The organism is Paenibacillus xylanivorans (assembly GCF_001280595.1).
GTDB classification, from domain to species: Bacteria; Bacillota; Bacilli; order Paenibacillales; family Paenibacillaceae; genus Paenibacillus; species Paenibacillus xylanivorans.
The window spans coordinates 1-57,671 of the sequence record NZ_LITU01000050.1 but is presented as its reverse complement, the minus strand read 5'-3'; the positions used below and the strand labels follow the sequence as shown (position 1 = coordinate 57,671).

Below are 57,671 nucleotides of genomic sequence, written 5' to 3'. Positions count from 1 at the left end.
CGAATGCCGGACCGAGGACGAATGTCCGATGCGTGAATACTATGTTATCCGATGCTAATTTTTATTTTTCATTTAGAACATTTTTTCACTCTTAAACGTTTTGAATGTGAATAATTGAGATTGTTCTATTCTATAAGTTGAATATATTATATTAAAAGGATCTTTTTTGTGATAATAGTTGAGTCCACCAATTAAAACACCTTCGCCATAAATTGAATTAATCAATATGTATATTCCACTTATAGCCAACAAAGCGTTCTGTAGTGTAGCATACTTAATCCCTTCCTGCTCATGTTTGATTTTATTGTATGCTTTCCACCATTCTGGTATGAATTCACTTGTAATTTCAGATTCTCTATCCCATTTCAATAAGTTTTCAAAAGGAAAAATGTCTAAAGTCTTTTCATTATCAGTTACCATAATGTATGGAGAAGATAATTTTTCTCCTCGAAAATCCAAGTGTATATCTAGCATTAAGAAATTTTTTGTATTTAATTTTTTTATATCTCCATGAAGTAACTTACTACATAATTCTCTAGATACTAATTCAAACAAATTGCATGATTCTCTTATAATAGAAGCAAATCTTACAGAATTAGTTTTATAATTATCTACGTTAGGTTCGACATATTCGAATGTCTTAATCAATTCCCGTTCAATTAATAAATACTGGCTTCTAATTCGCTTTATATAGTTAGAGGTCTTGATCTCGAAAATTTCCTTTTCCTTTTCAATATCATTCAGTGTAAAATTTCCAATATATTTAGCAGGTATAAGTTTATCAATGTCTATGTCTTCTTTAATCCTTGGCAATTGAAAATTAGAATTCATATTACTTCTCACCTTTTCTTAGATTTATTAGTTTCGGATAACGTTCATGTATTCATGACGTCCGACGTAGTCGGATGTGTCTGCTGAATCTACTTCCTTGGAATCCATCCGGCAGACCAAACCTCCGTGAGGAGCCGCAGCTTAATATTATGTTAGGTGAAGTACTATGCTTTCTAGACATTCTAGAAGGAGTTTTTCTGCGCCCATTTCTCTATAACTTGCTCTAATAGATCTCTTTGAGTTAGACATCTTGATTTATAATAGGGATTTCGTTCATCCTTTGGTAGGCAACTTATTGCTACTAGAAAAGCTCTCCTGACCCAAGGATCAGAAATAATACTAAATTTGTTTTCTCTAAAATATCTATGATTTTTTGATCTTCCTAAATCCAGGATCAGCTCTCTCACTGTGAAGTTATCATGATATTTCTTTATTAATTCTGAGAAAAAATGTTTATTGTTCCATTCATCATTATTAGAAAATAGATGCAATAACCAAGATCTATTGAATTCTAACTCACTCATAAAGCTACTTTGAAGTAGGCTTAACACTTTGTTTCCTATTTCATGCTTTTGTTCTTCACTAAAAGATCTGACGAGTTCAAGATGATTAATAATAGTTTTAATAATAGGAAACAACTTTCTCATATTTTCTTCTGTCAATATCAATTCTGCTACTTCAGTATTATCAAAACGCGCTAAATTTCCGATTAGAAATTTAGCAAAGCCTATATCAAAGTCATCTTTATCAAGTTCTTCTTCTAGTAATTCAAATATGTTTAACTCATGGAGTTTTTTTATTTCTTCTTCTCCCAATAAGGAAAGATCAATTTCCCCATAGAAATCTCTACTAAACCCCAGTTTATCTAATAACTCATAGAACTCTTCAATTACTCTATCTTTTTCTCTATCCTTATATAAATAAAGATGCTTAGAAATAAAGCTTTCAGTAGTCAAAATTTTAGTTTTTTGTTCATTTAATTTTAAATTTAAAATATCATATAACTTTTGTGCTAAGAATGCTAAAGATTTATAGGCATCATTTTCAGATTTACAAAAAAGCCGATAATCATCGACATATCTAATAAACATAATATCATTTTCAATAAGTATCATATCGATCTCATTTAGTATAAGCTCCGCTATTGGGCGACTAAACTGAGGACCAATTGGAAGTCCTTTATGAGTCTGACTGATGTGCATAGCTTTAATTATATTAATCAAAGTCTCAGCATGAGCATTCTTTCCACTTAACCTTACACATTCGCGCAGATGGGTCTCAATATTATGTAAATATATACTCGGGTAAAAGTCCGTAATGTCTGTCATCACAACATACGAATACTCTTCAGATTCTAACAAATCTCTTGTTTTATCTTCGTATTCCTTCCAATTGTATTTAGGATCAAACAGGGTACCATCACTTTCAGGATTTAGCCTGAATGAATACACAACATCATGTACAGCTGGTATTCTTTTGTTTTCTATTTCTTCATATATTTCATAAATCAATGCGTTATATACTATTGAATCTAAGGGATCTAATTGAGTACATATTCTAAACCCGACATTGCTCTTTGGCGTAATAGTAGTTCTATATGGTCTAACTCCATTAGAGTATACATCAGTTGTTAATAGATGATTTTTTACATCATCCCAATTCTCATTAATTGCTTCAAATTCAAAAAGCTTTGGAAAAACATAAGAATCCCCGTATTTATTAATATGCTTCAAGGACCAATTGAGAGATTCTTCTTTTAGTTTCAGCATTTTAAATTTTGACCTCCAAATTATTATAGTATTTCACCTAACGTTGCTGTATTCACGACTCAACGCATGCTGGGTGTCCGGCGAATGCCGGACCGAGGAAGAATGTCCGATGCGTGAATATATTGATAGCCGTTGTTAGTTTGTCTTTCGATTATAAGCCTAATCTAAAATCTTCAATTTTCTGTTTAATAACCTCTTCTGGATTATTTCCATTCTTTTTTAACATTAGCATTTGTTCAAAATCTGTATCATTTATAAAAATAATCAGTTTATTGTGTGCCATCCAAATCTCTCTTTGGGTATGAATTGCAGATTCTTTTGGCTCTGTCCTTAAAGCTATAATTCCAAACATTCCAGGGCCATAATCTTTTAAATAATTTGCCATCTGTAATACACAACTTTTGTCTACCTTGGACGAATAATTCTTTGAGTCAACAATGATATAATCAGCTCTATATCTACCTCTCAAATATTTCCAATATCCTTCATCACAATAGTTAGCCATAATAATGTCTCTTCTATTGGCCCTTACGTGATCCGAAAGCTCAATAATCGGTTTACCTAGATTAGGGCAAAAAAGGTGTTCAAGTATATTGGCACAGATTTTTTGATAGGCCATCCAGTGCCTAGTCCCCTTGGAACATTTGTTCAATTGTGTTAATAGTTCATCTTCTTCTGTAGTGCTGAATAACTCATTTTTTTCGAATAGCCTTTTTAATTCTTCTGATTGTGACCTTCTTATCTGCGAATAAAATATCTTTGAAAGCTTATCAATGTCCCATATTGTCAACCAATCATGTTTTCTTAATTCGCTTTTTTGCTTTGATGATAGTTCTCCCGGGAATGCTAAAACTACTTTGTCTTTAGAGGACTTATATACAGATAACTGTTTTAAGACTTGTTCTAATCTACTCATTGAGAAAATAGGACTTACTTTACACTGGATCAAAACGGTTTCTCCTCGATAATCTGCAATAATATCAATTCCAGAATCGCCATGTACTTGACTTTCCATTACGACGTTACTAAAGTCTTGATGTTGTTTCATCATATTTGCCAATTCATATTCAAATATGTATCCAGTTAAAGCGCTTGTAGCATTATACATTTGTTTTGATTGCATCATTAATTGTCTCCTATACTTTTATACTTCAAACTAATTTCGGCTAACGTTCCTGTACTTATGAACCCCAAAGGGGTTGTCTGCTGAAATGCCTCTTTGAAATCCATCCCGCAGACCAAGGCTCCGTAAGGAGCCGCAGCTTGAATATTATGTTATATGTTGCTCCCGTCTTTTGCAAATCACTAGTAGTTCACTCTGATGATAAGTAAAAGTGATAGATTAGAATTACGTTGTGAGACTAAGACAGGTATGCCTTAAATAACGCATAATTGTCTTTAACAATAAATGTATACTCCACATCTGGTTTTGTTTTAGTTCTTATCAATGTTTCATCAATACACTGGTTTAATAACACCAATTTGGAATACCTTTCATTAAATAGCATCGACATATTTATTTTTAGATCACTAATATATGAACGTATATGGTTTTCAAATTCAGTTTCTTTGAATATAACATCTTTTACATTGTCATCTGTTATAAGTTGAGCCAAATCACTAACACCTTTTATTTTCTCACCGTTTAGATCTAATAATTTCGAGTAGATGAACTTTATAAATATCATATCTTGTTCTATAGAAAATAATAATTTTTCTGCCTCGATTTTTTTAGAAATATTTTTTATCGCTATTGGAAATACAATTCCTAAAATAGATAAAATAAAAATAGGCAAAAATAAAAATAGACTATTAGACTGATCAACACTTAAACCCCGGTTTTTCAAATATAAGTATATGTTACTTTCTACACCTGCACTACACCATGCAAAAAAACCTCCCACAACAAAGGTGAGTATAACAACACTGATAACATTTTTATGAAAGTTAACTTTAAAATCCTTTTGAAAGATTTCTTGATTTAATAATAATTCTTTGGTTTGTCTTTCATCCCTCATAACTTGCATCTCATTCACTTTATATTCCTTCTTTCATATGATACATAAATTTATAAATTGAATTAAATCCCACTAACATAACTTCACCTTTATTTTTTGTTCTCAATGCTAAGATTAGATTAGTTTTTTAGGGAGTTACATATAACGTCTGTGTATTCACGAACCCTGATCCCACTTACTCGAAATCCTTCGGGCGGACTGATACGTTAATGCGTTGTTATAAGATGTTTTTGCCTTCTTCGAGATACTTACAAGTCTAGTAGCAATCTATCAGTTTACATCACCTATATACGTTTCAAATGATCTTTCAATATCTAACTTTTTTAGGTGTGTTATGAGTTCCTTGGGGTAGAAGTTGTAATTGGGTTGTTCTCCGATCTTAATCCACTCAACCCCAACTTGGTCATGGTCCAGTTCTAATTGATACTTATTCTCTTCTTCGATTTCGCACGAAAACATATGACTAACTATATGTAATCCTTCATCCCGTTCAGAGTGCTCATGATTCTTACCAATATACTCTCTCACAAATAATAATCTCGTGTTTTTAATTCCCGCGCCGACTTCTTCTCGAACTTCACGATGAAGAGCATCTAATAGTGTTTCACCAAATTCTTGCCCGCCACCAGGCAAAATGTATTCAAATTTATCTTTATCTTGTTTCTTAATTGTAAGTATCTGATCATCTTTGATAATTAAAGCACATACCGAACTTCGAATCTTCATCCATATACCTCCAAATTTACTTTTCTTTCGACTTTTAAACTGCTGTGGAAGTCCCGAGCGGTTTTATATATAGGTTTGCAGCAATTTCTCATAACGTTCTTGTATCTACGCCCCCTCACTGCCTTAAGGGAGCGATAGCGACCGGCCGCAACGCGGTTAGGCAGTGCAGGGTTGTCTGCCTGATCCACTTCTTCGAAAATCCTCAGGCAGACCAAAGAGCGTTAGCGAAGAAGCGTAGATACGGTGTTAGGCGATGTATACACTTCTTACGAAATACCTTCAAAATCACTTAATTCTTTATATAAATTCTTTAGTTTAGACTCCTTGTTTGCAATAAATTCTGAAAGCTTGTCAGACCTTATTACATGTATATGATAATTTTGTCTCTCGTAGTTTGGAGATAAATATTTAAATGCAATTTGAACATAATCGGTCTCATTTACCTCTATGCCTGTTTCTGAAAAACTGGCCGTGAATATAGAACCCTTCACGACTATTGTAGGTTCATAAATATACAAGAATCTATTTGAAAAATCGTTATCACCTTCGTATTCCTTATACGGATACGTCTCAACTAAATGCTCTAAAGTTTTGACAGTTCCAGTTAATGCTTTGTATATGTCGTCTCTTGACCCGTTTCCAGAAAACGCCTCATAAAATGATCTTCCAATACTTTCTTTTAGTTTAGTACTATATTTCTTTATGATTGGATAATATTCGTAATGCTTGTTTTTAAAACCTGTTGTATTTTTTATAATCGTGTAACCCATTGATCTTTCGTGATTAGTTACATTTGTAGTAAAAAACACCCATGGTTTTTTATTCGCTAATTTTATTTCTATCGGCATAATATAGTGTAGTTCGAAGTATTTATTACCCATTACTTCTGTCCGGTTATTCAAAAAATAACTGGCTATTAGATCAATTTCCCTTCCTTTTAGTTCATCTTTGTCAATATAATAGCTATTGTGATCGACAGACCAACGATCTCTGGAAAATTCATTTGCAACTTCCATTTCAAGTGGAAATCCTGTTGTCAATATATCTTTTAAAATTTTCTCTTCAATTTTTTCTGACATGTTTGTTCCTCCAAATATTTGTCATTGTCGATTTCGCCTAACGTTTGCGCATTCCTGACGTTCAAGCGGCTTAAGTGACCAAAGGGAACGGGTCGTTAGACTTAGCCGGTTGAATGTGTCGCCTGAATTAACTTCTCTGAAAATCCTCCCGGCGACCAAGGAGCGTCAGCGACGACGTAGGAATGTTTTGTTATACGCAGTACCCTCTTCGTCGATTACGCAACTTAGAAGAATGTGCACCAAAATACTTTGTCTGCAATTTTCTCGAAATTAGATACTAAAGTAAGAATAATCTTAATATCAATATCTGTTCTACCAATAAATCTGTTCTCATCCACATTAAAGTACTGGTAAAAGGATACTTTGTAAGTCCCATTATTTAGATTGATTTGGTTGTTCTCACAGTTTTCATCAGGGACTTTATTATCTTCAAATTGTGCGGACATAGTTAAACAATCATAGTCCACTATGTATAGTTTGTTGTTCGTAACCTTTATATAACCTTCAGCCTTTCTAAAACATTCTTCATCAGTGCTTTCTGAACCAATTTCTACATCAATATTCCAAGAATGTTCAATTCCCTCATTTGTCATTTGGTATACCAATATGTTTCCGTTTAACATCCCAATTGAAAAATGATTTAATAATTCAACTAATTCCCAGTCTTCATTTACGAAAGACTTATATTCCTGAGCATTAACTAATCCAATAAAGTTTGTATCACCGAACTTCAAACAAATATTCATTACAACATTCCTCTCTTCGTATAATGACTTTATAAAAATATTTCAGGGTATTGCGTATAACCGTTTGGCATTCCTGACGTTCAAGCAGCTTAAGTGACCAAAGGGAACGCGTCGTCAGACTTAGCTGGTTGAATGTATCGCCTGATTAACTTCTCTGAAATCCCCCTTGGCGATCAAGGGCGAATGCCCGCAGTAGGAATGCTGTGTTATCAGATGTACCCGCCTTCGAAGCGTTACCTATGTAAGTGGGTTCTCTCCAAATTTTCCCCACAATAATGGATATCTTTCCTCTAGGTCTTCTTCTTCCCAATCAAATTCGATTTCTATTGGTTCAAATTTATATCCTCTGACTTCTAATTCATCAAGAAACTCTATATTAATTTCGTCATCATACTCAAATTCACCGGTTTTTTGATATGTGTATGCATCTGATGCCACTGATAAGATCTCTTCCAATTGAGGTGCAAATACATCTTCTTGTAAATTATCTTCTATCAAATATTCAGCCAAATATTCAGGATTCTTTAATGCCTTATTATATAGTTCTTCTCCTCTAGAAATTAACCAACCTCTGAAGTAGTCAAATCCATCATCGGAACATCCCCCCATTATTACGAAAGCTGCTCCCCATAATGAAGGTGTATAAGACTGATCCATCTTGTTCTTAAACTCATTTTCAAAATTAAAAATCTCATCAGTTTTTTGTTTAACTAATTCATTGGTTAACCATTCTACTTGTCCTTCACCATGTTCTTTGGAACGATTTATCAATTCCCAAAAGTTATTATTCATTTGAATTAACCACCTTTTATAATATTTTCTCTTTGCGGGGATTTCTTATAACGTTTTTGTATCTGCGAACCCGAGAGGCTTAAGGCGCAAAGCGCCGGGTCCGACGGACTTAGCCTCGCAGGGTTGTGAGTTGAATCCACTTCTCTGCTTTCCTCTTCTTGCGAACCAAGGGCGTAGCCCGCAGTGTAGATATGGTGTTATGTGATGTAGCATGCCTTCTTTGAATTACCTACAAAGCACTTAATCTTATTAGAAATTCAATTCACAATCATGATTCTCCCACACATCAAACAAATTTCCATCAAGATCCTCAAGAGTGAAGAACTTTCCATATTGTCCTTCATCAAATAATTCCCCTACGCGAACATCCTCTTGTACCAGATATGTATGCAAACTAATGATATCATCTGTATAAAAAGTCGTTACCCAACGCTTCTTGCCATTAACTTCAAAAACTGCTCTTGATTCGCTGGCTGATTTAACTAAAACTAATATTGGTCTATTATCTTTGAACAATCCTAAATTATCAGTCCTCTTATTTCTGATGTTAAACCCAAAATGTCTAACATACCATTCAGATGCCTTCTCCAAATCACTTACAGGTATTATGTTATAAGCTATTCCTAAAATTCTTCCTTTACTCATTATAAATTCCTCCAATTTGGTTTTGGTTTATATATTATGTTTTATTCTTAAATACAGATTTTCATAGTTTTGCATGCTATTTCGCATAACATCTAATCTATGTACTTCGTAAATACCACACATCCTACCTGATATCTGAACTACGTATATGATAACCTATACGGTGATATTTGCGAAGAAAAATTTGGTGAAAAAGGGAGATATATCAGGATACTCAATCTCCCATATCCTTACGATCCAGTGGGCTTTTGAATACGCTGAATATTTTTCTTACTAATATGCGTATATCGCTGAGTTTTTCGTGCACTCGTATGACCGAGTAGCTCCTGAATGTATCGTAGATCTGTCCCGTTTTCCAGCAAATGAGTGGCGAAGGAGTGTCTCAGAGCGTGAATACTTACCTTTTTCACAATTCCTGCACGTCTTCTTGCTTCTTCAAACAACTTCTTCACGCTCCGCTCAGTAAAATGTCGATCAGAAGATTGCCCCGGAAACAGCCAACGATTAGGTCTATATTCAGTTATGTATTTCTGCATGATATCCCAGGCGAGATTTGAAAGAAGCGTCCTCCGATCCTTTTGCCCCTTCCCCTGTCTCACGAGGAGTGTTTTCCTTTCAATATCCAGATCACTGCAACGCAGACGCACAACTTCACTTACACGAAGCCCGGAAGAATAGGTCAGAAACAATATGGCCTTATGTTTAGGGTTGGTTACGGATTTGAGTAATTGAGCAACTTCCTTTTCGGACAACACTTGTGGAAGCTTGGTCTGCTTCTTGGGACGAATATACTGGATATCCGTAGGGTGAAGGAGCACATGTTTGCAATAAAAGCGGAGCGCGCTAATCGTCTGATTCATGCTCGAATGGGAGATCCCTCGCTCAAGCAAACCTAAACAATACGTCTGAACATTGGATGTAGTCACATCGTACTTTTAAGTGGAATACTGCTCAGAAAACGTTCGACCTGATTACAATACATTTTGCGACTGTATCCTCGTTACTTTAGCGCCTTCTGCAACGGTTCTTTACTCCGGGGTAATCTGAACATCATTTGGATCGAACTGATTGATGAACTCCTGAACAGCAGCGATGGTGTAGGGGATGATCCATACTTTCTCTCACTGTCTGCCCGTAATCTGGCGAATACACTGAATATATGCTGGGTTGTATGGGATTCGAATGTGAAGTGAATCAGTGTAACCTTTCATTATAGTAATATCCTCTTCATATTTAGCATGTTCATTCATCAGAAACTCTCCCTTATTTGAATAGTTATGTTTACTCCGAAATTCTGAAAAACAAAAAAGGAAGGGCATTCTTCATCCCATAGGGAATCAGACGACCTTCCGATGCTTTCGGAATCATATAGGATGTTTAAAAGTAGAGATACGCAAAGCAAGTTTAATAGCAAACCGCCACTTCATAGCATCTTTACCCAAGCCTGCACTACTGATCATTTTGTATGGTTAAACTAGCTGGGGAATTTGAAATATAAAAGAAGAAGGTGAAATCATGTTTTATCCTAAAAGAAATGTATATTACTCTCAATATTATTATTAATAGCTATCTACCTTGGTACAATCGCGTATGAAATTGATCAATCGAAACCGGACGAGACCTTAATAAAGCGGTCGATCTTTCAGCCAATTCCTTGACGTTTCATGAAATTGATAAGCTGGATGCGTTTGCTGAACTGAGAAGATATTGAAAAAGCTGGCTGGATCTCTCTTCAGATCAAAAACGAATTAACGATCATTAAACCGCCAGCCTTGAAGTTCAAGTCAAATATATAGTTGACGACTATATAGAACTACAGAAGTGATAAAAGTGTACTTTTCTTGAAATAAACCAATTAAATGACATAGACTAATGAGAAGTTGAATATCGCTTCATTTCTTAAAATAGCGAACGTAGAGGTGAATCAGAAACTGATTCAATCAAGAAAAATGAAATGCAGGCACATTTTTTTTAGAGGCGTATTGGGGAATTAAGAATCGTGGAGATAGAGCAGTACGAACAACGCTCGCCTTTAAGCACATTGCTGATTCAATTGGCGAAACGAGCGTACTACTCAACGATTGATAAAACTCAACGGTCTCATCTCCTCTTTCCAATCTATCTATTGCACTTCTTTATCAAGGCTCACGTTAAATGATGCTGTTATAGGTTTTTGTCTAAAATCATTTGGTATCACTGCAATCTCCACAGTTAGATTTACAGATTCAGGCAGATTAATCTGATTTATATTCTCATCACCAATCAAGTAATAATGCTTTTCGTCTAGTTCTATCAAACCTCCACCTGTTGAGCCAGAAGTTGAAATTAAATTCCCGCCATTATAAAGCTTACAAGAAATATTATACTCTTTCAAACTGAATCCTTTCACTTCATATCCGACCTTTATTTGTCCTTCCGTGTAATCAACATTTCGTAAATTAATAGTACCCCCATCAACCATTTGGGTTTGAATTTCAATATTTGCTTCGGGCATCTCTGGTTTTCTTAATAAATAACCCACTTTAAAATACCAAATAGCACCCAATACAACCACAACAAGTATAATAATGGAAATAATAGATTTATTTTCTTTTTTATCCACAATTCTTACTCCTTACATCTTCTATAATAAAGATGAGACCATAAAATAATTCATGGCCTCATAATAACATATTAAAGATTGAATGAGAAATACGGTGTTGGGCTTTCCGTTTCATAAGTACTTTCAGAAGATATCGTTAACGAAGGACCACCTGGAATTGTTACTGTAGGAGCTACATTAAGTGAACGCACTTTATGTTTATAATATCCATGAATCCCAACTGTTACATCACTAGTGTTCCCTTTTTGCCCTCCATAACTCATGTAGCCTCTAATATTATTTACTTGATAATTAAGAGATGTAGTTGGGAGTTTGAATGTAATTGCTGTCCCACCCGGATTTACAACTACTGAGTCACTAGCAATTGGGTATTCAGGATATGATTTTCCGTTTATTATTGCATCATGCTTTGCAGTGAAAGTAACATCACTCTGCGTCCCAGACTGAACTAGTTGTGGACCATGAGCAAGTGCCATGATATCAATACCTCTTTGAGAAGGATTCTTTACCCATTCAAATCTTAAATTTAACTGATATTTATTTGTACCTAATTTATAAGTCTCCATAGTATATTTCATGTATCCATCACTTGTTGTATAGGATACATTTTTAGAGGTTGCTTGTGGGTTAATTAAATTTGCTGAATTCTCCTCAGCCTCGTTGGATTCTGCAATCTCTCTGTAAAAATCTTCTTTGCTCATAGAGACAAGTTTTTCAGTTCCTGCAATTGGAGTAGGCAGAGTTGTAGAGTCTGTAATCGACGATGAGTAATTATTTTCAGTGTTAGTTGATACAATTTGCTTTACATAATGAGTTGTCGCATCAACTAATGTACCATTTGCATATTTTGCTACTTCTTCTGGTGTTAAAAGATCATCAATTTCGCTTTGTGTCCACCCAGATTGAAGAAGAACAGAATTACCATCATTAACTGAAGCATTAATGTCTGACGCTGAAACAACACTGCTAGCTGAAAATAGTAGTAAACTACTTAAAGATAATGCCAACAATTTACTGAATTTTTTTTTCATGGAATAACCTCCGTATAATGTATAATATTTTCATGACATTTCCAATATATTATAATATAGGGAAGTATGCAAAGTTAATAATACCACCTAATTCTTTCTTGTATATTCAAATAAACGGAAAATATTAGTTAATACTATTTATTTCTCAAGAATACTACCATTTCATACCACACCTGTTGATTGACCAAAATAAGGTGATTAAAATTTATAAAAGGTGATCTCTTTCGTCGGTGCCTCAGTCGGCTTTTCGCCGATTGGGCCATCATAGATCGTTCGATTGTTTCAATGACGTGAATCGTTTGCTCTTTCTGTTTTTCCATCACATTTTCTTCTTTCAGAAGCAATTAAACAAGGTCTGTAAACATGGTAGACAAGGCTTTTGCATATATGGACATTAATATATAAAAAAAACCTAAGAGGAATGCTCTTCCTAAGGTCCGATACTTGGGTGAAAAATACTCTCTATTAGCGAATTTCACACTCACTAAACCAATTATTTTTATGTTTAGAGTGTTGTAGATATGTCCTCAGCCTAAACCATAGATATGTTGTTATTTAGATGGAAGTTGCCTTCCACATACTACTTATAGATTGTATTTCATTTTAATTCTTTCATATAACTTAAAATCCGAATTTCTATTTACAATCTCTCCAATTAACGCTTTCCATTTATTTTCAATCCACTTAGGACTCTGTTCTTTCAGAATATCCTCGTTAAATTGACTATCAATATACTCCAAATCTTGCTTAAGCACTCCTATATCCTTAATAAGTTGATTTCTCGACTCTTTTTCTAGCGATATCTTATTCGATAAAATTTCACCTATGATTTCTACTCTTATATACGTATACATATCTCTAAACACATTATAGATTAAATTGGTTGATGATAATTGATCTTCCCTAAAGTCGGAATTCAGAAAGACGAATGATTCTTCACCCACTTTCAAAGATACTGCCAGATTTCCTAATGTGTATATGACTGTTTCCTTCGAAGAATTGTCCTCTAAGCCTTTTATCACATAATCTAAATTCTGAATTGATTCTTTTATACCAATTTGAGTTCCATGATTTAGTTTAACCGTGTAATCAACTTTTTGATTGTCTTTGTACGCTTTGAATTGATAGTTGAAGTACATGCTTATTATCAATCCAACCATCAGTATGATTATTGCTATATTTTTTCTCATTGAATCACCTCGTAATCATGTAATTGAATTCATATAATATCTGATTTTTGTATTTCACAAATACAACATCTCCCATCTACTAGTCCTGAACTACGTATATAATAACCCATATTGTTACATTTAAGAAGGTAAATTGGCAATAAGGGATATTTATTAGTTTTCTCAAACCCTTATCCATACGGATCCAATAGGCTTTGAATACACTGAATATATGCAGGGTTTTATGGGATTCATCTTTACCTAAGCCTGCACTACTGATCAATTTGTCCTGATGAATAACAGTAGACGATTGAACCAGCAGATATTACGTCTGGGGATATCTCTTTCCCCAAACATATACCGATATTCTTTTTGCCGGCTATAGAATGATTAATTTGAGTAGAAACAACTCCAAACACTTGCTCTTCCCCGTCCGTTTTTTTTATGATAATCTGGTCACCGATCATCTCTTTGATTATTGAAGGAAGGAGTTCATCCAACTCTTCGTTAGCCCCCATAACGATAGTCCCAAATTCAGGTGTATCAAAGACTAAACCTAATATTTAACTTGGACGCGTACAAAAAAAAGCAGCCCTAATTGGGTTGCTTTTTAAACTAAAATGCAACATTTCTGGTTATCATTACGTTGATTTAGGTAACAAGTACCAAGGAGAGGATTGTCATAAAAGTAAAGACATTGTATTTCATTCTCAGTGTTGTAGCGTTATTTTTACTATCAGCTTGCGCAGATGGTGTTACTGGCTCTAGTCAGCAGAATGAACTAGGTGAACCTTATCGTGTGGCGTTGGAGGAATTAATTTCAACAGATACGGCTCTTAATGAAAACATGGAGTATATCTCATTGGATTTCGATAAAGGACTTCCATTAAAGGATTCTGATAAGAAAAGCATTGAGGATTACCTTCACAGCAAATATAACGTAAAAATTTATAACCTAACCTATGAAGAATTGATTGAAGAAGGACTATCTGAACAGTCTGAAAGCACGCTTAAAGGGATTTTACTGAAAATTGAAAAGCAGGAGAAGCAATCAGATAATAACATTGCCATAGAGGTCAGTAAGTATCGTGCCAATGAGGGGGCGCTCTCTGCAAAAATAACATTAACCTATGAGGAAGGTAAATGGAAAGTTGCTACTCATACTCCTACAAGGGAAAGTTAAAGGAAATAATTTCTTTTACCAGTGAGAGTCCTAGGAAAAGTTTATTACGACAATTATGGAAGTAGCCCTTTAGGGCTTTTTTTGTCCGTATTTTCTGGAGTATATACCATCCCTAAAGGAATACAAAAAAGGATCGTTAACATTTCTGCAACGATCCCTATTGTCATCCGTTAGTTGTAAACCGCAGTTGATCACGTTGATTCTTTGAGCATTAAGCTAACGTTTCCCGTTAGCGTAATGTTCTGTACTTCTACCTATGATACGGATCACCGTAATGAATCAAAACATAAAGTATCTTTTGATCACAAGATATACATATCAATATAAACAAAATCCCACTCCATGGCCGAGTGGGATTTTGAATAGAACTTTTCTTTTGTGGAACTATCGTTCCGCTAAATCAAGGGAGAGTAGTATTTCTAACATACTTCATTCCAACTCTAAAATTGATTCGCCACTAATTATCGTACCATTATTCTTACCCTCACAGATTTCTTTCATCGAACCTGGTTTATCGAAGTTAAACACATGCATTGGCAAATTGTAGTCTCTTGCCAAAATGAAAGCTGATTGGTCCATTACCTTTAAGTTGTGTTCTAAAACGTCGTTGTAATGAAGCGAACGAAATTTCTTTGCATTTTTATCAAATTTAGGGTCTGCATTAAGAACACCATCAACACCTTGCTTTGCAACTAATAAAGCGTCACAATTAACCTCGATGGCTCTTTGTACTGAAGGATAGTCTGTTGTAACGTAAGGTTGACCGTTCCCCCCTGCAAAAATTACAATATAGCCTTTTTCTAGATGGTGGATTGCTCTTAGACGGATGTATGGTTCTGCAACTGAAGTAATAGGTATTGCCGTCATTACTCGTACTTCCTTTTTGGTCTTGGCTTTAAGAACTCCACGAAGCATTAAACTATTTACTACAGTCGCAAGCGTCCCAATGTTATCAGCTTCTGCCCTTTCTATCCCCCAGCTTTCCGCCATATTACCTCTGAAAATGTTACCCCCACCTATAACTAACGATACTTCAACGCCTAAATTTATTTTGACATAATTTCATCCGCAATATGGTCTAACCTTTCTGGCTCAAAACCAAATTCAGAGTTTCCTGCTACTGCTCCACCACTTAGCTTAACGAGAACCCTTTTGTACCTTGACAATTATTACACCCCCATAAAATAAAAACACTAAAGCAATAAATGCTTTAGTGTCCTAATGGAATGGAAATATGAAATTACGCAAGTCGACTGAATGTAAGTCTTCCGTTTCCACCTCATACCCCCACCCCTTCCATGTTTTTCCGTTAAGTAATTTTACATTACGTGAGGCTAAATTGCAATTACCGTCAATATTAAATCTGCAAGCAATTTCAATAAGTTATAGAATGATTTACGATGAGCCGTATCAAAGAGCTACCTTGCCGCTATACTGCCCTTTAGCTTAATGAGGAACTCATCATCCTAATATAATTTTCCTGTTCTCTACTTTCTGTAAAGGTATACCTTTACAAACAACAAAAAAATCATAACCCCTCAAGCCAACAACGCCTGTTCAATCTGATCCACAATGCCATTAATGCCTGTCGGTCCATAACAGCCGATCCATGTTGCGGCATCAACCGAGTGTATGTGCTGGCGCTTACTCGCATCGAGCATCCCCCAGACACGCTGCTCTGTTGCGGATATTTCCTCCTGCATCATTTCATTGCTAAGCAAAAAATAGTGGCTGGCATGTACAGCCGGTAGTCTGTCAACGGAAATATGATAGGCTGTGTCGGAGGTATCTGCGACAAATAAAGGAACAGGCAGACCCAGATCACGGTACAACACAGCACCTGTACGATGCACGGCAGAATGTACACGAACGAGAGAATCCAGTGGACGGATCAGTGCCACACTCTTGCCTGCCAGTACGGGAGCAAGTTCTTCGGACAGTAATGCGGTTCGTCGGTGATAATCCGCGATAATCTGCTTGGCCTCTGCTCGCTTGCCTGTCAATTCACCGAACACGCTCAGAATGGTCTGCCAGCTCTCATTACGCTTAAACATGAGCACTGGAGCGACCCGGCTTAGCCGTTCAACGTGCTGATCATGCACCTCGGTGCAAATAATCAGATCCGGAGATAGTCGCTCCACCGCAAGCAGATCAGGGTATTCATACGTGCCCAGCAATTCGGTATGCTGAAGTCCTGCCCGGAGCGATTGAGGGAACGTTAACACTGCACTTCCCACTCCTACACTTCCTGTTGGAGGCAACCCAAGCGCAAGCAGGTGATCGGCATATTGTACATCGAGTACAGCGATACGCTGTGGTAATTCGGTGACAAGATATTCCCCTCGCATATGGCATATCACAGGCCCTTGGGCCGACTCATACGAAGAAGATGTACGATTCCGCAGCAAGGAATGAGCATAGTCTGTATCCGTTCTCGAAGCGGCCGCAAGCCGGTAATGCAGCGGTGGGACCCCATAATATTTCTTAAACGCCCTGCTGAAATAATACATGTCGCGATAGCCCATTTTATCAGCAATTTCGCCGATAGAAACATCCGTATGACGCAGCATTCGCGAGGCACTCTCCATGCGCAGATGAATGACGTATTCCATTGGTCCGAGCTCTTTCTCCTGTTTGAATCGTCGCTGCAGCTGTCTTACACTGCAACCGGCAAGGGCTGCCAGCTCTTTAAGCTCCAGATTCTGACGATAATGCGATGATATATATGACACGACAACATCCACCATGTCGGATTCTGCTCCGCCTTGACCACATTCAAACTCCATGATCAGTTCGTAGATCATCACCTGGAGCAACGCATTGGCGTGAAAACGTTCCAGCCCTTCGCCACGACGCCATTTGGCAACGATTTTTTCCGCATTCTCGATCCATTCCGCTTGGGTCAACGGATTCTGAACAAACGTAGTTTGCAGCGGGTGTTTACGATACGAAGGCACAACAAGAGAGGCTCCCTCCATGGAAGAAGCTTTGTACATGATCACCATATAATGAATGTCCTCTGATCTGGCCGTCAGCGTGAAGGTTGTGCCCTTAACCACATGACCAGCAAAAGAAGCTCCAATGTGGCATAGCTCACCATTCATTGCAAGCTCCCCTTCCCCTCCGCATGCCAGCAGCAACACATTTGAATCTAATTCTGTTTCGCTAAGAACACTGCCTGTCTGCAAAGTACCGCTATACCCGTCAAGCATCTTGATCGTCGTATCACTCCATAGACTTGTCTGTTCTTGCAGCAGCATTTCTCTCATCTCCTGACAATAGCATCCTTTACTATATTGAATCACCTGATTAGGCTTAAATCATAAATATACAAACAGGCCCATAGCAAAGGTAAAATTGTTGCTGCTGTCATTTTAATTGAGATTTATTCTCATTGTCAATTTTCGGACATTTTCTGCAATATTCCCCTGACATCTGATAGTAAAAACAACAGGTGATCCGCTCGCTTTTCGCAACGGGAACATTGTCCTTACAATCGGTGAAACGGGTCAACGGATTCTTTCTCACACCGAATACTTGCCCGGACGCCACTTGTGTCAGATATGAAAAGTCTGCCTGGATGTGCTCACTTTCCCACTCTGCCTCTTCAGCTTCAAGCTTATACAGTGGCCCAATGCGTACCATGATATTCTCCCAGAGGATACTCATTGAAAGTGGAGCAATGGCAGCAAGCATCTTTAACAGCGGTGTAAGCTGTACCGCAAACATCTCCTCGACCACCTTTTCCCGCCACGCTGCCCTGTCTCCCATTAGTCCTTCTGCCTGAAGCCCGTTCACCGATAGAAAAGGAAATCGCGTCCTCCCTTCATGATCTGAGAGCGTCGGATGATAGAGAAAGCTGTTCTCCAACTGAAAGGTAACATGCTGATGATGAAAAGTCATCGCGGTCACCAGCGGAGCCGTCCACAGATAACCAAGTCGCTTGGCTAACATCGAAGCGGCAACCTTCATGTCAGGGGCATCGATGTACTCCTGAAACCAGCTGATATACTCTCGGCATGCCGCTTCGTCATGCAGTTCACTTAGAGCAATGGTACGGACACTATGTTCAGGCGGCTCACCAAGCAAAATCGAATGATCCTCCGCGGTCTCTTTCCATAAGTCTGTCGAGAGATAATGGGTCATATTAATTCGATCCGAGCAGAGCTTCCGATGCCTGATCTACAATAAGATTAATCGCAAGAGGTCCGTAATAAGCGATCCATAGTGTCGAATTCACATCATATGCACGGTTATCTTTCACTGCGTCAAGGGATTTCCATACTTGATTGCTCGCCATAGCCTCTGCCTCTGCGGCAAACAGCTCATCCGACAGTACAAAATAACGATCTGCCCCAATCTCAGGAACCTTCTCCATCGAGATTTCAACGGAGGTATCATCTTTGATCTCCTGAACGAGCGCAGGCATGTTCAAGCCCAAATCCTGATACAGAATGCCGCCTGTGCGGTGCTCGATGCCATGGACACGGATACCTTCTTTACGCGGACGAATCAGAGCGACTGTCTCATCCCCCATTTTCTCTGTCAGCTGTGCCTTCAGTCCAGCGACTTTCTCCTCATAAGCCTGACGCACCGTCTCTGCCTCGTCCTGCTTGTCTGTAATCTTAGCGACTGTGGCTAACGTATCACGCCAATCTTCGTAGAAGTCGAGTACAAGGGTAGGTGCAATTTTGCTTACACTCTCATACTGTTTCTCCTGGAAATCTGTCATGATGATCAGATCCGGGTCCAACGCTACAATCGCTTCCAGATTGGGCTCGTCCCGTGTACCCAGAACTTGTACGTCACTCGGCTGGTCGCCTAAGTATTCTGGAAAATTCGTATTGCCTCCAGCGATAACACTGCCAGCCGGCTTCTCGCCAACAGCTAACATTTGATCCAGAAATTTGACATCAAGCACCGCAACTTTATTTGGTTTTTCGTTTAGCGTCAGCTCACCCTTCATGTGTTTAATCGTTACAGGGAAAGCTCCGGCAGTCTGAGATTCTGCATTCGAGGGTGTCTCCGTTGGCGTTGCCGCAGGTTCCTTGCCGCTATCTGTACCTGCTCCGGCACCGCAAGCCGTCAGTACAAGAATAAGGGCCAGCATCCAGCCCACTAATAGTCGTGATTTGTGGGCAGCATATGCCTTGCTTCCGGCTGCTTGCCTCTCTGTTCCTTGATTCATGATGAATCCCCCTTATGTATAATACTGATAATGATTTTCATTATCGAAACATAAAGAGAGTATAAACGATCTCCGCATCGCGTTACCATGTACTTTTGCGACATTTGAGCCGGACTAATGCGACATCACCAGCCGCTTATCCGCCCTTTAATTTCTCAGCGATATACGCTTGCAGTCGGTAAATGTCTGAAAGAAGCTCTTCTTCCTCCGGCGTATTTCCATACTCCCCTAGCCAGCGCGGTGTGCGGATATGCCATTCGTTAGACAGGTATTGCTGTTTATCTCGGTACTCTATAATATGCTCTAAGAAATACTTCAACGAGCCGAAGGATTGCTTATGACTATCGTTGATGATGGATTGTGTTTTCTCGATGATTGCCTGTAACATGTGTTGGATATGATCTTCTGGACTCATAGAGTTCTCCCCCTTTCAATTGTGCAAAAAAAGAAAGGCCCTCCTTCTTCCCATGGGGAATCAGACAACCTTCCAATGCTTTTGGATTTTTCCAATGATAATCTTTAATCGTTTAATTTACTAATCTCCTTCAGTCTCTTCTACTTAATTTCTTAAATGCCGAGTATTTCTGCTCGGAATTCATATAACTTAATATCTTTTCCGCACATTCAGCTGAGCTAAGCTCTTCCGTATTAACTTCAAGATCATATTCATCATAGACATAGACGCTGTCGAACTGGGAATGGGCGAGTCCAATCGCACGATCTCCTCTGCTCTGCTCTCTTCTGGTGAGTTCTTCTTTCGAGCAGTGTACACCTACAAACAATATCGGATAATCCGAAAGCAGATCATAAAAACCGTTAAACCACTTGTCATTGCTGATGACCGTATCCACGATGACATTCAAACCCATTTCCGAAAACAGTTTGATGGTTGCATAGTACAACGAGATGATGGGGTCGAACAGGATATCTGTCATCACATGGGGTTCCACTTCTCTTGTTGGTTTCATATCTGGGTATGTATTGTCGATAAACTGATCATAATTTTGGGCAAATTGATCTACAGACAGATGATGAAACGGAACCTCTCCCTGATTTTTCAATTCCATCGCGATGCTCGTCTTCCCCGAACTTGACGTTCCGTTCAAAAATATAATGAGTCCTTGCTCCACATTAATCACCCTTATCTATAAAATTGGCAGTACCTTTCAGATCACGTTGTTGTTTTACTGAGTCCGAGCTGGCCTGTAAGTCACTTAATTGTGCTCATACCATGGTGTTCTAACTGACAACGAACATCCTCCCTATTACTTCGTATCCTTTTAAGAAGTTCGGTCAAAACAATCGTAGCGGTTATTAACGTCTGCCAATGAATAGCTTATTTTGAGTCCAATGAAGATTATAGCCATAACGGTATAGTTCAAAGTAAGGATACAGGCAGTCTTCCGCCTCCTGTAAATCTTGATAGCGGGGCCATTGTAAATAATAGGCTACCCAATAATCGCAAGCTATGGAATAGAATGCTTCGTTCAATAGCTCGATATTTTCGCTGTAATCGCTACGTGAACGGATGAGCTCTCCGAGCGCTTCGTAAACGACCTCGCTATCTTCTTCATCCGTTCCTTGAATCAGTCTTTGCTCTAACTTGCCAATTTCACCCGGCGGCAATACGACGACCTCCTTTACACATGCCAAAGCCCGGATTGCTTCCTTCGCTGAGTCCGCCTCTTCATCTTTCTCGGGCACCATGGAGAACAGGCTCTTCAATCTTTTAATTAGCTCCTCCCCCAGACCACGCAACGTTCCTTCGGAAGCATCCTCATTTCCACCGTTGAAATAACCTGGCACATATTCGCCGGCGAAGTCCTCAGGATTCAACATCTCATAGATCGGACGTATTCTATCCAAAAAACGTTGGCCGTCCGGAATCGGCTCAAACACACGTTCCACACCTGTTCCAGATGGCATGAACCCTTGAAAAAAACCGTAGAGATGATCTGCTTCGACCTCCATATCATCATCTGGTTCTATTTCTTCTCCGCTCAATGCTAACAAATAGCGCCCATACTCCTGTTGATCCATTTGTACCATTCCCTCTCTCTGTTCAACCAAGTTACCACTCTCTCCATTCTTCCGTAATCTTGATCCTTATCTGCTCTAACCCCAATGGTTCCTCTCTGAACTTAGTTTTATTGTTTGTATGTTTAATAGTCTTGTACAATTAATTTACAATTATCTTCAGATATATGTATAGTCGAAATAAAGTAAAATTCTAAAATGAAAACAGCCGGGCCGAGGGGCGAATACCCTGAAGCATGAATATATTGTTATGAGATGTCATCGACTCCATGGAAATACAATCAATTTTTTAATTAGTTTTAGTTAACCTTGCTAATACTCCGTCAATGTTATCCCATTCATAAATTAATTCATTAAGGACTTTTCCTCCAATTTTTATTTGAACTGATTTACACAAGTGAGCACCATAATACTCATAAAAATAGCGAGCCTTGTTATCCTCTAGAACATTAACAAATATCTTCTGATAACCCAATGAACTGAATCGAAAAAACATACTTTTAAGTAATTCCTTCCCTAATCCTATCCCTTGATATTCCTTAAGTATGTAAATCGAAGTCAAATCACCTGAGTCGGGTACCGTATTTGTCTCTCTCTCTTCCAACAATCTGCAAATCCCATGATTTCCCCTTTTGTGTTCTCTGCTAATATCACAAAATTGTCTATTTTCCCGATATTTTCAATCCATAATTCAGTTCTTTGTTTATATGATAGATTGGTTAAGAATTCCTCTGGAATAATACCCTTGTATGTAGTTCTCCAACTATCCACATGAACTTTTGCAATTCCTTCAGCGTCATTAATCGTAGCTTCTCTGATCTGCAACATAATCATCCCCTAATTTTTTTTAGTTGAACTAATTTGTTATAAAAGTATAGAAACAAATTGCAACATACAATTACTGATTTATATTATTTAGAGTGATTCCTTATAACGTTCTTGTATTCATGGCATCCGACAAAGTCAGATGTGTCCGGCAGATTCTGCTTAACTGAATTACCTCTGGCCGGTACCAAGGGCGTCAGCCCGCAGCATGAATCCTCTGTTATCACAAGTTGTTGTTTTCTTCGGATTGCTTAATAGCAGGTTGTAAATATATCATGATTTCTTCTGCATTTATAATTACTTGATTTCCTACCGAGGCTACTCCTCTTCCCACTACAAATCCACGCTTGTTTTTAATGATCTCATAGTATAAATCTATCCGATCTCCCGAAAATGCTTGACCAATCACTTCAATCCCTTTAAGTGAAGAAAGAAATCCTACACCATTCTCTTCTGAAATGACTGCAAAAGCACCTAACTGAGCCAAAGCCTCTATTATCAATGTACTAGGAATAACAGCATTCCGTTCATTCATATACCACTCATTATTTGAAACATTTTTATATCCCTTAGCCCATTTGTTTTTTTCGACTTCCAGTACTTTATCAATTAACAAAAATGGATACCTATGAGGCAGAATATCTTGAATATTAATCATTTAAGAGACTCCTTTTTTATAAATTGCAATAATTTCAGATAACGTCTTTTCTACGAATTCGCTTAATGTTCCCATATATATTATTAGACGAAGAGAGGGCTAATCCTCCATCTCCTACAGGTTGCTTCTTATGAGTCGGTCCAGAGGCTATAAACTAACGTTCCATCTGCCCGCGAGCCTCATTATTATGCAGAATGCATTGGTACGCAAAAAGGCAGCTTCTGCTTTACACAGCGCTGCCTATTTGCTTATTAACTTTTTTCCAACGGACTTATCAATCATTACCTACATAAAAATCCCCTTACGTTTAATCAAATCCAGCATCCCATCTCTGCCTTGGTCCGTCCTAACATTGGGGTTCCGCATCGCTGGAGCTTAATTCATACAAATGATGTTCAACCTTTTATACCGCTAAATGTAATGCCGCTAATAAACGTCTTTTGAAGAAAAAAGAACAAAACAATAATAGGTAATGTCATCAAGGTGGATACGGCCATTAATAGACCCCATTCGGATCCCTTTTGGCTCTGAAATTGCTGCAATCCGAGCGAAACCGTGTAAGATGGTTCATTGGTTAAATAGAGCAAGGGGCCCATGAAATCAGTCCAGCTCCCCATAAATTGAAACAATGCCACGGCTAAAACGGCGGATTTGGCTAGTGGAAACATGATCTGTAAATATATGCGGAACTCACTAGCGCCGTCTAAGCGGGCCGCTTCGCGCAGGGCATCAGGCAGTCCCATGAAAAACTGCCGCAACAGAAAAATGTAAATTGGCACTCCAAAAAATTGGGGTACAATCAGGGGAAGAGATGTTCCTACCCAACCTAATTTAGTAAACAACAGGAATAGAGGAATCATCGTCACCTGTCCGGGAATCATCATAACAGCGAGGGTAACAAAGAAAAGTATACCTCTCCCACGGTACTCTAACTTGGCAAAACTATATGCAACCAAGGGACAGGATATGATCACACCAAGCGTACTAACGATGGTTATAATCGCCGTGTTTTTCAGATATGTCCAGAAAGGGATATACTCAACGGCACGGGAATAATTACTCCACAAAAATGGATGCGGAATCCACTCTGGTGGGAATGTAAAGATTTGTGTGAGTGGTTTAAGAGAAGTCGAAAGCAGCCAAATGAACGGGATCATGAAAAATGCAGAAGCAACAATTAGACATAAATAGGCTAACGCACGATTGATTCTTTTGATAGCGATAGGATTCATCCCTTACTTCCTCCTCCTTATTTCCCTTGATAATGAACCCAGCGTTTAGACGTAATAAAAATAATTCCGGTTAATGCCATTACTATAATAAATAAGATCCAGGCCATTGCGGAGGCATAACCCATTTTGAAATACCTGAATCCGTTCTCATATAAGTACATGACGTAAAAAGTCATGGAATTTGCAGGAGTTCCTTGCCCTTTGGTCAACGTATAGGGAAGAGTAAACTGTTGGAATGCACCGATCATTCCCATGACAAGGTTATAGAAAATAACGGGAGTGAGCAAAGGCAGGGTTACCCTTCTCGTTTTCTGAAACCAGTTAGCTCCATCGATTTGTGCTGCTTCATAGTACTCATCAGGGATGTCTCCTAATCCAGCAAGGTAGATGACGACGGCTTGCCCAATACCCCAAAGCGACATCAAGATGAGCGAAGGCTTGGACCACGACTCACCACCAAGCCAAGAAGGCCCATCGATACCGATATTCGCTAACATCCCGTTCACCAATCCGAAGTTTGGATGTAACAACCACATCCACAGAACAGCCAAAGCCACTTGTGGAACAAGTGTAGGCAAGAAAAAGATCGTTCTGAATATAGCCATCCCCTTGACCTTCATATTCAACATCATAGCGAGTGCCACACCGAAAAATATACTTAATGGAACAAAAAATACGGTGAAATAGATCGTGTTGTATATGGATTTCCAAAACAAAGGATCATGAAATAGATCTATATAATTACTCATTCCGACAAATTCACCAGGCTGCAGAATACTGTAAGTAGTGAAGCTGAAGTAGATGGACATTAGCATCGGAATTGCATAAAAGCATAGCAGCCCTATAGCCCAAGGTGAAGCAAACAACCACCCAATTACGTTAGTTCTGCGGAGTGCTCGTTTCCTTGCCGATGGAATTGCGTTTACTTGAACTGAATCGGCTAGTTTCGCCATGTGCATTCTCCTTCCAATTGTCATTCATTAATAGGCAAGGAGAGAGTTCGCTCCCTGCCTACCGAGCACCCTATTTGTCGTATTTTTCTAAAGCCTTATTAACAGTCTCTGTTACTCTATCCAGGTTCTCTTTCGGAGTACCGTTACCGCGGGTAGCCTTTTCCGTAGCGGAAGCTAACTCATTCCACAACAGCTGTCCTTCAGGAATAACAGGGCGGTTGTGTGAATTGGGCAAAATATTAATAAATTCCTTCATAATCGGATCGTCCTTGTAACCGTATTTGTCGTTAACCGAATCGATAACGGAAATTTGAGAGTCAGCGTTTAATAACGTTTGCCCCTCTTCTTTCCCTAAGAATTCGAGGAATTTCCAAGCAGCAGCGACGTTCTTGGCGCCTTTAGGGATAATAGCGGACCCGCCTCCCGACCATGTCGTAAAATTAGTACCTGTTGGGGTCGGTATTGGTGCAACACCGTAATTTAAATCCGGCTTAAATTTTTCGATACCCTTCACCGTAAAGTTTCCAGTTATCTTCATGCTGATTTGACCGGAAATGAACGGATCCATTTCCTCCGTGCCAGCTGCGCTTGTGAATCCGGCAATATCCTCGACATTGTATTTTTTGCCGAAGTCGGTCATCCATTGTAGCGCTTCAACGACTTTAGGATCATTTGCGGTAATTTTGCCGGTGGCAGCGTCCTTGAATTCTCCTCCAAATGCCCATCCCCAAGTATACAGCCAGCCTTGCGAATACCATGGGATGAACCCGATCCGTTTGAAACGTTTACCTTCCTTGATGGTTAACTTTTCGGCGGCCGCTTCAAGCTCGGCGATCGTTTGTGGTGGTTTGTTGGGATCCAGCCCTACTTCTTTGAAATGATCCTTATTGTAAAATAGCAGGCGAGAGTCCGTATCCATCGGCATTGCATAAAGCTTTCCTTGATAACTGGACTCCTCCCAAGCAAATGGATAATACATTTCCTTACGAATTCCGGATTCTGCTGCCATCGAGGATAAGTCAGTCAGAGAACCTTGCGCAGCCCAAGTACCGACCTTAAACCGGTCGAAAAGTGCAACGTCAGGAGGATTGCCGCCTGCGACTGCAGTCAGCAGCTTCTGATCGGATCCCTCGCTGGATTCTGTATAAACTAATTTCATTTTGATGGTAGGGTTTTTCTCCTCAAATGCCTTCACGACTTTATTCATATTATCTAAATCAATTGAGGTAAGACCATGCCACATCGTAACCGTTGTTTTCCCCTCTCCGGCCTGATCGCCTGAGCCTTCCTTCGTTGAGCAAGCGGTTAGAAGAAGTAACATAGCCAGAAAGTAAGCAAGAATTGGAAACGCGAATTTTTTGGATCTCCTCATTCAAAGTCCCCCTTAAGTTAAATGAATTAGCTTAACTTGAATTCCTATAGAATCCACTTCATTTTCTGATAAATTCATAATTTATGTAAGCGCTAACAATATTGATGATATGAATCATTAAAAACAGAAAATGATGAACGAAGTGAATTGGTTATAGAAACCCACTAGTTATACTAAGTATATTAATATGACATTACGAAGCATGTCAATTGCAATATTACGACATAAATGTTCATGCCTGTATGGCTATAATTAGATATAAATAGACGCTTCGAGGTTCGTTAATCTCCGGTCTCCAAACCAATTCTCTGATGTGAAACAAGCTTTACCATAAGAAAAATGTCTAGCGACATACTTCACAGAAGACAGCCTCGTCTAGAAGAAGTTTTTCTTGCGATATCAGGAAGGTCCTTTGCTTCGAAGTTTATATTTCTGATATCAAAAAAAAGTGCCGATAAGCCCCTGGGGGCTTCTCGACACTTTGAACAATATCCTTGCTTTTGTTGAGCTGCGCTTGTATTAACCCTACCTGTTATTTTTCACGACCATACGATGTTCAATAATGTTCAGCTCGGGAACTGCTGTTCCATGCAACTGAGAGATTAGCATATCCACTGCCAATTCACCCATCTGCTTCTCATCCTGCTTAATATGAGTGAAGATGGGCTGACCCAGGTGATCGTTCAGGGAGTCGAAACAAACAATCTCGAATTCCTCCAGAGATTTCCCCATCGAGTTGATGACCTGAGCCAGCATGGTAGCTATTAGAAATTCCGACGCGACAAACGCCTTTACATCAGGGTGTTGTTTCAAAAAATGCTTTACTGTTTCTTTATCACTTTCAATCGCTGTTCCGTTTATGTTCATGGGAAGGGTGCCCTTCAAGTTCGTCAATACATAATCTTTGTTCAAGTTCATTCCTTCTTGGGTGAAGGCCAACGTATATCCGAGCAGCCTTTCCTCCAATGTTGAAGTGTTCTCTTCCGGCGGAGATAAAAAGGCAATTTTTTTATGACCTTTGCTAATTAGATGACGCGTAAGATCCATGGCTGCTTTCTTATTGTCTGTGTATACCGAACAAACCGGAATTCCTTTTAGATATCTATCGACCAAAACAATTGGAAACCGATCTAATACAAGTCGAAGCAGCTCCGAATTATAGTGTTGACCATGAATGGGGGTCACGATTAATCCTTTGATGCCCAAACCAATAAATAAGTCGATCGCGCGTTTTTCCTCATCCCGATCCCCGCAAGTTCGCTTGATAATGAGTTGATAATTATGCTCAGCACTCCGCTTTTCCATCGATCTAAGAAGTTGTAGGCCAAATTCGTCAGAGAAATTGGGTATAATAAACCCGATTAACCGCTTGTCATCCTCAGGAACCAAGGTCGTTCTTACCTCTGAATATTGCTTCGGTTCTTGTCCTCCAATTATACCATCGGCCACAAATGAACCTTTTCCTTGCATTCGTTTGATAACCCCAGAATCCGCCAATTTCTCCAGAGCCTTTTTAGATGTAATACGACTGACGCCAAATTTTTCAGCCAACTCTTTTTCAGAAGAGACTCGGTCTCCTTCTTTTAATCGACCTTCTTTAATCTCTTGTACAATATAGATATATATCTGCTCGTATAAATGCAATTCCACAAAACCACCCTGACATCATAATATTAGTATACTAAGTATATTACACAAGAAGTAATTCGCAAAGTTACTCAGATTACCGACGAACTTCTGTGGCATGGAGTTTTCCAAGTCTACTATGTCAGCGGAATGGATCTCATTACTTGTGTTACCTGAAGGAACAAACACGCAATCTCAATATTCTCCATCATCACTAATATCTCCAAATAAAATTCTATGTATTTGGTCTTTTGATAAAATACCCACTTCTAATTCAGAAAGATACATTTTAGAATCCCCTTTCAGAATTATGTGGAACATCTAGCAACAGGACGTTGCGGTTGAATCACTTACAAGTCTTTGGAGCCGATCTGTCGTATAACGTTCTTGTATTCACGACGTCGATCCCCCTTAGATAGCTCTTATCTTAGGGGGATCGATGTGTCTGCCTGTTTAATTCTCTTTGAAAATGCTTCTGACTGACCCAGGGCCGAATGGCCCTAAGCATGAATATGGTCTTATGTGATGCTTCGGACTTCATTGAATAACTCTCGAAATCTTCCTATATCTGTACAGTCATTACCAATCTTCAAGTTCTGAAAGTAATACACCTTTTTTGGTAAGTTTAAGACTATTATTGCTTGTAAAACCTTCAATACTCTGAATCTGCTTATTGATAAATGAGAATTCAAAGATCTTTGTAAAATCTCCATTCAGAGTAAAATGAACTTTACTTTCTTCTGGAACAAATATAAGTGAAAATTGGGTTGGATAATCCCCACTTTGCTGAGCAGTATCCTTAAGCAAGTTAACGCCTGTTGCGATATTAAATGTTTCTTTGTTATTTGTAATGACTTCGTAGGCCTTTATATATCTATCATTTCCTGGACCTTTAACATTCTTATATTCATTATCGGAATTATCCGATACAGGAAAATTAGTTAGTACCATGAAGTCACTATCGGAAGAGTTAATATCAATGTTCTTTCTTCCAGGCTCAACAATAAATGTCTTCCTATTTCTCCCGGCTATCAAACTGTGGACACTATGACTCGGGACATTAACAATTACGTTATTGGTTAAATATTCACTTAATTGAGATAACTCAATCCGCCCTGAAAGAATTTCATCAAACAATTTCATAATATGTACGCAATTCTTTCCACGTCTATATTTGCCTTCTTCAATTGGATCGACCATTAATAAGTTCATGAATGTACCACTACTATTCAAACCGAATGCTGGATAAAATTGTCCATCATCATTCTGAAGAACTAATAGTTGATCTTCACCAATCAAAACAATTTTGATTGGTCTTCGAGAAATGTCGAAGTTCATACCAATAAATGTCTTGTCTAAATGAACAGCGAAACTAGTACACATTTAGGTAATCTCCTTTATTAATTTTTTTTTCGTCTTTCCAAAGTTTCACATAACGTCTTTGTATTCACGATGGGAGCCGGCCTTAGATAGCTCCTATCTCAGGTCGGCTCGTGTGTCGTCCGATTATCTACCACAATTATACATCGGACGACTAAGGGGCGTAAGCCCCGCAGCATGGATATAATGTTATCTGAAGGATCGGCCTTTATCGAATTCTAGTACCAGTGATTGCTATTATTTGTTGAATAATTCCCGCTGTATTATTGGGGTCCTTAATGATAATCTCCAATACTTCCAAAAAGCTTGATGCACTTCTAAATATAGCTTTGCTTCTTTGGGTGCGTATAACACGATCTTTCAGTAAATCATTGGGTAAATCAAAATAAACAATAATACTTTTAAATCCTTTATTATGAAAATATCGGAGAACTTTTGCTCTTCCTGAGTTATTCAAATTAGAGTTACTTAAGATAATGTGGCAATTGCTTTGCTCCGTAGCATAGTTAACAATTGCGTCAGTTACAGAGAATTTTAAAGTGTTCGGACCTTCTATAGGACGAAGTTTCTTGTAATGCTCATTAATAAATTCAGCATGATTATCTTGAATTCTCTCCTATTTCTATTATGGTTTTTGCCGATCTTTCAGATAACGTTCTCGTATTCGCGACGTCCATTTCCCTTAGATAGTTCCTATCTTAGGGGAACGGATGTATCTGCCTGACTCCTCTTCTTCGAAAAAACTGCTGGCAGATCAAGAGCCAACGGCCACAACGCGAATATCGTCCCCTTACAATTATGCACCATCACCTGTAATTTGCTCTTTACCATTGTTCATAATATATTTGATTCAAATCAAAATATCTTACATAATTGTCCAATCATTCTCTTTGTGTCCAACATATCTTGGAGATATCAAACAAGAGGAGTTGATATTTTGGTACGTATTCTCGATAAAGCTGCCGTACAGCCGCGCCGTAGATTCAACTTAGCAAACTCATTTATTATCCGACGTTCACCAGCAAGATCTCGCCTTGCAACAATCACTTTACGGATTCCAGTCAATTCTCAACCTAATCGGGTAGATTTAGTAGCAACTGTGGGTGTTCGAGGTGTCACTGGCATTGCGCAAATACTCTTTAGAATCTTCCGCGATGGAAGAGAGATTTTCAACACCCAACAAGGTATCGAATCTGCTGGTTCTGAACAAAATTATGCAGTTACGTTCCAGGCGGAAGATAGAAATGTAATAGCAGGTGCCCATGTTTACACAGTCACAGCAGAAAACCTTACTGCAAATACAAGAGCCGATGTTGTTGGGCCTATATCGTTTAGTGGGTTAGCCGTTAAAACAAGAACCTAATACCATATTTACAATTCTCAGAACTTGAATGATATAGCTATAAAAAATTCAATTTAGAGGGAATAGTTACTCTAAGATGGAAAAAGACAGAAAAGTAATAAGCAGTTCGTTCCTTGTCAAAGGATGGGCTGCTTTTGCTCATTTCCACTAAGCATAACTGCCCGTTAGTTTAATTCATCAATTAATTTCTTGCGCTGATTTCGTATAACGTTTGGCATTCCTGACGAAACGACCCAGCCTTAGATAGCTCTTATCTTAGGCTGGGTCGTTTGTTGACTGAGCTTCTTCCATCCATGATTATACATCTGGCAACCTAGGGGCGGTAGCCCCGATGCGTGAATAAGGTTTTATAGGATGACGCCGCTTCCTCGAGTTACTCTCACATCATCTTTATTATAAATCCTATCTTCTCTCCTTTCTTAAATCCGCAGCTCTCATAAAAACTATGAGTTCCTTCCATTCTAGAACTTGTCATTAACATGACTTTATAACAATCATTCTCCCTAGCGAATTCGACAGCTTTCTGAAGTACTAATCGCCCGTAACCGTTTTTTCTATGGAATTATTTGTGGACGCGTGTGCCGTCCGTGATCAGATCGTTGCTGTCCACGATCACCTCTTGCTCTTCGAAAATCCCCCCGCTTACGGCTGTTGTACTGTCGTTCTCATCCGTAATCTGCACATCCGTGCGAACAGCATAATATGCGTTACCGAGCGGGCCTTGCGTTTCCCTCAGAGCGAATACGTAAGTGCCTCCCTGATCCTTGTGGATGGCTTGATTTGGAACCAGGATCGCGTCGCTGCTCTTTGACTGCGTTATTTTGACATCCACCTGTTCCCCACCTTGAAGGACCGGGTCTTTCAACTCGATCTCCACTTGATCCATTAAACTGGGCATCTTCTCATCCGAAGTGCTTAAAGGGTTGTCCGAAGAACCGGATGACGCATCAATCTTGCTGATCGTGCCGGACAGGGGGATTGGATCCCCTTCCTTAGCAAGAAGAGATACATCCTTCAACGTTTCCCCTACGATCAGCATCGAAGCGATAGGCGTCGGGATCGACAGCGTAAACTTATATCCCTTGGCGGTATTTGAAATCGTGATATCCGGTTTGCCGGTCGAGCTATAACCTTCGATCGCGCCGACTTCCGTAACGATGCCCCGAAACGGCGCTTTGAGCTGTCGGTTGGCTGTTAGATTACCATTCAGATTCTGAATATGCTGCTGCTGGATAGATACGTCCACTTTTGCCGATTCCAGCGCCGCGACAGCAATGATTTTTGCAGCCTCGTCTTCTCCCTGCATCGCTTGGATCACATTGTATTTCAGCTGCTCCATCGACAATTGGAGCTTCTTCAATGCGGACTGTTCGTCAGCAAGCTGCTGTTTGATATCCTTGCCGTCATATTCGATCAGCACTTGATCTTGTTGAACGACATCACCTTTTTTAACTCGCACTTTTGCGACTTTCCATCCGGCCGGATTGGTCAATTCACTCACCTCGCTTGGGGTGACGACCGCACGGCTCTCGTAAGTATGAACTAGCGAACCCTTGCTGGTCGTCGCCGTCATCACCTTGGGTAATGTGAGGGTCTGAAGGGTATTACCCGCAAACGTGAACAGGAGAAGAAGACCTATGAACAGGCCTGCAATCAGCCGGACTTTGCGTTTTCTTGATTGGGAAATCTCAACATCCAATGCCATTCACTCCTAAACTAGCCTTTAATGCCCGATAATTGTATTCCTTCGATAAAGTAGGACTCCGCATACAGGAATAATAAAACCATGGGAGCCATGTACAGGGCCGAAGCGGCAAATCCGATGCCCCTTGCTTCTTTGTTAATCTGGGCAAGGTATAAGGATAGCGGCTGTTTATAGGAATCCTGCAAAAAAATGAGCGGCTGCTCGATCATATTCCAGTAATCGACGAATAACAGAACGATCAGCGCGGCCAGACCCGGTTTTACCAGCGGCAGAATGATCCGCCAGAAGATTACCCATTGTCCCCCACCGTCCATCTTCGCGGCTTCGGAATACGCACCGGGAATATGGGCCATAAATTGCCGCATCATAAAGACGCCAAATGCTCCAAAGATGCCCGGCAGAATGATCGCTGACGCATGATTCATCAGCCCAAGTTTGTCTATGACCATATAGTTCGGAACCAGCGTGACTTGGAACGGCATGAGCATCGTCATCAAATAAACCATGAAAAGCTGATTTCTTCCCGGAAATCTGAGCTTGGCGAAGGCATAAGCCGCTAAAGAAGCGACGACGGCCTGTCCGGCCACGATCGGAATGACCATCATTGCTGAGTTCCAGAACATGCGGAGGAATTCGGTGGACAAAACCATCACCTCGGCATACTGCCCAAATGATATCCAATCCGGGATTAACTTCAGATTGACGAACGAATCTTTGCCGCCTTTCGTAACATCAATCATCTGTCCGAGCAAGTCGTAGTTCCGCCCGATTTCCTGCTCGGTCATGACCGAGTTGCTTATCGTCAGAAAGATTGGTGTAATCATCACAATGGCTGTGATGCCAAGCAGCAGCGTCAGCGCTAGCTTGGTAAAAGGTATCTTGCTCATGTAGTTCATGTTGTTCCTCCCTCCCTGGCTACTCCAAATGCTCTCGGAATCTTCGCTCGATGCTAAGCAGCCCGGTGACCAGAATGACAATGCATCCAACCATCAGCGTGGCGGCAGTCGTCAGCTTCTGAATATCCAGGGAGAAGAACATGTTGTTCATATAATGCTGCATCATGTAGATGCGGTCATATGGATATTCGCCTGCCAGCAGATAAGTCTCCCGAAATACCTTGAAAGAATTAATGATCGAAATGAGGATCACAAAGAACATAGTCGGCGTCAAATAGATCAACGTTATGTGAAATAACTGACGCATTCTTCCCGCCCCCTCGATCTGTGCCGTTTCATAGTAATCTTTCGGAATGGACTGAAGTCCGGCTAAAAATAAAATGATGTTGTAGCCGAGATTTTTCCAGATGTACATGATAACCATGATGCCCATGGACCAATCCGACTGCATCCAGTCGATCCGCTCCTTGTGAAAATAATGTAGCCACGCATTGAGCGTCCCGTTCCAGTCAAAGAGAATTTGCCAGAACATAACGATGGACGCTACCGGCACGACGAGCGGCAGGACGAACGACGTTCTAAGCCAATTTCGCAAATATAGGGATCGATTCAGCAGCATCGCCAGGAGCAGTGACAGCATGATAAGCAGCGGAACGCTTATACCGGTAAACAACAGCGTATTGGCAGATGCTTTATGGAAGGAGCCGCTACTTAGCACTTCCTTGTAGTTATCGAAGCCAACAAACTTTCCGCCAAGCGAGCTATCCGTGAACGATTCATAAATACCCATGATGAACGGGATGATATAAAATATCGCAAAGCCGATCAAGCTCGGAGCCAGGAACCATAGAGCTTTTATCCCGTCCTTGCGTAACCATCCCCTTATTCGTCTTCTATTGTTCATCTAGATACGTCGTTACTTTATTTTGGATGAGCTTTGCGACGTCATCTGCGGATTTCTGTCCGGCAAAGAAAGCCTTGGACTCTTTAACGATCATCTCGTGCACCTTGGCGGACTTGTACTCGACTTGATGATTGGCCCCACCCACTAAGCTCTCGAGCTGATCCAGCTTGGCCTGATCGACTTTGATCTCCATTCCGTGCAACGGCCCTTCCTCATAGGCTTTTACCGTACCTTCATCCTTCAATTGCTGAATATTCTTGGCGAATGCCTTTTTATTGATTGGAAATCCGGCCTTGGTGGAAGACGACTCTATTTCCTCGGACATCAAGAATTTTATGAAATCCCACGCTTCCGCCTTCAAGTTGGAGTTTGAGTTCATGGAAATGCTTTCGTAAGGCCTGAAATAGCCTCCGGCGGTCGTATCCTGAGCATGAGGCTTCATGTAAAATTTCATGTTCTCTCCGTATTCCCTAGAAGATACGAGATAGTCCCACGGAGAGTTGATATGGATTGTTCTGAAATAAGCCTTCGTCCGAGCATCCATACTGACGATTTTAGCGTCATACATAGATTTCACCTGGTTCATCAGACCGGTGAAGGAGGCGGAGTCGAAATTGGCTTTATGGTCCGCTGTATCCACGAATAAGGAATAATTGTCCATTGTGATTTCTGCTAACAGATTTTCGGGTCCCCCGAATACCAGGGCTGAAGGGTACCCCTTGGATGCAGCCAGCTGATTTGCGGTATTTATAAAATCGTTCCATGACCAGGTCTTGTCGTTAATCTGAATCCCGGTTTTATTAATTGCATCCGCATCTCCGACAAATCCTTCCAGAAAGAAAGCAAGAGGCATACTGTAAAGTCCCTTACCGATTCGAGAGTTATCCAGGATATTGCCGAAATAATCTTCTTTTTGGAAAGTCGAATCCTTGTCCATCCATTCACCGAGATCAACCAGCAAATGATGCTTTACGTAGTTATCAGTAGGCAGAATATTCATATATTCTGCCGATTGGAGCAGATCGGGACCTTTACCAGCTAGCATTGCCGTGTTCATATTCTTTACGAACTTTTCCTCATCCGCCTCCGAATGCGCATCGTCGGTGTAGGCCGTCTCCAGCTTGATCTCGATGTTCGGATGAAGCTTTTCATACTTCATCTTAGCTTCTTGAAACCCTTGATTTGGGAAAAACATCGAAAAGACGATAGTCTTCTTGCCGCCTGAGTTCGGATCATTATTCAGAGTCGTGCCCTTCACTGTCCCCCCGTCGTTTTTTTCTGTGGATACCTCGTTGCTGCCTTTCCCCACTGATGATGCTTCCCCAGCGCTGCTGCAAGCGGTTAAAGAAAAAGCTATAAAACAGCTAACCAATAATCCTAACCCGATTTTCTTCATATGACGATTCTCCTCATCGTTTCATTCGTTGAGATATAGATTGATCTTGTTCTGAACTTGTTTCGCGACATTGTCCGCTGATTTCTGTCCGCTGAAGAAAGACTTTGATTCATTGGAAATGATCTCATCAATCTTGGACTGTTTCTCAGTGGAATGAACGGCTCCCGTAATATAGGCGTCCAGTTGGTCCAGCGATGCATTGTCAACCTTGACCGCAGGAAGATCAGCCTCGTGAATCGTTCCTTCGTCTTTAAGCTGCTTCAGCTGTTTTTCGTAGGCAATTCTATTAATTGGAAAACCAGGGCTTTGATCATACACATCGGTATAAGACTGCGCCTCATCCTCTATGAGAAATTTGATAAAATCCCAGGCTTCTTTCTTATGAGGCGAGCTTGTGTTAATCCCGATCATTCCGAAGTTTTTAAAATATCCTCCAGCCCCCACATCTTGCGGATGCGGTTTGGTATACAGCTTGGTATGCTCGGTGAAATTGTTCAACAGATACCCTCGGAGAGAACTGATGGTTTCTTCGTTGAAATAAGCTTTCACATTCCTGGCAGCTTCGCTGCCTCTGCCACCGCCATCTGTAACCATGTCGTAAAGCAAGCCATCATCGAACATCGTTTTGATCTGCTGCATTAACCCGGCAAAGCGCACCGAATCGAAATTGGCTTTCCCGGTTCCTTCTGTGACGAGCTGGTGGTAGTTTTCAGCGACCATCTCGCTCAGCATATAATGCGGTTCGCTAATGAGCACATTCTTGTACTCGCCTTTCTGTGTCAATTGCTTGGCAATATCCGTAAAATCGCTCCATGTCCAACTGCTGTCATCGATCTTGACTCCGCTCTTTCCGAGGGCATCCTCATCGCCAATCAAACCGGCAAGGGAGAAATAAAGCGGCATCCCGTAAAGTCCCCCGCCAATCTTCGAGTTGTCCAAGATGTTGGTGAAATAATCTTTCTTCTGAAGCGATGAATCCTTCTCCATCATGTCGCTTAGATTGACAAGCAGATGACGGCTTACATATTTATCTGCCGGGAGCATATCAAGCTCAATCAGGTCGGGACCTTTGCCGGCCAAGATGGATGTGTTCGAGGAGGTAACGAATTTTTCAATATTTGCATATACCTCATCGAGATCCTTACCCTCAGAGGGTGCAGCCTGCAGCTCAATCTCGATATTGGGATGCAGCTTCTCATACTTCTTCACAGCCGTCTGCATGTGATTGCTCAGATAAAAAGTCGAGAACACGAGCTTCACATGTCCTTTTGAATCCACACTTTCATTCGTATTTCCGTCTTGCGCCGCTGTCGCTCCTTTCATTGCCATTTCGCCTTTGTTTCCCTGAGCTCCACTGCAGGCGGAGAGACAGAGAATTAGACAAATCCATATCCAGCCTATTTTCTTCATCAATGACACACCTTTCTTTACCGTTAACTTCCTTAAGCAGCGTGGGCAGCCATTAGATCATAAGAAAAACGTCTATCGACGTACTTTCTCAGAAGACAGACCTCATTTAGCGGAAGTTTTTCTTGCGAGATAAGGATGTTAAGTCTCTGGAGTTTACACTTTCTTATCTCTTGGAATAGTCTTCAACCCTCCGGGAAGCCCCCTTGTCAACCCTTGTAAAAAGAATTGAAACTATCATCGCTGACTTTTCCAAATATAAAGTAAAGATGTCTCCAAAGCTTCACCTACTTGTAAACAAATTGTCTCCAAAAAAAAGACGGCAGACCGAACGTTATTTCGTTCAGTCCGCCGCAAACAGGGATACTATGAATAAAAAATATATAGGTTTCGGGGTCCCCACAAAGTATCTGGAATAAGTATCGAAGCATAGCTCCACTATGTGAGGTTAGGTTAACTATTCAAACTTTATGATAAATGGCTGACTATACGAGACGGGACTTTGCTCTGAATTCGCTTGTACTCTTGGCGCGGAATATATTTTCTGCCCATTGATCAATAAATTGTCATTGTCCAGGCTCCAAAACATTTCCGAAGGCATGAAGCCTTGATAGACCGATGCCTTGTACAGGACGTCGTTTCCTTGAAGCCTCCCCGCATAAATCGAGATTGAATCGTTGTCTTGCTGGGAGTATGCAATATACTTGCGGTCCTGCGACAATTGAAAGCTAAGAACCTCCTCCAGCAGGACAGAAAGAGCCCTGTTTCGTCGATCGTACTCATACAACGTGCCTTCCGTCCCAAGGAAAACAAACTGATCTTTGTTAAGCCATGCCATCTGATCGCCGCCGGTCTGATGCTCGTATTCGATATTTACGCTGCTTCCATCTACTGTTCCCATGCAGATACTAATGGTCCGTTTATTCTTCACCACAATCAGCACGCTTTGTCCATCGTCAGACATTTTCGCCTCGGAGATGCTGCTAGTGTCTTGCAGGCCCTTCAGGGGATACAGCTTAACTTGCCCAGCGGTAGTGTCATACACTGCCATTTTGACGACAGATCCTGTGTCGACGTCTGTAATGAGATAAGAGATGTATCTGCTGTTATCCGACCAAGTGAGCTTTGTCATGAGCAGCTCTTCACGGGGTTTGATGGTGCCCATGTTGGTTTCCCGTCCATCGGAAAGTGAAATCAACTTCAGTAGCATGCCATCTTGTGTCTTGTTAAAACCAACGATATATTTACCGTTTGGTGATAACTCGATGTTCCGAGGATCAACATTCACGCTTTGCATTTTCACTAGCTGTTCATAAGGGGGCGAGAGCCGCTGCAAACTTTGCGTCAAATGCCTGGTTGCGCCGGGGGCGTCCTGAAAAAGACCGACAACGGATTCGGGATCCGTCCAACCGAGTAATTGACTGTCATTGGTTTCTGATATCGGGAGACGGTATATTCTTTTCACTTGAAATGGCTTGCTGCCCGTATCGACAATATGCTCCTCTTCCGTGCTTGGAATAACAATGGTCTCCGACTGCAGCCCCCCTGCACATCCGGACAAGAGGATAATCAGAACCGTAAACAACACAGGCAATGCCGCAAACCGTTTGTTTAACAACATTATCCCTCCTCCCTGATGTAAGGTATATCCACGTAAACAATGGTCTGTCGGTTCTGACTGACCAGCCGGATGCTGCCTCCATGGTCGTCGACGATCGATTTGGCGATGCTGAGACCCAGACCGACACTGCCTTCCTCCTTGAACTTGGGGCCTGCCGAATAGAACGGTTGAAACAGGTTCTCAAGATGATCTGGTGGAATCGTCTCACCCGGATTGTCAAATATAAAGCGAACGAGTTCGGAGTCCAGCTCGGCCTTGGCTGATATCTTCGATTGGGGAGAGCTGTATTTAATAGCATTATCAAGCAGATTAATAAAAAGCTGACGCAGCCTGTCCGCTTGACCATATACGAACAGATTCTCTTTCGTCTCGCAAACGATGCTTTTTTTATAGCGCTTGGCCCGAAACGACATGGAGTCGCATACGTCACGCAGAATGGTACCGGTGTCTACAATTTCAAATTCATCGCCGGAGTTTCGATGCGAAACCTCCAGCAGCTTGAGGACCATGCTGTGCAGGCGCCTGCTCTCTTCCACGATGTGATTCATCCCTTTATCGAAAAACTGCCGGTCGGCTTCCCCCTTCTCCCTGATCATTTCCGCATAACCAAGGATGGAAGTCAGCGGCGTCTTAAGTTCGTGGGTGACATTGTCGAAAAAACGTTTTTCCTGATCGTTAAGCTCCCGAAGGCGGTCTCGATCCCTTTCGATGGTAGAAATCTGGCTGCTGATCCTATCGATCATATCGTTGAAGTTGACGGCCAACCGGCCGATTTCATCTTTACGCCGTGACTGGATACGCACGTTCAGATTGCCGTTTTTCACTTCTGTCGAGGCTTTTGTCAGCTTCACAAGCGGGATCGTGATGTGCCTGGAAAGGATATAGGAAAACAAAAACGCCGCAGCAAAAATAGCAAAGGCAATATAGAAGATGATGTCCTGAATCCGTCCGCTTTGTTCATAGAGTAAGGTAAAATCTTTGGCAAAACGCAAAATGCCTACCTTCGTACCATCAATGATGACAGGGTACGAGAAAAGGACCGCCCCTTTGTTTCGGTCATAAGTGACGTTATAGGCCGTCTTTCCCTTGATGGCCTGTTTGAGATCGTCATCGGTTCGCCCGGCGAATAGCGACTTGTCGGATGAAAACAGCAAAACGCCATCCACCGTATAGGCGCTGACGCTGCTGTCGGTGGCATGATTTAGATCATTCACCATTTCTTCGGCCATTTGGCCGAAATAGATCTTGTTGTTCGTAAAATGGTTGATTAGAAATGCCTGCCGGACATACACATTGCTGTTGTTTTTAAGACCGACTAAATCGGAGGTGACAATCTTCTGATTGCTTGTCCGGATGATTTCCTTCACGGTCTGGTTGAGCACGAGGAAAGAAAGGGCGAATATCAGGAAGAAACCGACGATGAATTTGGCTTTGATCGTCCGGAACATTTCTATTCCGCCCGCTTCTCGAATTTATAGCCGATTCCGAACACGGTCGTAATCAGATCCCCCGCATCGAGCTTTTTGCGGAGCCTTTGAATATGGGTGTCCACCGTCCGGGTGTCGCCGGCAAAATCATATCCCCATACGAAATCGAGCAGTTCGGAACGCGTGAAAATTTTACCTTTATGGCCGATTAATTTCATGAGCAGATCAAATTCCTTTGGTGTCAGGTCGACATGTTGGCCGCCTTTTTTAACCACCCTCTCCGCCGCCACAATCTCGATGTTTTTGAACCGGATCACCTCTTCGTCCTCCGCTTCCCGTTCAGCTACATTGGCTTGATCCACCCGGCGGAGTATCGTGCGGATCCGCGCGACGACTTCGCGCAGATCAAAGGGCTTCGTGATATAATCATCCGCACCGAATTCAAGCCCGAGCACTTTATCGGTAATGTCTGATTTAGCCGTGATCATCAAGATGGGAATGTTATAGTTCGCCGTCACCTTTTTGCAGATATCCAGCCCGCTTTGGTCAGGCAGCATCCAGTCGAGCAGGAGAAGATCGGGGTTGAAAGATTCCAGTTCATTCAACCCGGCAGCACCGCTTGCTGCAGTATTCGTGTGAAAGCCTTCCATCGTAAGCCCGTATGAAAGCAAATCGGCAATGGGCTCCTCATCTTCGATAATGAGAATTTTCGTTTTGTTCATGAAGATCTCCATTCTTTATTCTTAATCTGGCAGTCGTATCGCTGCACTTATCAACGTATCAAGTACGTTACCTATATAGAATCGATTTTAGCATATACCGGTTATGAAACGTAAGTGATCTGCAGAGAGACCGTTAAGCCTCATTTTTTCCTATTGTGATTCCGGCAGATGCAGGAGCTGCGGCACCGTTACGAACGAATATCCTTCAGCAGTCAATTCGGGAATTATCTGCTGCAGCGCCTCGATGGTATTGGCCAAATGGTTTTTCCCGTTGGCGGTATGCTGCAATATGATTCCTCCGGGCTTTAATTCTTTGTGCACGAGCCTCATGATCTCTTTTGAAGATACGCCTGACCAGTCCATCGTGTCCACCGTCCAATTCACGACCGCCAGATTTTTTTGGTGGATGGCATCCATTTTATCGGTTCCAAGTGCTCCGTATGGCGGCCGAAACAGGATGGGACGAAAACCTGCCGCTTCTTCGAGCGCGTCCTGCGTATCATCCACCTCTTTCATCGCCTCAGCCATCGATATTTGCTCGAAATTCGGATGAGACCAGGAATGGTTGCCTATCGCATGCCCTTCCTGGGCGATCCGGCGTACGATATCGGGATGGGCTTTGGCCCGGTTCCCCAAAATAAAAAAAGTAGCTCTGATGTTGTTTTTCTTCAATATATCAAGGATCTTCGGTGTAACGATACTGTCGGGTCCATCATCGAACGTTAATGCGACTTGTTTTCCATCCTCGGCCGAACCATTGAAATAGACTTTGTTTTGGAATGTCGGCTCCTTCTGCGGTTTGCCCTGTCGATCCTCCGTCATGGAAACAGGTGGCGGCACTTCAGTCAATTCATTCTCAATGGGCTTATGGGGAATATTTTGGGCAAAATATGTTTTCAAACCCTCAACAATCGCCTGGGCCGCCGCTTCCTGACCTTCGCTGCTGAGCAGAAAGGCTTCCTCATCCGGGTTAGTCAGATACCCAACTTCAACGAGCACCGCAGGCATTTGCGATAAAGAGAGCACCTTAAGATGTTCTTCCTTCACGCCGCGATCGGGAAATCCCAACGTTTTTACGACATGATCCTGTATGGATTGAGCCAGTGGAATGCTGTCGTCATGTCGGTACAATGTCTCCGTGCCGGTAATCGTTTGCTCCTTGTAGGTGTTTCCGTGGATTGAAACCAAAGCATCCGCATTCCAATCGTTTGCCATCGCCGCGCGGTCCTCCAATGCAACAAATTCATCATCCGTCCGCGTTAGACGGGGTTCAAACATCGGTTCCTGCTCCAATAGCTGATATACACGCTGTGCCAAAGAAAGGTTAAAGCCCTTTTCGAATTGACCGCTCGCCCCCGTTGCACCAGGGTCTTTGCCGCCATGTCCAGCATCGATGACGATTCGGTACTTTGCATTGCCCAGAGATATATTCGGTACGGACACCGAAGCCGTCGTATCTCCACGTGTCAGAGCCGGCATTAATTTTTCCATCGAAGAGCCGGTATGCCAGATTGCTTTGATTCCCATTAAAATAACGAAGAAGAATAGCAAAATATATATTCCTTTAATAGGCCGTTTACGCTTGCTGCGGTTAATCATAGTTCCTCCTCGTGTATGTTAGTTTCATATATTGATGTGTGGGAACTATGGCTTCGTGCAAGTTCCTGATGAAAAATATAATCTATGAATGTGGCAGCCGTTTCATCGAGATGTCAACAAGTTGTGTCCATGTCTCGTATTTTCAACTCTCAAATAAAAAAAGCCGCAAAAATGCAGCTTCAAGAATTACAAGATAATAGGAACGATTTTAGCGGGGCATGACGGCAGAAGAGGATTTATCTTATCGGGATCTTTATGTCCCTTCATGGAAAGTGCAGCTAACTGAAGTCCGGCAATCTAACCTTCTGTGCGGGATTCAAGCAGTGCGATACTTTGGGATGAAAGGTTTAAACCCATCACTTCGCCTATAAATTCGGCCGCTTCGTTGAAAGTAAAGCGCAAGTCAGGTGTACGCACTTCAGTTAATTGATCCCTGACACGCAATCGTGCCAAGGGGAGAGGGGGATCTTCGCGAGTGACAATGACTAGATTGTAGCAGCCCGCTAAAGCTTAGTGCCCCCTAGTCTTCAGCCATCAACGATCCCAACCCACTCTCTTATTTAAAGCTCTATACATCCATACCAGCAACTCCCATAATTAACATCTGGGAACCAAGGACGATAGCCCCGGTTCGTGGATAATCCCTCGAATTATTCTTCGGGCAGACCAAGCAGTATCCACTTTATTGAGGTATAAAGACTTCCTTCTCTTGGGAGAAAGACATCCTAGAACCGGTTGCTTGTGTATAAAAATTAAAATTATTTTTTTGGAATCACATTCCTCTTTTTATACATATATGGTAAAGTGGAATGTGAAAGTATAAGCGTTTTAACTTTGATAAAGGAGGATTTCATTGTTGTTTGTCAAAGCCATCCCCTATTGCCATTCCAAAAACTAAAAAGGAAGTGTAGCGATGTTGACACGAAGCAAACTTATGGCTTTTAGTCTCTGCATTTGTATGCTGCTCACTTTATTGCCTACATCAGGCTTTGCGGAGACAGAGGCTCAGGTAGAAGCGGAGGTAGAAACTGCGTTGGCAGCTATACCGAGTCCTTGGAAGCAACAAAATATTGGTTCACCCACAACAACGGGCAGTGCATCTTACGATCCGGCTGCTGACCAATTCTCCGTAAGCGGGGCAGGCAAGGACATTTGGGGCAAATCAGATCAGTTCAATTATGTGTATCAGCCCTGGACAGGTGACGGTTCCATTATTGCCCTAGTCTCTTCTCAGACAAATGCACATGATTTCGCGAAGGCAGGCATCATGATAAGGGAAACGCTGAAGGCTGATTCCAAGCATGTCGATTTGCTGTTGACCCCTTCCAATGGGTTCACATTCCAGTACCGCACTGAAACGGGCGGAACCATGCAAAGCGAGAAAATTGCTTCGACGAGCCCGGCCTGGATCAAGCTGGAGCGTAAAGGTAACGTCATCAAAGGATATGTATCCAATAACGGGTTGAACTGGGGCGATTTGGGCAACTTGACTCTAAAGATGAATGCCTCGCTCTATGTAGGATTGGCTGTCACCAGTCATAATGAATCTGAATTAAGCACGGCCACCTTTGACAAGGTGAAAGTAAATGCCACCGGAGATGTATTCCCGCCTACCGAACCAACAAACCTGCAAGCAACCAGTGTAACGGATACAACGGCTAACATCTCCTGGACCGCATCGCTGGATGATATTGGCGTGAAGAGCTATGACGTGTACAAAGATAATGTATTGACGAAAGCGGATGTAACCGCTACTAACTATACTTTTACCGGATTAAAGCCGGATACCACATATAATTTCACGGTCAAGGCCAAAGATGCAGCAGGAAATGTTTCCAATGCCAGCAGCCCACTAACTGTGAAAACGACAAACCAAACCGATACGGAAGCCCCGACTGCCCCGACAGGACTTGCAAGCTCAAGCAAAACATCTTCATCAGTCCAATTGAGCTGGACAGCATCGACAGATAACGTAGGCGTCTATGAGTACGACATTTATAGAGATGGCACACTAGCCGACAGCACGCCTGCGACATCCTTCAATGTGACCGGACTTAAGGCAAATACCACGTACAACTTCACCGTAAAAGCAAGGGATTTAGCGGGAAATATTTCCGCGGCAAGCAAAGCGTTGTCTGTCAAAACAAACCCTGCCTCTTCCGATCCTTATACGCCAGAGGTTGTCGCAAACAACTTGGAAACGCCATGGGCTATTGATTTCGCACCAGATGGACGGATCTTCTTCACGGAACGCAACAGCGGCAGAGTTCGTGTCGTTGAGAATGGGATATTAAAATCAACACCGGTCATTACTTTGGGTGACCCTTTTTACTACATGCCTAAGAGCGAAGGCGGCTTATTGGGGATTGCACTCGATCCTAATTTTACCTCCAACCATTACATGTATATCTACCATTCCTACAAAACATCAGACAACAAAGTAGCCAACAGGGTCGTTCGTCTTAAAGAGAATAACAACAAAGCTACAATAGACAAGGTTCTTATCACTAATCTTCCTGGTGCGGTCTATCACAATGGGGGGCGTCTGAAAATAGGCCCAGACAACAAACTGTATTTCGGTGACGGCAACTACGGAAACAAAGATGATACACTGTCTTACCTCGGGGGAAAAATATTCCGCCTAAATTTGGACGGTACCATTCCAAGCGATAATCCATTTGGTGCTTCCTCTCCGATTTATAGCCGTGGACACCGGAATCCTCAAGGATTAGCATGGCAGCCTGGGACGAATCGTCTCTTTGAATCAGAGCATGGCGAGGCCTCTAAGGACGAAATTAACTTCATTCAACCTGGTAACAATTACGGTTGGCCTAAATATGAGGGCGGAAATCAGAATCAACCAGGCATTACGCCTCCGCTTATTTATGCGAGTGGCACAACCTGGGCGCCTTCTGGCATGACTTTTGTAACCCAAGGGCCGTGGGCAGGAAATCTTCTTGTTACCAATTTAAAAGGCAAACAGATCATCCACATGGTCATTGGAGAGCAGAACGGCAAGCCGACGATCAAAAGTAGTGATCTTAATTATTTGTTTGTAAATAAATACGGCCGCATCCGTGATATTGTTGAAGCGCCAGACGGATCGCTGTATTTCGTCACCAGCAACAATGGCGATAAGAACGGTGATGGCACTCCGGATAAACTTGTTCGATTGGCACCTAACTTCTAGTGGATATGAATAGATGAACAAAAGCTATGCAGCCAGCGCGTACCGATGCTCAATCGGTGCGCGCTGTTTGATGAAGATATTTTTTCACGCTGCTTGATCCAGTTTACGTTTTTGCCGTTGTCCCCGCTTGAGAGGTATCATCATTACAAATAAACAAGATACGTTATTATTGAGAACGGTAGTACCCACTACAATATAGAGTTTTATTGGGATTACTTAGGATTAAAGTCTGTGATTCGAAATTATTGAGCTATCCTGCCCATTAGCCGAGAAGACTGCCGACAAAAGTTGATCGGTATCCTTCTCATGATGGTTGCCCCCAAACGAACAAAAAGCCGTCCCTCAAAATATATTCATACTTTGAGGGGCAGCTTTTCGATACACTGCTGATTATTTAGATAGCTCTTCCTTCACCATAAGCTGACGGGCATATTCATTCAGATCGATAGACTCGCCACTGTTCAGCCGCGACTTTTCAGCTGCGAATGCGATCAGATGGCTCCGGACGGAAGCCGCAGCCGATGTCAGGCTCTCCTGGCCGTTATAGTGACGCACCTCATCCAGAAAATTCCTCACAATGCCGCTGTCTCCCCCACCATGGCCACTGGTTTGAGAAGGGATTGTGATTTCTGTTTTTTGATGTGTCAAAAAGTCGTACACGGTGATTTGATCTTCCTCACCGCGAAGTTCTCCTTTCGTCCCCATGATCTGGATTCTACGTTCCTGCTCAAATGTAAAGCCGCACATACTGAACATGGCCGTAGCTCCGCCTTCAAATTCCATATTCACGACCTGGTGATCTACCACATTATTGTCACTCCGGTATACACACCGGCCGTAATCGGTATCACGCAAACCCTGTATGATATTCGGTTTCGTCAGCTCCTGTGTAAAATGTCCTGCCCAACCCCTGAACTGGTCACTCAAATAAAATCTTGGTGCAGAGTACGCGCAGGTTGGTTCTACAGCACAATCCAAGCATCGGTCAGCGGAACCTTCCGGTGCATTGCCTTCATGAAAATGTTTAAGAGATCCGAACGAACTGACCTTGAGGCAAGGTTGATCCACGAGCCAGGATAATACGTCCATATCATGGCATGACTTGGACAGGATCATCGGGCTGGATGTGTTGGAATTATTCCAATTTCCTCGCACGAAGCTGTGGGCAATATGCCAGTAACCCACATTCTCATTCAACTGAATGGAGACAATTTCTCCGATACGTCCTTCTTGTATCACCTTCTTGATTGTATTCCAGAACGGTGTGTACCGCAGCACATGGCAGATCGTGAGCAGCCGATCATTATCTCTCGCCGCTTGTTCCATCTCAAGACATTCCTTCGGATCAGGTGACATCGGCTTCTCCAGCATAACATGATACTTCTTATCTAAAGCCTGCATGGTTGGGCCATAATGCATTCTGTCCTGTGTACAAATAACCGCAATATCAGCCAGCTTAGGTTCAGCCAACAAGGGCTCCCAAGACTCATAACAGCGTTCCGGCGGAATCCCGTGCTTCTCAGCAAATCTTGCTCTCCTCACTGGATCGGCTTCGGCAACTGCAATGAAGGTAAGCTCATGCGGATAATCAAGTGCATAGGGTGCATAGCCACCCGCTCCTCTCGCACCTGCTCCAATCAGGACTGCTTTCAGTTGACTCATATTTATTCGCTCCTTTATGATCTGAAATCTACTGATGACCTTCTAATCTGCTTGGGTATAACGGTCTGCTGCTGATTGATAGATGGCTACATATCGTTCTACGCCCATCTTTTGAAGAGCTGCCACATACTGATCCCAATTGTCAAAGGATTCATTTCCAGTAATGAATTTGTCACGCATTTCATCTACATACGTTTCAATATCCGTCTGGAAAGTGGTCAGATCCCGCTGCTCTTCCTGTGTGAAATTAAACGGAGGCCAAATTTGATCTTGTGGTAAGATGTGAGACTCTGCTTTTTTCGCATTATCAACCGAAGTTGGCAGACCTTCAGCACCCTTGAAGTATTTCTGCTTCACAAAACCAGGGTAGTATCCACCCGGCCAAATCAGGTATTGACCTACCGCCTGGTCCAGATTAAGGCCATCCGGGTTGTTTTTGATATTGTCGACATAGTCTACGTTGCCGTCTGCGTCTTCTTTATATGTCTCATCTTTCCAGCCCATGAAGAACGTTTTGATGCCCTCATCGCTGTAGAAATAATCCATCCAGCGGATCATGGCCTCTGGATTTTTGGCTTTATCTGTCAGTACGAACATTCCGATATTACCGAGTGGAGAACCATAGGCGTTGTATGTCTGATCGCCATGAGGACCCTTCAATACTGGCATGCCAACATAACCTTTCTGATTGTATATCGCAACCGGATCAACATTATCAACGACTCCGATCAGGCCTTCCATTCCTTTAGCATCTACTTCAGTACTCTTAACAGATACAATGTCCTGCTCAAGTAATCCGTCCTTGTAGAGCTTATTCACGAACTGTAACAGCTCCTTGTAATGGGGATCAGTTGGAATAAAGCGTACTTTATCCGTCTGAGGATCTGTATCAATGTTAATGTTGGAGGTTCCATGATTATTCACCCCAAATGAACCTCTCAGGTAGTTCACCACACCAGCCGTTCCCACACCGCCCCAGGCAAACTCGTCCTTCTGCCCATTGCCGTTCGGGTCCTTTTCTTTAAATGCTTTCAACATATTATAGAAGTCATCTAATGTCTGCGGTTCCTGCAAACCTAATTTATCAAGCCACTCTTGCTTCACCCAAGGTGTTCCGTACAGAACCGACTTAAATTCCGGATCATACAAGGTTGGCAGCCCATATATGTTACCATCCGGCATCGTAATCCCTTTGCCAATAACCGGATACTTCTTCATTAGAGCCTTAAAGTTAGGCGCGTATTGGTCGATCAGATCATTTAGAGGAATGAATGCGCCCTGCTTGCCGTATTTCAGCAGATCCGATCTGGAAAACGCCGAGGCGTAGAACAGCTCCGGGTAAGCGCCGCCTGCCAGCAGGAGATTGCGTTTTTCCTTCAAATTATCCTTCTGCACCGTATCCCACTGGATATGAACATTTGACATCTTCTCATACTCTTTCCAGAGTCTGAGATCGTTCCAGTCCGCATTGGCAAAAAACTTTCCGGCAAATCCGCTCACTTTAATGGTGTCATTTACAATCGGAAATCCACTCGCATTGACCTTGTCATTGGCAGCTCCCTTATCCTTAGTACTTCCCGATGAATCAGCCGCATCCTTGGAACTGCACCCGGCCAGCATCGATACGGACATCATACAAACTAGAGCGATACTCCCCCACTTTTTGAGCGTCATTCTTATTCCTCCCTTTGTCCCATCGATATATCCACACAAGGAATTATCCTTTAATGGCACCAATCATTACGCCTTTAACAAAATATCTTTGCAGGAAAGGATAAAGCATAAGCACCGGTATGTTGGCAACGACGAGTACAGCATATTTGATGCCCTCGACTTCCCTTTGCTGCTTAATCGCAGACTCGGTTGACATTTTGACCATATCGTTCGTCTGGCCTTGAATCAGAATCTCCCGCAAAATGAGTTGAAGTGGAAATTTGTTCTTGTCTGATAGATACAACATTGCGTTAAAGAAGGCGTTCCAGTGCCCAACAGCATAGAACAGAATCGTCACCGCTATAATGGGCATGGATAATGGCAGTATAATCCGGGTTAAAATTTGAATATTGGAGCAGCCATCAATCGTCGCCGCCTCATGCAACTCATTTGGAATCGATTGCTGGAAGAATGTCCGCATAATGATGATGTTCCAGATCGAAACGGCATTCGGAATGATCATGACCCATAATGTGTTTAACATGCCAAGGTTTTTGATTAGCATATAAGTTGGAATTAATCCGCCACTGAAGAACATCGTGAAAACAAACAGGGCCATGATGGCATTGCGGCCTATAAAATCCTTTCGAGATAGCGGATATGCCGCCAGAATCGTCATGACGAGATTAATCAGCGTCCCCACTAACGTATAGATCAGTGTATTGGAATAACCTCTGAGGATATCTTTGTTCTGAAAAATCTTCTCGTAAGAATGGAGATTGATCCCCTTCGGCCATAGGAACATTTCACCACGCAGGACGGCCTGCGGGTCGCTGAACGAAGCACTTAACACAAAAACAAGTGGGTAGATAACAATGAGCGTAATTATAATTAACAAAAAATGGTTAATTACATTAAAAATACGATCTCCTCTAGATTCAACAAGCATGCATCAGCAACTCCCTTACCATAGGCTCGTTTCACTCATACGTTTTGAGATCTGGTTAACAGTGACTAATAAGATGAAATTGATTATGGAGTTAAACAGACCAATCGCCGCTGAGAAGCTGTATTCAGCATCTTGTATCCCGCTCCGGTAGACGTAGGTAGAGATAATGTCCGAGGTTTCTAAATTCAGTGAGTTCTGCATCAGCAGGACCTTCTCGAAACCAATACCCATGATGCTTCCGATATTTAAAATGAACAAAATGATAATTGTCGGCATAATACTCGGTATATTTATATGCCATATCCGCTGCAACCGGGTTGCCCCATCCACACGCGCTGCTTCATGAAGCTGAGAGTCCACGCCGGCTAATGCCGCCAAATAAATAATCGAGCTCCAGCCCATGGTCTGCCATACATCCGACATCACAAACAAGGTCTTGAACCAGGATGGCTCAGACAAGAAATTAATGGGATTACCGCCAAACATACCAATGAAGTGATTAATAATTCCGTATCGCGGCGATAAAAACATCATCATCATGCCTACGACCACGACGGTCGATAGAAAGTGCGGCGCATAGGTTATGGTCTGAACAAATTTTTTAAACTTTTCCGCCCTTACCTCATTCATCAGTAGCGCCAAAATGATAGGGACTGGAAAACCTACCGCCAAGCTGTACAACCCAAGTCCAAGCGTATTTTTAATTAATCTCCAGAAGAAATAACTGTGAAAAAAACGTTCAAAATGTTCAAAACCGACCCAGGGGCTTCCCCAAATCCCCTTCGTTGCAATGAAATCCTTAAATGCGATTTGAATGCCATACATCGGCAAGTACTGAAAGACAATGTAATAAGCGACAACTGGCGAAATTAACAAATAGAGCTGCCAATTCCGTAAAATCAGGTTCCACTTCTGACGTCGTCTCTTCTTTTCATGTACTGCATTCATTGCAGGTTGTACATTTGTATTGGCCATGAACATCCCCCCTGGAAATTGTCACTACAATCCTGCCTGGCAAAATGTCTTTGTGTTAAACCACCAGCGTCATTACGCTGCTCCAAGCAGTTCCCACCTTTCTTCCTTAATTTCTAAGATTTAATTTATAGTACTTATATGTTAGAAGTTGTTACACAAAGTGAGTGAATAGCGTTAATAGATGACTCCATTATCTAATGAAAGGGAATTTTTTTGGATATATATTTGGATATACATTTGGTGCTAGTTTGGAATATATTTTATGTAAATTAGTAGGTGTCAGTTTGGATAATAGGTTATAAGAGTTTTAGAGGATTCTTGTGTATTTTATATAAACACTGATTTATAGGGGAGTGTAAGCGCAATCAATAATTTAATTTATTAGATAATCTTAACTGCTGGCTAGATCCAAATACATAGACAATAAAGCCAAACGCTTAATTTCATACATCATAATATAGCCCACAGACGGTTGTCAAACATTTTTTTGGCTTTATTTGGTTCATTTTTTGGCTAAAAAAAACAAGAAAAACCCACGAGCATGCATTCCTCGTAGGTTTTATATGAAAGTTATCTGGATTTATATGTAATATAATATCACACAACTAACTAGTCATTTGTACGATTTGTACGATTTGTACGATCATAAACTGAGGATTCCCTCACAATAAGGGTACTGGGCAACAAAACTTTATGGAGAGATGAATAACGTCCTTCCAGATAATCGTTAATTAATTGTGCTGCCACTTTGCCGATTTCATATTTTGGAACCTGCACGGACGTCAGAGGTGGTGTCGTATACTGCGCCATAGAAATATTATCCATGCCCACGAAGGCTATATCTTGAGGAATACGGCCATTTTGTTCAACAACTGCCCTCATGGCAGGAATAGCTAGCATATCACTTGCACAAAAGATTGCCGTCGGCCATTCAGACTTGGGCATCTCAGTCAGGAGCTCCGTCAGTCTGCTGTAGCTGAAATTCACATTCCAGTTGGTGTTGATAATCCAATGTTCATTGAGACTCAGATTTGCTTCCAGCATGGCAAATTTATAACCGACATACCTTTCTTCGCTATCTATTTGTTCCGAATATGCGGGGCCTCCGATAAACCCAATACGGGTATGGCCTTGCTCGATCAAATGACGGACTGCTGTGCGGGCAGAAAATATTCGGTCACAGTCAACGACTGGTACAGTTAGCCTTTCGTCATTGAGACTCACACCCAGTACAGTGATATTCTCTTGCTCAAGCATCTCAAACAATTTTTCATCATACCAGCTGATTGCCACTATCCCTTGAGTACCCGTTTCCTGGAGCATCATCTTTATCCGTTCGGTGTCACTAAGTTCTTCGCAAGTGCGGACAATTGCTGGAGGCAGTCCCATTTCCGTCATTTTAACGTGAAAACCTGTCAGTACCTGTGAAAAGTACGGATGATCATCCATCAAAATCTGTGGCACGATACAGGCTATCCGTTTGGCTGAGGTAATCTCTTTACCAATGGATTTGGAGGATTCATCCAAAATGTATCCCAACTCAAGGGCAGCTTCCCTAATTTTCCGCTTTGTCTCTTCATTGACCGGTCGATTGGTATCATTGCTGATCGCGCGCGAAACCGTTGATATGGATACGCCTACACGTTCTGCGATATCTTTTAATTTTGGCATTACAGCACCTCCCCTTGCTCTCTTCATTTGGAGCCAAAATTTATGTTTAGCAATGATCATATCATAATATTGTAATATTTTGGCGTCAATTAAACAAGCCCAGAGCGCTTATGAGGAGCGTCGGAAGGCTTCTGTCTCACCCGGTAAATGGTCAGAGACCATAGCTATTTGGCAGTGCGGTTCTAATGAAGATGCGAATGGCTTGCTTCGAGATTTTTTCCCGAAAGGCACCAATCTCGCTCAAATTGATCTTAGACCACGAAAATGTTTGGGCTGGAGAACCGCTCAGAGAAACTGTCGCAATTGGTTTGACAATCTGTCCGATAAAAAAGCCCCCGGTTTCCCGGAGGCTCATCGAATACTAGTTATTTTACCGCGATCACTTCAATCTCCACAAGTCCGCCCTTCGGCAGCTTCGCAACCTCAACGGCGCTACGAGCCGGATAAGGCTCCGCAAAGAAGGTGGCATAGACTTCATTAACAGTTTGGAAATCGCCCATGTCCTTTAGAAATACCGTCGTTTTCACTACATGCTCCATCGCATAATCTGCCGCTTCCAAAATTGCCTTCACATTAGTTAGCGATTGCTTCGCCTGCTCCGATACAGAATCCGGAAACTCTCCTGCAGCATTCATTCCAAGCTGCCCGGAAGTAATAATCATATTCCCAAATTGTACAGCCTGTGAGTAAGGACCGATAGCACCTGGAGCGTTTGAAGTTGCGATTGTTTTTCTCTCTTGTTTTGTCATAGAAATTCTCTCCCTTTATCCACGCATTAATACGCTTTGTTTTTTTCTGTTTTCACAAGCGAGGGGTGTGATCCCTCCTCTTATAATGATTTAGCTGCTTTTGCATCATCATATTCCTTGAGCATTTCCTGCTGCTGCTCTGGAGTCAGCTTGGTGATTCCAAAGCCTGTGAAGCCCCAGATCGTCGCGAAGATAATACCTGTCCAACATAAGATTGCCCAAGGCAAATATGAAAGGGTTGCGACGCCAAGCGTACCAGCCATATAAGCCCCTGCTGCAGTCCATGGCAGGATTGGTTCGACAATGGAAGCGGAGTCCTCAATTGTCCGGCCCAGGTTCTTCGGATGCAAACCGCGGCGGATATAAGCCTCACGTAACATTTCACCAGGCATCAAGATCGATACCTGACCATTGCTTGTTACACCGATCATTGTCAAACCAGTAGCAATTGTTGCCAGGATCAGCGAGCCCGTCGAGTGCACATACTTGAGGATCTTATCTACAATCAATTCCAGAGACTTCGTCAGCGATATTGCACCCGCAAATGTAATGGCACAGAAACAAATCAACAATGTACCCATCATAGAGTTCATACCACCGCGATTCAGAAGGCGAGGAATATCCGGAATCACAGCAGCTGCATCAAAGCCTTGAATGTGAACCATAGCTACATCGAAGCCGTTAATGACGGAAGTAATTACATCATGCAGTGTAAACCCTTGAAAGATCATACCGTTCGCCATCGCTACAAAAGAGGAGATTAACATAACCGGGATTGTAGGCTTCTTGCGAATCGACCCATACAATACGATCAGTACCGGAAGCAGTAATAGTAAATTCCAGTTGAACACTGTACTTAAAGTATCCATAATCGTAACAACCTTCTCAGGAATAGCCACATCCGAGCCACCGCTATTAAAACCAGTGATCAAGAAGACCGTTCCTGCTACGATAAAGGATGGTACTGTCGTATACAACAAATGACCAATATGTTCATACAAGTTAACTCCTGTTGACAGCGCTGCCAAGTTTGTTGTATCTGATAACGGGGACAGCTTGTCTCCAAAATAGGCTCCTGCTACGACTGCACCTGCAACAGCAGCCAGATTCGCATCAAGGCCAGCTCCTACCCCCATAAATGCTATCCCAATTGTACCTGCCGATCCCCAAGAAGTACCTGTACATAAGGAGACAATGGAAGTGACAATGAATGCCGTAATCAGCAAAAATTGCGGATTAATAATATCAAGTCCGTAATAGATCATCATGGGTATCGTACCGCCGATCATCCAGGCGCCAATCATAAATCCGACAGTAATCAGTATCAAGATAGCCGGCATTGTCTTTGCGATTTTTTGCGCGATGGAACCCATAATGTCATCATAGTTGTAACCCAGCTTGATGGCGATGATTCCGGCAACCACTGTGGATATAATGATTAACGGCTCAGGCGGCAATTCGAATAAAACATATCCTAAACATAACAGCAAAATCATAGTAACAATCGGTAATAAAGCTAATAACAGAGTTGGTTGCTTTACCGTCTTTTCCTTATTTGGCATAGCCATTGTAAGGTTCCCCCTATCGATGATGTAAGAAGTTATCTGTTACTTAAAGGGTAATTGCTGGCCATTCGCTCAAAAGCCTCTTGCAATAGTGCCCTGGGAGCACCAAGATTCAGGCGAATAAAACCTTCACCATCCACGCCAAAGGACGAACCAAAGCTTACGCTAACCCGGCTTTTATGTTGAATCCATTCAATTAAATCGCTTTCGTTTCTGCTAAGGGCAGTACAATCTACCCACAGAAGATAGGTTCCTTCTGCTCTCACGATTTTAAGTTCAGGCATATGCTCAGCAAAAAAATCTTCCGTGAATGATATATTGTCTTTAATATAAGTCCGAAGCTCGTTAAGCCAATCATCACACTCCGTATAAGCAACCTCCAAAGCAGGGATGGAAAAAAAGGTAGGATTATGAATACCAGCCTGTCGTAACCCAAGTTGGAAGCGCTCTCTTAACTGCATATTTGGGATCACAATGTTAGCGATTTCAAGACTTGCTAAGTTAAAGGTTTTACCTGGCGAAGTGCAAATAATGGAACGCTCCGCAATCTGCTCTGATAATTTCGCGATAATCGTATGCTCATGTCCTTCGTGAATAAAATCGGCATGAATGTCATCCGATACGAGCAATGCATCATAACGAATGCAGAGCTCGGCTATACGTTCCAATTCCACCTTTGTCCATACACGCCCAGTCGGATTATGTGGAGAGATTAACAGAACAATCTTGACCCCTGCACTCATTTGGCGCTCCATATCATCAAAGTCGATTTCATATCGTCCATCTCTAAGCAGCAGCCGGCTTTCCACTAGTTTTCTATGATTAATATCAACAGCATTAGCGATAGGTTGATATGCCGGAGTATGCATCAAAATTCGGTCACCAGGTTCTGTGAATCTCTCGATTATAATCGATACTGCCTGTACAATACGCGGGCAGAACACAATCCATTCTTGAGGTACATCCCATCTGTAAGCTTTATCAAGCCAATGTTGTACGACCTTATAATACGGAGGGAACGCATCGGTATATCCGTAGATTCCGTGCCGAGCCATCTCGCTCACCTTATTCACGACTTGAGGAGGCGCTTGTATATCCATATCCGCAACAGAGAGAACGATCATATCATTCCCCAAGCTGTTCACTACCCCGTCCCACTTCGCGCTATTGGTGCCTATTCTGCTAATCACTTGATCAAAGTTATAGCTCATGATCTCACCTTCTTGTTTTCCATCTAGATTTCTGTTTATTTCAGCTTTTGTAAATAGCGATATACCGTAGGTTCAGATATTGATAAAGAAGCTGCTACCTGTGAAACGCCGCCTTTCAGTAAGAAAACTCCAAGCTCGTTTAATTCGCGGACAACTTCAATCTTCTCCTGCGACGACAAACGTTCCGGCGGAATTTTTAATTTGCCAATGACCGAAGATATCATATGTTGCAGCAGATCATCTGCATTTCCCTGCAGGTACTCCGTTGTTTGCTTTTCTTCCTTCGACTTCTCAGCAACAGCAGGCATTACATACGGGTTAGGTCCTCCTTGTAAAATATGTTGAACCCATTCAGCCGCTACTTCCATATGAGTAACGTCAATATTCAGGCAGAGCAGGCCAACCAGCTTATTCTGATCATTCTTTATATAGTAGGTAGACGATCGGAAACTCTGACCGAATTTGCCTGATGCTTTGTAGTTGGCTATATACTGTTCCTCATGATAAGCTTCCGATTTGAGGATTTTTAAGACAAGGTCAGTGGATGCATCACCTACTTCACGGCCACTAATGTATCCGTTCTCAATAAATACAATAGAGTGCTCCGGATCACTGATATCATGCACGACGACTTCACATTTAGGTCCTATAATTGCCGCAATAAATGAAGCAATCGGAAAAAACCTCTCTAAATACTGCCGATTCTCAATCTCCATCACTTTGGTCTCCTTTCTCTTCTTTCAACAATGTATTTTTTATTTTTAGAATAATAAATTATTATCTTGATAAAATAGTATCACAGTTATAAAACGCTTTCAACTTTTTTTTTGTGGATGACCCTCATTTAAATAAAAAAAAAGCCTGCATGATCACTAATGTGATCTGTGCAAGCTTCTCACTCATTTTCTCGAACATTGAGTCGATAACACCACTGAATTACAACGCGTTATTTTTCCCAAAGATCGATCAGTCGACCCTCATAACGTTCCTGTATTCACGATGCCCCACCACCTAAAAGGAGCTCGGAATATTTATGTTGTCATATTACATTTAACTCTCGGTTGTCTATTTAGTATTTCCTTTTTATAAATGCATTAATAAATGGATTATATCTACTTCAGTTATAAAGAACTGCATATCCGCA

Annotated in this window: 51 protein-coding genes and 3 pseudogenes; 5 read left to right on the top strand and 49 right to left on the bottom strand. The window is 41.6% G+C overall.

What is annotated here, in order from left to right:
- Window positions 1–72 precede the first annotated feature (72 nt).
- The 10 genes from AMS66_RS07855 to AMS66_RS07810 form a co-directional block, all read right to left on the bottom strand.
- Window positions 73–831 (bottom strand): hypothetical protein, encoded by a 759-nt coding sequence (locus tag AMS66_RS07855; protein ID WP_053780263.1) that lies wholly within the window; start codon window positions 829–831, stop codon window positions 73–75.
- A 182-nt stretch (window positions 832–1,013) separates the two neighbouring features.
- A complete protein-coding gene (locus AMS66_RS07850; protein ID WP_053780262.1) occupies window positions 1,014–2,600 on the bottom strand; it encodes an RNA-directed DNA polymerase in 1,587 nt (528 codons plus the stop codon).
- A gap of 151 nt (window positions 2,601–2,751) precedes the next feature.
- Window positions 2,752–3,726 (bottom strand): restriction endonuclease, encoded by a 975-nt coding sequence (locus AMS66_RS07845; RefSeq protein ID WP_053780261.1) that lies wholly within the window; start codon window positions 3,724–3,726, stop codon window positions 2,752–2,754.
- Window positions 3,727–3,961: 235 nt separating this feature from the next.
- Window positions 3,962–4,636 carry a hypothetical protein gene (locus tag AMS66_RS07840; protein WP_053780260.1) on the bottom strand — a complete coding sequence of 225 codons (675 nt, stop codon included), beginning with the start codon at window positions 4,634–4,636 and terminating at the stop codon, window positions 3,962–3,964.
- Window positions 4,637–4,888: 252 nt separating this feature from the next.
- The gene (locus AMS66_RS07835) at window positions 4,889–5,344 is read right to left on the bottom strand and encodes an NUDIX domain-containing protein (RefSeq protein WP_053780259.1); all 456 of its coding nucleotides are present in this window, start codon (window positions 5,342–5,344) and stop codon (window positions 4,889–4,891) included.
- A gap of 266 nt (window positions 5,345–5,610) precedes the next feature.
- Window positions 5,611–6,423: a hypothetical protein gene (locus AMS66_RS07830; protein WP_053780258.1), complete on the bottom strand. Its 813-nt coding sequence runs from the start codon at window positions 6,421–6,423 to the stop codon at window positions 5,611–5,613.
- Window positions 6,424–6,647: 224 nt separating this feature from the next.
- Window positions 6,648–7,157: a hypothetical protein gene (locus AMS66_RS07825; protein ID WP_181014105.1), complete on the bottom strand. Its 510-nt coding sequence runs from the start codon at window positions 7,155–7,157 to the stop codon at window positions 6,648–6,650.
- 249 nt (window positions 7,158–7,406) lie between these two features.
- Window positions 7,407–7,961: a DUF4240 domain-containing protein gene (locus tag AMS66_RS07820; protein ID WP_053780256.1), complete on the bottom strand. Its 555-nt coding sequence runs from the start codon at window positions 7,959–7,961 to the stop codon at window positions 7,407–7,409.
- A 249-nt stretch (window positions 7,962–8,210) separates the two neighbouring features.
- The gene (locus tag AMS66_RS07815; RefSeq protein WP_053780255.1) at window positions 8,211–8,606 is read right to left on the bottom strand and encodes a VOC family protein; all 396 of its coding nucleotides are present in this window, start codon (window positions 8,604–8,606) and stop codon (window positions 8,211–8,213) included.
- 230 nt (window positions 8,607–8,836) lie between these two features.
- Window positions 8,837–9,532 carry a tyrosine-type recombinase/integrase gene (locus AMS66_RS07810; RefSeq protein WP_236703272.1) on the bottom strand — a complete coding sequence of 232 codons (696 nt, stop codon included), beginning with the start codon at window positions 9,530–9,532 and terminating at the stop codon, window positions 8,837–8,839.
- Window positions 9,533–9,589: 57 nt separating this feature from the next.
- On the opposite strand from AMS66_RS07810, the gene AMS66_RS33145 reads away from it, so the two are divergent.
- Window positions 9,590–9,799 (top strand): hypothetical protein, encoded by a 210-nt coding sequence (locus AMS66_RS33145; protein ID WP_201782157.1) that lies wholly within the window; start codon window positions 9,590–9,592, stop codon window positions 9,797–9,799.
- 929 nt (window positions 9,800–10,728) lie between these two features.
- Here the strand turns inward: AMS66_RS33145 and AMS66_RS07805 are convergent.
- The 4 genes from AMS66_RS07805 to AMS66_RS07785 form a co-directional block, all read right to left on the bottom strand.
- Complete coding sequence (locus tag AMS66_RS07805; protein ID WP_053780254.1) at window positions 10,729–11,208, bottom strand: hypothetical protein; 480 nt, start codon at window positions 11,206–11,208, stop codon at window positions 10,729–10,731.
- 71 nt (window positions 11,209–11,279) lie between these two features.
- Window positions 11,280–12,239 carry a hypothetical protein gene (locus tag AMS66_RS07800; RefSeq protein ID WP_053780253.1) on the bottom strand — a complete coding sequence of 320 codons (960 nt, stop codon included), beginning with the start codon at window positions 12,237–12,239 and terminating at the stop codon, window positions 11,280–11,282.
- 584 nt (window positions 12,240–12,823) lie between these two features.
- A complete protein-coding gene (locus AMS66_RS07790) occupies window positions 12,824–13,429 on the bottom strand; it encodes a hypothetical protein (protein ID WP_053780251.1) in 606 nt (201 codons plus the stop codon).
- A 251-nt stretch (window positions 13,430–13,680) separates the two neighbouring features.
- A complete protein-coding gene (locus AMS66_RS07785; protein ID WP_053780250.1) occupies window positions 13,681–13,926 on the bottom strand; it encodes a hypothetical protein in 246 nt (81 codons plus the stop codon).
- Window positions 13,927–14,105: 179 nt separating this feature from the next.
- Between AMS66_RS07785 and AMS66_RS07780 the strand changes: the two genes are divergently transcribed.
- Window positions 14,106–14,591, top strand: coding sequence for a hypothetical protein (locus AMS66_RS07780; protein ID WP_053780249.1), 486 nt, complete (start codon window positions 14,106–14,108; stop codon window positions 14,589–14,591).
- A 429-nt stretch (window positions 14,592–15,020) separates the two neighbouring features.
- Here AMS66_RS07780 and pyrH read toward each other — a convergent pair.
- From pyrH to AMS66_RS31660, 16 genes and pseudogenes are all read right to left on the bottom strand, one after another.
- Window positions 15,021–15,757: pseudogene (pyrH, locus tag AMS66_RS07775) on the bottom strand (UMP kinase).
- 372 nt (window positions 15,758–16,129) lie between these two features.
- A complete protein-coding gene (locus AMS66_RS07770; RefSeq protein ID WP_053780248.1) occupies window positions 16,130–17,851 on the bottom strand; it encodes a helix-turn-helix domain-containing protein in 1,722 nt (573 codons plus the stop codon).
- Window positions 17,852–17,960: 109 nt separating this feature from the next.
- A complete protein-coding gene (locus tag AMS66_RS07765; RefSeq protein WP_053780247.1) occupies window positions 17,961–18,737 on the bottom strand; it encodes a (2Fe-2S)-binding protein in 777 nt (258 codons plus the stop codon).
- Between the two features lies 1 nt (window position 18,738).
- Window positions 18,739–19,779, bottom strand: a complete 1,041-nt coding sequence (locus tag AMS66_RS07760) for an ABC transporter substrate-binding protein (RefSeq protein WP_053780246.1) — start codon at window positions 19,777–19,779, stop codon at window positions 18,739–18,741.
- Between the two features lie 136 nt (window positions 19,780–19,915).
- A complete protein-coding gene (locus tag AMS66_RS07755; RefSeq protein WP_053780245.1) occupies window positions 19,916–20,194 on the bottom strand; it encodes a hypothetical protein in 279 nt (92 codons plus the stop codon).
- A gap of 130 nt (window positions 20,195–20,324) precedes the next feature.
- Window positions 20,325–20,909 carry a chloramphenicol phosphotransferase CPT family protein gene (locus AMS66_RS07750; RefSeq protein WP_053780244.1) on the bottom strand — a complete coding sequence of 195 codons (585 nt, stop codon included), beginning with the start codon at window positions 20,907–20,909 and terminating at the stop codon, window positions 20,325–20,327.
- Between the two features lie 184 nt (window positions 20,910–21,093).
- Window positions 21,094–21,819, bottom strand: a complete 726-nt coding sequence (locus tag AMS66_RS07745; protein ID WP_082350629.1) for a hypothetical protein — start codon at window positions 21,817–21,819, stop codon at window positions 21,094–21,096.
- 286 nt (window positions 21,820–22,105) lie between these two features.
- Window positions 22,106–22,378: a GNAT family N-acetyltransferase gene (locus AMS66_RS34525; protein WP_330219306.1), complete on the bottom strand. Its 273-nt coding sequence runs from the start codon at window positions 22,376–22,378 to the stop codon at window positions 22,106–22,108.
- Window positions 22,375–22,644 carry a hypothetical protein gene (locus AMS66_RS34520; RefSeq protein WP_330219300.1) on the bottom strand — a complete coding sequence of 90 codons (270 nt, stop codon included), beginning with the start codon at window positions 22,642–22,644 and terminating at the stop codon, window positions 22,375–22,377. Before AMS66_RS34520 ends, AMS66_RS34525 begins: the two co-directional genes overlap by 4 nt.
- Before the next feature lie 220 nt (window positions 22,645–22,864).
- Window positions 22,865–23,299, bottom strand: a complete 435-nt coding sequence (locus AMS66_RS07735; protein WP_053780242.1) for a hotdog family protein — start codon at window positions 23,297–23,299, stop codon at window positions 22,865–22,867.
- Window positions 23,300–23,694: 395 nt separating this feature from the next.
- The gene (locus AMS66_RS07730) at window positions 23,695–24,531 is read right to left on the bottom strand and encodes a carbohydrate ABC transporter permease (protein WP_053780241.1); all 837 of its coding nucleotides are present in this window, start codon (window positions 24,529–24,531) and stop codon (window positions 23,695–23,697) included.
- Between the two features lie 17 nt (window positions 24,532–24,548).
- A complete protein-coding gene (locus tag AMS66_RS07725) occupies window positions 24,549–25,484 on the bottom strand; it encodes a carbohydrate ABC transporter permease (protein ID WP_053780240.1) in 936 nt (311 codons plus the stop codon).
- Between the two features lie 70 nt (window positions 25,485–25,554).
- A complete protein-coding gene (locus AMS66_RS07720; protein WP_236703269.1) occupies window positions 25,555–26,691 on the bottom strand; it encodes an ABC transporter substrate-binding protein in 1,137 nt (378 codons plus the stop codon).
- Between the two features lie 690 nt (window positions 26,692–27,381).
- Window positions 27,382–28,506, bottom strand: a complete 1,125-nt coding sequence (locus tag AMS66_RS07715) for a GntR family transcriptional regulator (RefSeq protein ID WP_053780238.1) — start codon at window positions 28,504–28,506, stop codon at window positions 27,382–27,384.
- A 555-nt stretch (window positions 28,507–29,061) separates the two neighbouring features.
- Complete coding sequence (locus AMS66_RS07710) at window positions 29,062–29,865, bottom strand: isoprenoid biosynthesis enzyme family protein (RefSeq protein WP_053780237.1); 804 nt, start codon at window positions 29,863–29,865, stop codon at window positions 29,062–29,064.
- 205 nt (window positions 29,866–30,070) lie between these two features.
- The gene (locus tag AMS66_RS31660; RefSeq protein WP_407944530.1) at window positions 30,071–30,319 is read right to left on the bottom strand and encodes an ATP-binding protein; all 249 of its coding nucleotides are present in this window, start codon (window positions 30,317–30,319) and stop codon (window positions 30,071–30,073) included.
- A 480-nt stretch (window positions 30,320–30,799) separates the two neighbouring features.
- On the opposite strand from AMS66_RS31660, the gene AMS66_RS07705 reads away from it, so the two are divergent.
- Window positions 30,800–31,225, top strand: coding sequence for a hypothetical protein (locus AMS66_RS07705; RefSeq protein ID WP_053780236.1), 426 nt, complete (start codon window positions 30,800–30,802; stop codon window positions 31,223–31,225).
- 379 nt (window positions 31,226–31,604) lie between these two features.
- Here the strand turns inward: AMS66_RS07705 and AMS66_RS31655 are convergent.
- The 10 genes and pseudogenes from AMS66_RS31655 to AMS66_RS07655 form a co-directional block, all read right to left on the bottom strand.
- Window positions 31,605–31,772 (bottom strand): annotated as a pseudogene (locus AMS66_RS31655) (GNAT family N-acetyltransferase); the annotation flags it as partial.
- A gap of 15 nt (window positions 31,773–31,787) precedes the next feature.
- Window positions 31,788–32,924 (bottom strand): efflux RND transporter periplasmic adaptor subunit, encoded by a 1,137-nt coding sequence (locus tag AMS66_RS07700; RefSeq protein WP_053780235.1) that lies wholly within the window; start codon window positions 32,922–32,924, stop codon window positions 31,788–31,790.
- Between the two features lie 17 nt (window positions 32,925–32,941).
- Window positions 32,942–33,817 carry a carbohydrate ABC transporter permease gene (locus AMS66_RS07695; protein WP_053780542.1) on the bottom strand — a complete coding sequence of 292 codons (876 nt, stop codon included), beginning with the start codon at window positions 33,815–33,817 and terminating at the stop codon, window positions 32,942–32,944.
- A 28-nt stretch (window positions 33,818–33,845) separates the two neighbouring features.
- The gene (locus AMS66_RS07690; RefSeq protein WP_144424441.1) at window positions 33,846–34,730 is read right to left on the bottom strand and encodes a carbohydrate ABC transporter permease; all 885 of its coding nucleotides are present in this window, start codon (window positions 34,728–34,730) and stop codon (window positions 33,846–33,848) included.
- Complete coding sequence (locus AMS66_RS07685; RefSeq protein WP_053780234.1) at window positions 34,720–36,126, bottom strand: ABC transporter substrate-binding protein; 1,407 nt, start codon at window positions 36,124–36,126, stop codon at window positions 34,720–34,722. Before AMS66_RS07685 ends, AMS66_RS07690 begins: the two co-directional genes overlap by 11 nt.
- Window positions 36,127–36,147: 21 nt before the next feature.
- On the bottom strand, window positions 36,148–37,455 hold the full coding sequence (locus AMS66_RS07680; protein ID WP_053780233.1) for an ABC transporter substrate-binding protein: 1,308 nt from the start codon (window positions 37,453–37,455) through the stop codon (window positions 36,148–36,150).
- A gap of 535 nt (window positions 37,456–37,990) precedes the next feature.
- On the bottom strand, window positions 37,991–39,154 hold the full coding sequence (locus AMS66_RS07670) for a hypothetical protein (protein ID WP_053780231.1): 1,164 nt from the start codon (window positions 39,152–39,154) through the stop codon (window positions 37,991–37,993).
- The gene (locus AMS66_RS07665) at window positions 39,154–40,602 is read right to left on the bottom strand and encodes a HAMP domain-containing sensor histidine kinase (RefSeq protein WP_053780230.1); all 1,449 of its coding nucleotides are present in this window, start codon (window positions 40,600–40,602) and stop codon (window positions 39,154–39,156) included. The genes AMS66_RS07670 and AMS66_RS07665 overlap by 1 nt, the downstream gene beginning before the upstream one ends.
- Window positions 40,603–40,604: 2 nt before the next feature.
- On the bottom strand, window positions 40,605–41,303 hold the full coding sequence (locus AMS66_RS07660; protein ID WP_053780229.1) for a response regulator transcription factor: 699 nt from the start codon (window positions 41,301–41,303) through the stop codon (window positions 40,605–40,607).
- Window positions 41,304–41,453: 150 nt separating this feature from the next.
- Window positions 41,454–42,902 carry an N-acetylmuramoyl-L-alanine amidase gene (locus AMS66_RS07655; RefSeq protein ID WP_053780228.1) on the bottom strand — a complete coding sequence of 483 codons (1,449 nt, stop codon included), beginning with the start codon at window positions 42,900–42,902 and terminating at the stop codon, window positions 41,454–41,456.
- Between the two features lie 913 nt (window positions 42,903–43,815).
- On the opposite strand from AMS66_RS07655, the gene AMS66_RS07650 reads away from it, so the two are divergent.
- Window positions 43,816–46,092, top strand: a complete 2,277-nt coding sequence (locus AMS66_RS07650; protein WP_053780227.1) for a PQQ-dependent sugar dehydrogenase — start codon at window positions 43,816–43,818, stop codon at window positions 46,090–46,092.
- A gap of 390 nt (window positions 46,093–46,482) precedes the next feature.
- Here AMS66_RS07650 and AMS66_RS07645 read toward each other — a convergent pair whose 3' ends face one another.
- From AMS66_RS07645 to AMS66_RS07625, 5 genes are all read right to left on the bottom strand, one after another.
- Window positions 46,483–47,754, bottom strand: a complete 1,272-nt coding sequence (locus tag AMS66_RS07645; RefSeq protein WP_053780226.1) for a Gfo/Idh/MocA family protein — start codon at window positions 47,752–47,754, stop codon at window positions 46,483–46,485.
- Between the two features lie 42 nt (window positions 47,755–47,796).
- On the bottom strand, window positions 47,797–49,428 hold the full coding sequence (locus AMS66_RS07640) for a type 2 periplasmic-binding domain-containing protein (protein WP_053780225.1): 1,632 nt from the start codon (window positions 49,426–49,428) through the stop codon (window positions 47,797–47,799).
- A gap of 43 nt (window positions 49,429–49,471) precedes the next feature.
- Window positions 49,472–50,356 (bottom strand): carbohydrate ABC transporter permease, encoded by an 885-nt coding sequence (locus AMS66_RS07635; protein WP_053780224.1) that lies wholly within the window; start codon window positions 50,354–50,356, stop codon window positions 49,472–49,474.
- A gap of 15 nt (window positions 50,357–50,371) precedes the next feature.
- Window positions 50,372–51,331, bottom strand: coding sequence for an ABC transporter permease (locus tag AMS66_RS07630; RefSeq protein ID WP_053780223.1), 960 nt, complete (start codon window positions 51,329–51,331; stop codon window positions 50,372–50,374).
- A 609-nt stretch (window positions 51,332–51,940) separates the two neighbouring features.
- Entirely contained in the window at window positions 51,941–53,002 is a 1,062-nt protein-coding gene (locus AMS66_RS07625) for a LacI family DNA-binding transcriptional regulator (RefSeq protein WP_053780222.1), read from the bottom strand.
- Between the two features lie 169 nt (window positions 53,003–53,171).
- On the opposite strand from AMS66_RS07625, the pseudogene AMS66_RS33560 reads away from it, so the two are divergent.
- Window positions 53,172–53,285 (top strand): annotated as a pseudogene (locus tag AMS66_RS33560) (IS30 family transposase); the annotation flags it as partial.
- A gap of 82 nt (window positions 53,286–53,367) precedes the next feature.
- On the opposite strand, the gene AMS66_RS07615 reads toward AMS66_RS33560, so the two are convergent.
- The 4 genes from AMS66_RS07615 to AMS66_RS07600 form a co-directional block, all read right to left on the bottom strand.
- Window positions 53,368–53,751 carry a RidA family protein gene (locus AMS66_RS07615; RefSeq protein WP_053780220.1) on the bottom strand — a complete coding sequence of 128 codons (384 nt, stop codon included), beginning with the start codon at window positions 53,749–53,751 and terminating at the stop codon, window positions 53,368–53,370.
- A gap of 80 nt (window positions 53,752–53,831) precedes the next feature.
- The gene (gene nhaC, locus AMS66_RS07610; RefSeq protein WP_144424440.1) at window positions 53,832–55,319 is read right to left on the bottom strand and encodes a Na+/H+ antiporter NhaC; all 1,488 of its coding nucleotides are present in this window, start codon (window positions 55,317–55,319) and stop codon (window positions 53,832–53,834) included.
- Between the two features lie 32 nt (window positions 55,320–55,351).
- The gene (locus AMS66_RS07605; protein WP_053780219.1) at window positions 55,352–56,527 is read right to left on the bottom strand and encodes a MalY/PatB family protein; all 1,176 of its coding nucleotides are present in this window, start codon (window positions 56,525–56,527) and stop codon (window positions 55,352–55,354) included.
- A 35-nt stretch (window positions 56,528–56,562) separates the two neighbouring features.
- Window positions 56,563–57,243 (bottom strand): helix-turn-helix transcriptional regulator, encoded by a 681-nt coding sequence (locus tag AMS66_RS07600; RefSeq protein ID WP_053780218.1) that lies wholly within the window; start codon window positions 57,241–57,243, stop codon window positions 56,563–56,565.
- Window positions 57,244–57,671 lie beyond the last annotated feature (428 nt).

Excerpts from the sequence above, each read along its gene's own strand:
- AMS66_RS07855 (WP_053780263.1), bottom strand. The coding sequence starts at position 831 with ATGAATTCTAATTTTCAATTGCCAAGGATTAAAGAAGACATAGACATT.
- AMS66_RS07850 (WP_053780262.1), bottom strand. The coding sequence starts at position 2,600 with ATGCTGAAACTAAAAGAAGAATCTCTCAATTGGTCCTTGAAGCATATT.
- AMS66_RS07845 (WP_053780261.1), bottom strand. The coding sequence starts at position 3,726 with ATGATGCAATCAAAACAAATGTATAATGCTACAAGCGCTTTAACTGGA.
- AMS66_RS07835 (WP_053780259.1), bottom strand. The coding sequence starts at position 5,344 with ATGAAGATTCGAAGTTCGGTATGTGCTTTAATTATCAAAGATGATCAG.
- AMS66_RS07830 (WP_053780258.1), bottom strand. The coding sequence starts at position 6,423 with ATGTCAGAAAAAATTGAAGAGAAAATTTTAAAAGATATATTGACAACA.
- AMS66_RS07820 (WP_053780256.1), bottom strand. The coding sequence starts at position 7,961 with ATGAATAATAACTTTTGGGAATTGATAAATCGTTCCAAAGAACATGGT.
- AMS66_RS07815 (WP_053780255.1), bottom strand. The coding sequence starts at position 8,606 with ATGAGTAAAGGAAGAATTTTAGGAATAGCTTATAACATAATACCTGTA.
- AMS66_RS07800 (WP_053780253.1), bottom strand. The coding sequence starts at position 12,239 with ATGAAAAAAAAATTCAGTAAATTGTTGGCATTATCTTTAAGTAGTTTA.
- AMS66_RS07790 (WP_053780251.1), bottom strand. The coding sequence starts at position 13,429 with ATGAGAAAAAATATAGCAATAATCATACTGATGGTTGGATTGATAATA.
- AMS66_RS07785 (WP_053780250.1), bottom strand. The coding sequence starts at position 13,926 with ATGGGGGCTAACGAAGAGTTGGATGAACTCCTTCCTTCAATAATCAAA.
- AMS66_RS07770 (WP_053780248.1), bottom strand. The coding sequence starts at position 17,851 with ATGCTGCTGCAAGAACAGACAAGTCTATGGAGTGATACGACGATCAAG.
- AMS66_RS07765 (WP_053780247.1), bottom strand. The coding sequence starts at position 18,737 with ATGACCCATTATCTCTCGACAGACTTATGGAAAGAGACCGCGGAGGAT.
- AMS66_RS07760 (WP_053780246.1), bottom strand. The coding sequence starts at position 19,779 with ATGAATCAAGGAACAGAGAGGCAAGCAGCCGGAAGCAAGGCATATGCT.
- AMS66_RS07755 (WP_053780245.1), bottom strand. The coding sequence starts at position 20,194 with ATGAGTCCAGAAGATCATATCCAACACATGTTACAGGCAATCATCGAG.
- AMS66_RS07745 (WP_082350629.1), bottom strand. The coding sequence starts at position 21,819 with ATGGATCAACAGGAGTATGGGCGCTATTTGTTAGCATTGAGCGGAGAA.
- AMS66_RS34520 (WP_330219300.1), bottom strand. The coding sequence starts at position 22,644 with ATGTTGCAGATCAGAGAAGCTACGATTAATGACGCTGAAGGAATTGCA.
- AMS66_RS07735 (WP_053780242.1), bottom strand. The coding sequence starts at position 23,299 with ATGATTAATATTCAAGATATTCTGCCTCATAGGTATCCATTTTTGTTA.
- AMS66_RS07730 (WP_053780241.1), bottom strand. The coding sequence starts at position 24,531 with ATGAATCCTATCGCTATCAAAAGAATCAATCGTGCGTTAGCCTATTTA.
- AMS66_RS07725 (WP_053780240.1), bottom strand. The coding sequence starts at position 25,484 with ATGGCGAAACTAGCCGATTCAGTTCAAGTAAACGCAATTCCATCGGCA.
- AMS66_RS07720 (WP_236703269.1), bottom strand. The coding sequence starts at position 26,691 with ATGAATAAAGTCGTGAAGGCATTTGAGGAGAAAAACCCTACCATCAAA.
- AMS66_RS07710 (WP_053780237.1), bottom strand. The coding sequence starts at position 29,865 with ATGTGTACTAGTTTCGCTGTTCATTTAGACAAGACATTTATTGGTATG.
- AMS66_RS07695 (WP_053780542.1), bottom strand. The coding sequence starts at position 33,817 with ATGAGCAAGATACCTTTTACCAAGCTAGCGCTGACGCTGCTGCTTGGC.
- AMS66_RS07690 (WP_144424441.1), bottom strand. The coding sequence starts at position 34,730 with ATGAACAATAGAAGACGAATAAGGGGATGGTTACGCAAGGACGGGATA.
- AMS66_RS07685 (WP_053780234.1), bottom strand. The coding sequence starts at position 36,126 with ATGAAGAAAATCGGGTTAGGATTATTGGTTAGCTGTTTTATAGCTTTT.
- AMS66_RS07680 (WP_053780233.1), bottom strand. The coding sequence starts at position 37,455 with ATGGCAATGAAAGGAGCGACAGCGGCGCAAGACGGAAATACGAATGAA.
- AMS66_RS07670 (WP_053780231.1), bottom strand. The coding sequence starts at position 39,154 with ATGTTGTTAAACAAACGGTTTGCGGCATTGCCTGTGTTGTTTACGGTT.
- AMS66_RS07665 (WP_053780230.1), bottom strand. The coding sequence starts at position 40,602 with ATGTTCCGGACGATCAAAGCCAAATTCATCGTCGGTTTCTTCCTGATA.
- AMS66_RS07660 (WP_053780229.1), bottom strand. The coding sequence starts at position 41,303 with ATGAACAAAACGAAAATTCTCATTATCGAAGATGAGGAGCCCATTGCC.
- AMS66_RS07655 (WP_053780228.1), bottom strand. The coding sequence starts at position 42,902 with ATGATTAACCGCAGCAAGCGTAAACGGCCTATTAAAGGAATATATATT.
- AMS66_RS07650 (WP_053780227.1), top strand. The coding sequence starts at position 43,816 with ATGTTGACACGAAGCAAACTTATGGCTTTTAGTCTCTGCATTTGTATG.
- AMS66_RS07645 (WP_053780226.1), bottom strand. The coding sequence starts at position 47,754 with ATGAGTCAACTGAAAGCAGTCCTGATTGGAGCAGGTGCGAGAGGAGCG.
- AMS66_RS07640 (WP_053780225.1), bottom strand. The coding sequence starts at position 49,428 with ATGACGCTCAAAAAGTGGGGGAGTATCGCTCTAGTTTGTATGATGTCC.
- AMS66_RS07635 (WP_053780224.1), bottom strand. The coding sequence starts at position 50,356 with ATGCTTGTTGAATCTAGAGGAGATCGTATTTTTAATGTAATTAACCAT.
- AMS66_RS07630 (WP_053780223.1), bottom strand. The coding sequence starts at position 51,331 with ATGGCCAATACAAATGTACAACCTGCAATGAATGCAGTACATGAAAAG.
- AMS66_RS07625 (WP_053780222.1), bottom strand. The coding sequence starts at position 53,002 with ATGCCAAAATTAAAAGATATCGCAGAACGTGTAGGCGTATCCATATCA.
- AMS66_RS07615 (WP_053780220.1), bottom strand. The coding sequence starts at position 53,751 with ATGACAAAACAAGAGAGAAAAACAATCGCAACTTCAAACGCTCCAGGT.
- nhaC (WP_144424440.1), bottom strand. The coding sequence starts at position 55,319 with ATGGCTATGCCAAATAAGGAAAAGACGGTAAAGCAACCAACTCTGTTA.
- AMS66_RS07605 (WP_053780219.1), bottom strand. The coding sequence starts at position 56,527 with ATGAGCTATAACTTTGATCAAGTGATTAGCAGAATAGGCACCAATAGC.
- AMS66_RS07600 (WP_053780218.1), bottom strand. The coding sequence starts at position 57,243 with ATGGAGATTGAGAATCGGCAGTATTTAGAGAGGTTTTTTCCGATTGCT.